At 68.1% G+C, this 53,937-nt stretch carries 58 protein-coding genes, 1 tRNA gene and 1 riboswitch (2 of these 60 only partly in view); of the genes, 32 read left to right on the top strand and 27 right to left on the bottom strand.

Features of this window, described 5'->3' with window-relative positions; all coding sequences use genetic code 11:
- Nucleotides 1–108: the end of a glycosyltransferase family 4 protein gene (locus tag ABD729_RS06885; RefSeq protein ID WP_344709416.1), read on the top strand. It extends 1,059 nt beyond the left edge of the window; 108 of the gene's 1,167 nt are visible here — the last part of the coding sequence; its start codon lies beyond the left edge, outside the window; the stop codon is at nt 106–108.
- Nucleotides 109–208: 100 nt separating this feature from the next.
- Nucleotides 209–475 carry a hypothetical protein gene (locus ABD729_RS06880; RefSeq protein ID WP_344709414.1) on the top strand — a complete coding sequence of 89 codons (267 nt, stop codon included), beginning with the start codon at nt 209–211 and terminating at the stop codon, nt 473–475.
- Nucleotides 476–488: 13 nt separating this feature from the next.
- On the opposite strand, the gene dnaA is transcribed toward ABD729_RS06880, so the two are convergent.
- The 3 genes from dnaA to mutM all read right to left on the bottom strand — a co-directional run bounded on the left by dnaA (nt 489) and on the right by mutM (nt 3,496).
- Nucleotides 489–1,937 (bottom strand): chromosomal replication initiator protein DnaA, encoded by a 1,449-nt coding sequence (gene dnaA, locus ABD729_RS06875; protein WP_344709413.1) that lies wholly within the window; start codon nt 1,935–1,937, stop codon nt 489–491.
- Nucleotides 1,938–2,295: 358 nt separating this feature from the next.
- Entirely contained in the window at nt 2,296–2,559 is a 264-nt protein-coding gene (gene rpsT, locus ABD729_RS06870) for a 30S ribosomal protein S20 (RefSeq protein ID WP_168068419.1), read from the bottom strand.
- Nucleotides 2,560–2,689: 130 nt separating this feature from the next.
- The gene (gene mutM / locus ABD729_RS06865; protein WP_344709412.1) at nt 2,690–3,496 is read right to left on the bottom strand and encodes a bifunctional DNA-formamidopyrimidine glycosylase/DNA-(apurinic or apyrimidinic site) lyase; all 807 of its coding nucleotides are present in this window, start codon (nt 3,494–3,496) and stop codon (nt 2,690–2,692) included.
- Nucleotides 3,497–3,692: 196 nt separating this feature from the next.
- On the opposite strand from mutM, the gene ABD729_RS06860 reads away from it, so the two are divergent.
- Genes ABD729_RS06860 through ABD729_RS06850 form a run of 3 tightly spaced genes read left to right on the top strand, consistent with a single transcriptional unit; the run spans nt 3,693 to nt 6,585 of the window.
- Nucleotides 3,693–4,439, top strand: coding sequence for a class I SAM-dependent methyltransferase (locus tag ABD729_RS06860; RefSeq protein ID WP_344709411.1), 747 nt, complete (start codon nt 3,693–3,695; stop codon nt 4,437–4,439).
- Nucleotides 4,436–5,974: a 2-polyprenylphenol 6-hydroxylase gene (gene ubiB, locus ABD729_RS06855; protein ID WP_344709410.1), complete on the top strand. Its 1,539-nt coding sequence runs from the start codon at nt 4,436–4,438 to the stop codon at nt 5,972–5,974. The genes ABD729_RS06860 and ubiB overlap by 4 nt, the downstream gene beginning before the upstream one ends.
- A 47-nt stretch (nt 5,975–6,021) precedes the next feature.
- Nucleotides 6,022–6,585: a hypothetical protein gene (locus ABD729_RS06850; RefSeq protein WP_344709409.1), complete on the top strand. Its 564-nt coding sequence runs from the start codon at nt 6,022–6,024 to the stop codon at nt 6,583–6,585.
- 49 nt (nt 6,586–6,634) lie between these two features.
- Here the strand turns inward: ABD729_RS06850 and ABD729_RS06845 are convergent, their stop codons facing one another.
- Nucleotides 6,635–8,992 (bottom strand): DUF305 domain-containing protein, encoded by a 2,358-nt coding sequence (locus tag ABD729_RS06845; RefSeq protein ID WP_344709408.1) that lies wholly within the window; start codon nt 8,990–8,992, stop codon nt 6,635–6,637.
- Between the two features lie 79 nt (nt 8,993–9,071).
- Nucleotides 9,072–9,908, bottom strand: a complete 837-nt coding sequence (yghU, locus tag ABD729_RS06840) for a glutathione-dependent disulfide-bond oxidoreductase (protein ID WP_344709407.1) — start codon at nt 9,906–9,908, stop codon at nt 9,072–9,074.
- Nucleotides 9,909–10,180: 272 nt separating this feature from the next.
- On the opposite strand from yghU, the gene ABD729_RS06835 reads away from it, so the two are divergent.
- The 3 genes from ABD729_RS06835 to ABD729_RS06825 all read left to right on the top strand — a co-directional run bounded on the left by ABD729_RS06835 (nt 10,181) and on the right by ABD729_RS06825 (nt 12,682).
- Entirely contained in the window at nt 10,181–11,416 is a 1,236-nt protein-coding gene (locus tag ABD729_RS06835) for a bifunctional phosphopantothenoylcysteine decarboxylase/phosphopantothenate synthase (RefSeq protein WP_344709406.1), read from the top strand.
- Complete coding sequence (gene dut / locus ABD729_RS06830; RefSeq protein ID WP_344709405.1) at nt 11,413–11,850, top strand: dUTP diphosphatase; 438 nt, start codon at nt 11,413–11,415, stop codon at nt 11,848–11,850. The genes ABD729_RS06835 and dut overlap by 4 nt, the downstream gene beginning before the upstream one ends.
- Nucleotides 11,851–11,932: 82 nt before the next feature.
- The gene (locus ABD729_RS06825) at nt 11,933–12,682 is read left to right on the top strand and encodes a HesA/MoeB/ThiF family protein (RefSeq protein WP_344709404.1); all 750 of its coding nucleotides are present in this window, start codon (nt 11,933–11,935) and stop codon (nt 12,680–12,682) included.
- On the opposite strand, the gene topA is transcribed toward ABD729_RS06825, so the two are convergent.
- The 4 genes from topA to plsY all read right to left on the bottom strand — a co-directional run bounded on the left by topA (nt 12,669) and on the right by plsY (nt 17,428).
- The gene (gene topA / locus ABD729_RS06820; RefSeq protein ID WP_344709402.1) at nt 12,669–15,155 is read right to left on the bottom strand and encodes a type I DNA topoisomerase; all 2,487 of its coding nucleotides are present in this window, start codon (nt 15,153–15,155) and stop codon (nt 12,669–12,671) included. The genes ABD729_RS06825 and topA overlap by 14 nt on opposite strands.
- A 64-nt stretch (nt 15,156–15,219) precedes the next feature.
- Nucleotides 15,220–15,753, bottom strand: coding sequence for a hypothetical protein (locus ABD729_RS06815; RefSeq protein WP_344709401.1), 534 nt, complete (start codon nt 15,751–15,753; stop codon nt 15,220–15,222).
- Nucleotides 15,747–16,841, bottom strand: coding sequence for a DNA-processing protein DprA (dprA, locus tag ABD729_RS06810; RefSeq protein WP_344709400.1), 1,095 nt, complete (start codon nt 16,839–16,841; stop codon nt 15,747–15,749). Before dprA ends, ABD729_RS06815 begins: the two co-directional genes overlap by 7 nt.
- Complete coding sequence (gene plsY, locus ABD729_RS06805) at nt 16,838–17,428, bottom strand: glycerol-3-phosphate 1-O-acyltransferase PlsY (RefSeq protein WP_344709399.1); 591 nt, start codon at nt 17,426–17,428, stop codon at nt 16,838–16,840. The genes dprA and plsY overlap by 4 nt, the downstream gene beginning before the upstream one ends.
- A 104-nt stretch (nt 17,429–17,532) precedes the next feature.
- Here plsY and ABD729_RS06800 point away from each other — a divergent pair, with 104 nt between their 5' ends.
- The 3 genes from ABD729_RS06800 (at nt 17,533) to hemA (ending at nt 20,442) form a co-directional block, all read left to right on the top strand.
- Nucleotides 17,533–18,273, top strand: coding sequence for an EF-hand domain-containing protein (locus tag ABD729_RS06800; RefSeq protein ID WP_344709398.1), 741 nt, complete (start codon nt 17,533–17,535; stop codon nt 18,271–18,273).
- Between the two features lie 98 nt (nt 18,274–18,371).
- Nucleotides 18,372–19,151 carry a glutamate racemase gene (murI, locus tag ABD729_RS06795; RefSeq protein ID WP_344709397.1) on the top strand — a complete coding sequence of 260 codons (780 nt, stop codon included), beginning with the start codon at nt 18,372–18,374 and terminating at the stop codon, nt 19,149–19,151.
- 76 nt (nt 19,152–19,227) lie between these two features.
- Nucleotides 19,228–20,442, top strand: a complete 1,215-nt coding sequence (hemA, locus tag ABD729_RS06790; protein ID WP_344709396.1) for a 5-aminolevulinate synthase — start codon at nt 19,228–19,230, stop codon at nt 20,440–20,442.
- Nucleotides 20,443–20,464: 22 nt separating this feature from the next.
- Here the strand turns inward: hemA and ABD729_RS06785 are convergent, their stop codons facing one another.
- On the bottom strand, nt 20,465–20,899 hold the full coding sequence (locus tag ABD729_RS06785; RefSeq protein ID WP_344709395.1) for a DUF3429 domain-containing protein: 435 nt from the start codon (nt 20,897–20,899) through the stop codon (nt 20,465–20,467).
- 232 nt (nt 20,900–21,131) lie between these two features.
- On the opposite strand from ABD729_RS06785, the gene rpiB reads away from it, so the two are divergent.
- From rpiB to ABD729_RS06765, 4 genes are read left to right on the top strand one after another with little or no spacing between them, the layout of a single operon-like run.
- Nucleotides 21,132–21,572 carry a ribose 5-phosphate isomerase B gene (gene rpiB, locus ABD729_RS06780; protein ID WP_344709394.1) on the top strand — a complete coding sequence of 147 codons (441 nt, stop codon included), beginning with the start codon at nt 21,132–21,134 and terminating at the stop codon, nt 21,570–21,572.
- A 2-nt stretch (nt 21,573–21,574) separates the two neighbouring features.
- Nucleotides 21,575–22,882 carry a serine hydroxymethyltransferase gene (glyA, locus tag ABD729_RS06775; protein ID WP_425564854.1) on the top strand — a complete coding sequence of 436 codons (1,308 nt, stop codon included), beginning with the start codon at nt 21,575–21,577 and terminating at the stop codon, nt 22,880–22,882.
- A gap of 1 nt (nt 22,883) precedes the next feature.
- Nucleotides 22,884–23,369 (top strand): transcriptional regulator NrdR, encoded by a 486-nt coding sequence (gene nrdR, locus ABD729_RS06770; RefSeq protein WP_344709393.1) that lies wholly within the window; start codon nt 22,884–22,886, stop codon nt 23,367–23,369.
- A complete protein-coding gene (locus tag ABD729_RS06765; RefSeq protein WP_344709392.1) occupies nt 23,366–24,103 on the top strand; it encodes an RNA methyltransferase in 738 nt (245 codons plus the stop codon). The genes nrdR and ABD729_RS06765 overlap by 4 nt, the downstream gene beginning before the upstream one ends.
- On the opposite strand, the gene ABD729_RS06760 is transcribed toward ABD729_RS06765, so the two are convergent.
- The gene (locus ABD729_RS06760) at nt 24,067–24,375 is read right to left on the bottom strand and encodes a chorismate mutase (protein ID WP_344709391.1); all 309 of its coding nucleotides are present in this window, start codon (nt 24,373–24,375) and stop codon (nt 24,067–24,069) included. The two genes, ABD729_RS06765 and ABD729_RS06760, sit on opposite strands and share 37 nt — an antisense overlap.
- Before the next feature lie 163 nt (nt 24,376–24,538).
- Here ABD729_RS06760 and rpsD point away from each other — a divergent pair, with 163 nt between their 5' ends.
- From rpsD to aguB, 3 genes are all read left to right on the top strand, one after another.
- Nucleotides 24,539–25,153: a 30S ribosomal protein S4 gene (gene rpsD, locus ABD729_RS06755; RefSeq protein ID WP_344709390.1), complete on the top strand. Its 615-nt coding sequence runs from the start codon at nt 24,539–24,541 to the stop codon at nt 25,151–25,153.
- An 85-nt stretch (nt 25,154–25,238) separates the two neighbouring features.
- Nucleotides 25,239–26,222 carry an agmatine deiminase family protein gene (locus ABD729_RS06750; RefSeq protein ID WP_344709389.1) on the top strand — a complete coding sequence of 328 codons (984 nt, stop codon included), beginning with the start codon at nt 25,239–25,241 and terminating at the stop codon, nt 26,220–26,222.
- An 8-nt stretch (nt 26,223–26,230) separates the two neighbouring features.
- A complete protein-coding gene (gene aguB, locus ABD729_RS06745) occupies nt 26,231–27,082 on the top strand; it encodes an N-carbamoylputrescine amidase (RefSeq protein WP_344709388.1) in 852 nt (283 codons plus the stop codon).
- Nucleotides 27,083–27,293: 211 nt separating this feature from the next.
- Here the strand turns inward: aguB and ABD729_RS06740 are convergent, their stop codons facing one another.
- The 3 genes from ABD729_RS06740 to ABD729_RS06730 all read right to left on the bottom strand — a co-directional run bounded on the left by ABD729_RS06740 (nt 27,294) and on the right by ABD729_RS06730 (nt 29,530).
- Nucleotides 27,294–28,280: an aldo/keto reductase gene (locus ABD729_RS06740; RefSeq protein ID WP_344709387.1), complete on the bottom strand. Its 987-nt coding sequence runs from the start codon at nt 28,278–28,280 to the stop codon at nt 27,294–27,296.
- A 94-nt stretch (nt 28,281–28,374) separates the two neighbouring features.
- Complete coding sequence (locus tag ABD729_RS06735; RefSeq protein ID WP_344709386.1) at nt 28,375–28,866, bottom strand: GNAT family N-acetyltransferase; 492 nt, start codon at nt 28,864–28,866, stop codon at nt 28,375–28,377.
- Nucleotides 28,859–29,530 (bottom strand): uracil-DNA glycosylase, encoded by a 672-nt coding sequence (locus ABD729_RS06730; protein WP_344709385.1) that lies wholly within the window; start codon nt 29,528–29,530, stop codon nt 28,859–28,861. The genes ABD729_RS06735 and ABD729_RS06730 overlap by 8 nt, the downstream gene beginning before the upstream one ends.
- A gap of 100 nt (nt 29,531–29,630) precedes the next feature.
- Here ABD729_RS06730 and folK point away from each other — a divergent pair, with 100 nt between their 5' ends.
- Nucleotides 29,631–30,113 carry a 2-amino-4-hydroxy-6-hydroxymethyldihydropteridine diphosphokinase gene (folK, locus tag ABD729_RS06725; RefSeq protein ID WP_344709384.1) on the top strand — a complete coding sequence of 161 codons (483 nt, stop codon included), beginning with the start codon at nt 29,631–29,633 and terminating at the stop codon, nt 30,111–30,113.
- Nucleotides 30,114–30,127: 14 nt separating this feature from the next.
- Nucleotides 30,128–30,200, top strand: a tRNA-Lys gene (locus tag ABD729_RS06720).
- A gap of 123 nt (nt 30,201–30,323) precedes the next feature.
- On the opposite strand, the gene ABD729_RS06715 is transcribed toward ABD729_RS06720, so the two are convergent.
- Nucleotides 30,324–31,316: an aspartyl protease family protein gene (locus ABD729_RS06715; RefSeq protein ID WP_344709383.1), complete on the bottom strand. Its 993-nt coding sequence runs from the start codon at nt 31,314–31,316 to the stop codon at nt 30,324–30,326.
- A 156-nt stretch (nt 31,317–31,472) separates the two neighbouring features.
- On the opposite strand from ABD729_RS06715, the gene ABD729_RS06710 reads away from it, so the two are divergent.
- Nucleotides 31,473–32,099 carry a PilZ domain-containing protein gene (locus tag ABD729_RS06710; RefSeq protein ID WP_344709647.1) on the top strand — a complete coding sequence of 209 codons (627 nt, stop codon included), beginning with the start codon at nt 31,473–31,475 and terminating at the stop codon, nt 32,097–32,099.
- A gap of 60 nt (nt 32,100–32,159) precedes the next feature.
- Here the strand turns inward: ABD729_RS06710 and ABD729_RS06705 are convergent, their stop codons facing one another.
- A complete protein-coding gene (locus ABD729_RS06705) occupies nt 32,160–32,573 on the bottom strand; it encodes a PilZ domain-containing protein (protein ID WP_344709382.1) in 414 nt (137 codons plus the stop codon).
- Between the two features lie 43 nt (nt 32,574–32,616).
- Between ABD729_RS06705 and ABD729_RS06700 the strand changes: the two genes are divergently transcribed.
- Nucleotides 32,617–33,240 (top strand): phosphatase PAP2 family protein, encoded by a 624-nt coding sequence (locus tag ABD729_RS06700; RefSeq protein WP_344709381.1) that lies wholly within the window; start codon nt 32,617–32,619, stop codon nt 33,238–33,240.
- On the opposite strand, the gene ABD729_RS06695 is transcribed toward ABD729_RS06700, so the two are convergent.
- The 7 genes from ABD729_RS06695 to gcvT form a co-directional block, all read right to left on the bottom strand.
- A complete protein-coding gene (locus tag ABD729_RS06695) occupies nt 33,209–33,808 on the bottom strand; it encodes a DUF938 domain-containing protein (RefSeq protein WP_344709380.1) in 600 nt (199 codons plus the stop codon). The two genes, ABD729_RS06700 and ABD729_RS06695, sit on opposite strands and share 32 nt — an antisense overlap.
- Nucleotides 33,805–34,278: an abscisic acid-deficient protein Aba4 family protein gene (locus ABD729_RS06690; protein WP_344709379.1), complete on the bottom strand. Its 474-nt coding sequence runs from the start codon at nt 34,276–34,278 to the stop codon at nt 33,805–33,807. The genes ABD729_RS06695 and ABD729_RS06690 overlap by 4 nt, the downstream gene beginning before the upstream one ends.
- A gap of 9 nt (nt 34,279–34,287) precedes the next feature.
- The gene (gene gcvPB / locus ABD729_RS06685; protein ID WP_344709378.1) at nt 34,288–35,907 is read right to left on the bottom strand and encodes an aminomethyl-transferring glycine dehydrogenase subunit GcvPB; all 1,620 of its coding nucleotides are present in this window, start codon (nt 35,905–35,907) and stop codon (nt 34,288–34,290) included.
- Nucleotides 35,904–37,262, bottom strand: a complete 1,359-nt coding sequence (gene gcvPA, locus ABD729_RS06680; protein WP_344709377.1) for an aminomethyl-transferring glycine dehydrogenase subunit GcvPA — start codon at nt 37,260–37,262, stop codon at nt 35,904–35,906. Before gcvPA ends, gcvPB begins: the two co-directional genes overlap by 4 nt.
- Entirely contained in the window at nt 37,262–38,005 is a 744-nt protein-coding gene (locus tag ABD729_RS06675) for a class I SAM-dependent methyltransferase (RefSeq protein ID WP_344709376.1), read from the bottom strand. Before ABD729_RS06675 ends, gcvPA begins: the two co-directional genes overlap by 1 nt.
- 100 nt (nt 38,006–38,105) lie before the next feature.
- Nucleotides 38,106–38,477 (bottom strand): glycine cleavage system protein GcvH, encoded by a 372-nt coding sequence (gene gcvH / locus ABD729_RS06670; protein WP_344709375.1) that lies wholly within the window; start codon nt 38,475–38,477, stop codon nt 38,106–38,108.
- A complete protein-coding gene (gene gcvT, locus ABD729_RS06665) occupies nt 38,478–39,587 on the bottom strand; it encodes a glycine cleavage system aminomethyltransferase GcvT (protein ID WP_344709374.1) in 1,110 nt (369 codons plus the stop codon).
- Between the two features lie 171 nt (nt 39,588–39,758).
- A riboswitch (glycine riboswitch) is annotated at nt 39,759–39,850 on the bottom strand.
- A gap of 148 nt (nt 39,851–39,998) precedes the next feature.
- On the opposite strand from gcvT, the gene ABD729_RS06660 reads away from it, so the two are divergent.
- Nucleotides 39,999–41,264, top strand: coding sequence for a vanadium-dependent haloperoxidase (locus ABD729_RS06660; protein ID WP_344709373.1), 1,266 nt, complete (start codon nt 39,999–40,001; stop codon nt 41,262–41,264).
- Nucleotides 41,265–41,277: 13 nt separating this feature from the next.
- Here ABD729_RS06660 and ABD729_RS06655 read toward each other — a convergent pair whose 3' ends face one another.
- On the bottom strand, nt 41,278–41,922 hold the full coding sequence (locus ABD729_RS06655) for a hypothetical protein (RefSeq protein ID WP_344709372.1): 645 nt from the start codon (nt 41,920–41,922) through the stop codon (nt 41,278–41,280).
- 59 nt (nt 41,923–41,981) lie between these two features.
- On the opposite strand from ABD729_RS06655, the gene ispH reads away from it, so the two are divergent.
- Complete coding sequence (gene ispH, locus ABD729_RS06650) at nt 41,982–42,929, top strand: 4-hydroxy-3-methylbut-2-enyl diphosphate reductase (protein WP_344709646.1); 948 nt, start codon at nt 41,982–41,984, stop codon at nt 42,927–42,929.
- A 75-nt stretch (nt 42,930–43,004) separates the two neighbouring features.
- A complete protein-coding gene (gene rnhA, locus ABD729_RS06645) occupies nt 43,005–43,454 on the top strand; it encodes a ribonuclease HI (RefSeq protein ID WP_344709371.1) in 450 nt (149 codons plus the stop codon).
- Here the strand turns inward: rnhA and ABD729_RS06640 are convergent.
- Nucleotides 43,451–44,530 (bottom strand): NAD(P)/FAD-dependent oxidoreductase, encoded by a 1,080-nt coding sequence (locus ABD729_RS06640; protein WP_344709370.1) that lies wholly within the window; start codon nt 44,528–44,530, stop codon nt 43,451–43,453. The two genes, rnhA and ABD729_RS06640, sit on opposite strands and share 4 nt — an antisense overlap.
- A 156-nt stretch (nt 44,531–44,686) precedes the next feature.
- On the opposite strand from ABD729_RS06640, the gene cpaB reads away from it, so the two are divergent.
- From cpaB to ABD729_RS06605, 7 genes are all read left to right on the top strand, one after another.
- Nucleotides 44,687–45,718, top strand: coding sequence for a Flp pilus assembly protein CpaB (gene cpaB / locus ABD729_RS06635; RefSeq protein WP_344709369.1), 1,032 nt, complete (start codon nt 44,687–44,689; stop codon nt 45,716–45,718).
- Nucleotides 45,719–45,720: 2 nt separating this feature from the next.
- Complete coding sequence (locus ABD729_RS06630) at nt 45,721–47,181, top strand: type II and III secretion system protein family protein (protein WP_344709368.1); 1,461 nt, start codon at nt 45,721–45,723, stop codon at nt 47,179–47,181.
- A 26-nt stretch (nt 47,182–47,207) separates the two neighbouring features.
- Entirely contained in the window at nt 47,208–47,843 is a 636-nt protein-coding gene (locus ABD729_RS06625) for a CpaD family pilus assembly protein (protein ID WP_344709367.1), read from the top strand.
- Entirely contained in the window at nt 47,843–49,123 is a 1,281-nt protein-coding gene (locus tag ABD729_RS06620) for a pilus assembly protein CpaE (RefSeq protein ID WP_344709366.1), read from the top strand. Before ABD729_RS06625 ends, ABD729_RS06620 begins: the two co-directional genes overlap by 1 nt.
- 42 nt (nt 49,124–49,165) lie before the next feature.
- Complete coding sequence (locus tag ABD729_RS06615; protein WP_344709365.1) at nt 49,166–50,137, top strand: type II secretion system F family protein; 972 nt, start codon at nt 49,166–49,168, stop codon at nt 50,135–50,137.
- 14 nt (nt 50,138–50,151) lie between these two features.
- Nucleotides 50,152–51,144, top strand: coding sequence for a type II secretion system F family protein (locus ABD729_RS06610; RefSeq protein ID WP_344709364.1), 993 nt, complete (start codon nt 50,152–50,154; stop codon nt 51,142–51,144).
- Between the two features lie 108 nt (nt 51,145–51,252).
- Nucleotides 51,253–51,615, top strand: coding sequence for a hypothetical protein (locus ABD729_RS06605; protein WP_344709363.1), 363 nt, complete (start codon nt 51,253–51,255; stop codon nt 51,613–51,615).
- Between the two features lie 91 nt (nt 51,616–51,706).
- On the opposite strand, the gene glyS is transcribed toward ABD729_RS06605, so the two are convergent.
- Both glyS and ABD729_RS06595 read right to left on the bottom strand, forming a co-directional pair.
- Nucleotides 51,707–53,764 carry a glycine--tRNA ligase subunit beta gene (glyS, locus tag ABD729_RS06600; RefSeq protein WP_425564870.1) on the bottom strand — a complete coding sequence of 686 codons (2,058 nt, stop codon included), beginning with the start codon at nt 53,762–53,764 and terminating at the stop codon, nt 51,707–51,709.
- Nucleotides 53,765–53,868: 104 nt separating this feature from the next.
- On the bottom strand, nt 53,869–53,937 hold the end of the coding sequence (locus ABD729_RS06595) for a glycine--tRNA ligase subunit alpha (protein ID WP_344709361.1). The gene runs 837 nt beyond the window's last position; the window shows 69 of its 906 coding nt (coding positions 838–906); the start codon falls outside the window, past its right edge; it ends in the stop codon at nt 53,869–53,871.

The following is a 53,937-nucleotide window of genomic DNA, read 5'->3' as shown; positions in this document are numbered from 1 at the left end:
CTCGCCTTTGCCAAGACCCAGGATTGGGACGTCATCAACGGCGCGGTACTCAAGACCTACGCCCGCGCGATCGAACGCCGCGAACGCCTCCACCGCATCAAGGGCTGAACCCTCGCCGCGCTCCCAAGGCGTAGCTTCCCGAGCTTCAACCGATCTTCAGACTTGTGGGCTAGACCCTTGTCCCTCGGTCGGGGGAGAGGGCGAAACCATGGGTAACTGGCTGCTGCTTGGCTGGATCTTCGTCGTTCCGGCGCTGCTCGCGAAATTCGTCATCGGCGCCAGCTGGGCACAGGCCGGCTGCGCCGCCGCCCTCTGGTATATCGGTCTTTTCCTGGCGCTTGGCGGACCCAGCGTCCGCGCGGCCGAGGGCTTTGGCTGGACCATGATCCTCAGCATGTTCTTCGGCTGGGCGGCCGTTCCCGCCATCGCGCTCGTCCTGCGGCTTGCGCAGCTGCCCGATCGCTGGCTCGCCTAGCGCGGGCCCAGCCTCAGCCTTCGAGCTGGCGGGTCAGCAGGCGGATCGCCGCATCGATATCGGGATCGCTGGCACGCAGCTTCTCGATCTGCTTCACGGCATGGATCACCGTCGTATGGTCGCGCCCACCGAAGCGGCGGCCGATGTCGGGCAGCGACTTTGGCGTCAGCTGCTTGGACAGGTACATCGCCACCTGCCGCGGGCGGGCGACTTCGCGCGCGCGCCGAGCCGACACCATCTCGGCCTTGCGGATGCAATAATGGTCGGCGACACGGGTCTGGATCTCGTCGATGCTGATCCGGCGCTGGTTGGCGCGCAGGACGTTCGCCAGCACTTCCTCGACGAACGCGAGGTCGATCGTGCGCCCCGTCATCAGCGCATAGGCGCCGATCCGGTTGAGCGCCCCTTCGAGCTCGCGGATCGAATTGGTCAGCCGCCGCGCCAGGAAATCGACCACATTGTCGGGCATCGAAATGCCCGGCAGCAGCGCCAGCTTGGCCAGCAGGATATTGTAGCGAAGCTCGAGGTCGGCCGCATTGATGTCGGCGACCAGCCCCCAGCTCAGGCGCGACAGGATGCGCGGGGCGATCCCGTCCAGGTCCTGCGGCGCGCGGTCCGAGGTGATCACCAGCCGCTTACCGGCATTGATGATCTCGTTCATCGTGTGGAAGAATTCTTCCTGCGTCGATTCCTTGCCCGCGATGAACTGGACGTCGTCGATCAGCAGCAGGTCGGCGCTGCGAAGCCGCTGCTTGAAGCCGATCGTGTCGTTCTCGCGGATCGCGCGGACGAACTCGACCATGAACTTCTCGGCGCTCATCATCACGACCTGCGCGCCGGGATTGAGGTCGAGGAAGCGCTGGCCCAGCGCGTGCAGCAGGTGGGTCTTGCCGCGCCCGGTGCCGCCGTGGAGGAACAGCGGATTGAAAGTGACCGTCGGCGCTTCCGCAAGCGTCCTCGCGGCGGTCGCCGCAACCTCGTTCGCCTTGCCGACGACAAAGCTCGCGAAGCTGTAGCGCGGATCGAACGCCGGCCGCGGGTGGGCGGCTTCGGCGGCCTTGCGCTCCACCGGAAGCGGCTCCTCGTCGAGGATCAGCAGCGGCGCCGGCCTCGGCCCGCCCTCGCAGGCGACAATCCGCACGTCGCGGACGATCGGCAGCGTGGTCCGCCAGGCGAGCTGCAACCGCTCGCCGAAATGCCCGCGCACCCAGTCGGCCATGAACTGGCTCGGCATGATCAGCTCGAGGCTGCCCGAATCGGGATCGAAGTCGCCCAGCTCGGCGGGCTTCAGCCAGCCGTCGAAAGTGCGCGCGCCGCAATCACGGCGAAGGCCGGTGCGAATCGCGGCCCACGCGGCAGTCAGCGGCGAGCTATCACCGGCCTCGGCCAGCTCCGCGCCACCACCCTGTCCCGTCGCCAAGTTCGTACCATCCGCCTTCACGTCGCCCCGAGCCTCCATCATGTCCGCGCCGTCAGTGATCGCGCCGCAGGCAAGGGAAAGCGACCGCGCCGACCATAGTCGACGCGCCGGTTCCTTGCCTCGCGTGGATCCCCCCAGTGGAATCACTGCCGGAGGGGTTTTTTGGAGCATCCCGAGGCCACCTGACAACTGCACTTTTTTCACAAGAGTGAAATAAATGCGCTTGACAGGCATCTGTGAGGGGAAGCGCGATTAGCGGCGGTTTTCCGCCATTTTTTTGACGTCCGTCAGCAGAGGCGTCGCGCGAATCGCAGTAACAAAACAGTTTTTCGTCCGTAACGAAAAAGGCCGCCGGATTCGCATCCGGCGGCCTTTCAGAAACTGGACACGCTGAAGTGTCTTAACCGAGCGACGAAACCCGCTTCGTCAGGCGCGAGAACTTGCGCGAAGCGGTGTTCTTGTGAAGCACGCCGCGGGCGACTCCGCGGGCCAGCTCCGGCTGGGCCTGCTTGAGGGCTTCGGACGCCGCGCCCTTGTCGCCTGCCAGCAGCGCCGATTCGACGGCCTTGATGAAGGTCCGGATACGGCTGACGCGCGCGCCGTTGATTTCGGCGCGGCGGGTGTTGCGGCGGATGCGCTTCTTGGCTTGCGGCGTGTTCGCCATGGCTGGCTCGGTTCCCTAGTGATGCTGACAAAAAGAAAAGCGGCGCGGCCACTGGCGGCACGCACCGATTGGGCGCTCCCCTAACGCAGCGGCCCTGCATGGTCAACTCACAAGCGCTGGCGGCCTCGCCTCAGCGCTGACAGGCGGGGCAATACCAGGTCGACCGTCCGCCCTGCGCGAAGCGTTTCACCGTTCCGCCGCACGGGCAGGGCTCGCCTTCCCGGTCATAGACCGCGAAGCTCTTGCTGAAATAGCCAAGCTCGCCGTCGGGCTGGGCATAATCGCGCAGGGTCGATCCCCCCGCCTCGATCGCCTCGGCCAGCACTGCATGGATCGAGGGCACCAGCCGCTTCAGCCGCTCGAGGCTGACCTTGCCTGCCGCCCGCCTGGGGTTGATCCCGGCCCGGAACAGCGCCTCGCAGACATAGATGTTGCCCAGCCCCGCGACGATATTCTGGTCGAGCAGCATCAGCTTGATCGCCGCGCTTCGCCCCTCCAGCCGCCGCTTCAGTTCCTTGGCGGTCAGGTCGAACGGCTCGGGGCCGAGCGCCTTGAACGGTCCCCACTCGCCAAGCTCGGCCGTCCTCACCAGATCGACGCTCCCGAACCGCCGCGGGTCGTTCAGCACCAGCCGGTGCCCGTCGTCGGTCTCGATCGCCAGGTGATCGTGCGGCTCCTCCGCGCTCGGATCGATCCGCCACCGCCCGCTCATGCCGAGGTGGAACACCATCGTGTCGTCGCGGTCGGTATGGATTAGCCCATATTTGGCCCGCCGCCCGAGACCGGTGACGACCGCCCCCGTCAGCCGCTGGCCGAGGTCCTCGGGAAACGCGCGGCGCAAGTCTGCGCGGCGCGCCTCGACCCGCGTCAGGCGGCGACCGTCCAGCACGCGGGCCAGGCCGCGCACGGTGGTCTCGACTTCGGGAAGCTCGGGCATCTCGATGTCGTCATTGCGAGGAGCGCGGCGACGAAGCAATCCATTTCACCGCACCTCGAAGGACTGCATTGCCGCGCGGCTTCGCCGCTCGCAATGACGAACGCACCCCTTTTTCGCTGGTCCTGAGCGGAGGGCGAAGCGCGTAGTCGAAGGGCCCGCTCGCAAACGCGTCCTCGGCCCGCTAGAGCCCTCCCCCATGTCCGACCAACAACGTCCGCAGACCGTCAATTTCGGCGACCAGCTCGTCAGTCCGGAAGAAAAGACCCGCAAGGTGGGCGAGGTCTTCTCCTCGGTCGCCCGCCGCTACGACCTCATGAACGACCTCATGAGCGCGGGCATGCACCGGCTGTGGAAGGACCGCTTCGTCTCCCGCGTGAAGCCGCAGCCGCACGAACATATCCTCGACATGGCCGGCGGCACCGGGGACATCGCCTTCCGCATGGCCAAGCGCGGCGCCGCGGTCACCGTCAGCGACATCAACGCCGACATGCTCGGCGTCGGTGCCGAGCGGGCGGAAAAGCGCGGCATCGAAGGGCTCACCTGGTCGGTCCAGAACGCCGAAACCCTGGGCTTCGCCGATCGCAGCTTCGATGCCTACACCATCGCCTTCGGTATCCGGAACGTCACCGACATCCCCAAGGCGCTGCGCGAAGCCCACCGCGTGCTGAAGTTCGGCGGCCGCCTGTTCGTGCTCGAATTCTCGACCAGCGACTGGCCGGGCTTCGGCGAGGCCTATGACCTGTGGGCCGACAAGGCGATCCCCAAGATCGGCAAGGCGGTCACCAACGACGAGGCGAGCTACCGCTACCTCGTCGAAAGCATCCGCCGCTTTCCAAAGCCCTATGATTTCGAACGGATGATCGGCGAAGCGGGCTTCACCCGCACCCGTACCGAAACGCTGATGGGCGGCCTCGTCTGCATCTGGTCGGGGTGGAAGGCTTGAGTTCTTCGCTTACCCACCTCCTGCGCATCCTGCGCTGGGGCCGCACGCTCGCCCGCTACGGCGCGCTGCAGGGGATCGAACGCGATCCCCTCACCCCGCCCTTCGCGCGCCGCATCGTCAAGCTCGCCCGGTTCGGTCTCAGGCAGCCCGCCGAGCCCGACTATGCCGCTGCGCTCGAACAGCTCGGCCCCGCCGCGATCAAGTTCGGCCAGGCGCTCGCCACCCGTCCCGACCTCGTCGGGGAAAAGGCCGCGCACAATCTCTTCGCGCTTCAGGATTCGCTCCCGCCCGCACCCTTTCCGCTGATCCGCAAGGCGATCGAACAGGCGCTCGAAGCCCCGCTCGAGAGCCTGTTCAGCCAGTTCGACGAGACCCCGGTCGGCGCCGCCTCGATCGCCCAGGTCCACCGCGCGGTCACCACCGAAGGCCGCGAAGTCGCGGTCAAGGTCCTTCGCCCCGGCATCGAGGAAACCTTCGCCGAAGCGCTCGAAACCTACGAATGGGCCGCCGCCCATCTCGAAGCGCACGCCGGCGACGAGGTCCGCCGCCTCCGCCCCAAGACCGTCATCGCCCACTTTCGCCAGTGGACCCGGCGCGAACTCGACCTCCAGCGCGAGGCCGCCTCGGCCTCCGAACTGAAGGAGAACATGGTCGCCGAAGCCGGCTTCTACGTCCCCGAGATCGACTGGCGCCGCACCGCCCGCCGAGTCCTGACGCTCGAATGGCTCGACGGCATCAAGCTCTCCAAGCGCGACCTGCTGCTCGAGGCCGGGCACGACCCCCGCGCGCTCGCCAACATCCTCGTGAAAGCCTTCCTGCGCCAGGCGGTGATCGACGGTTTCTTCCACGCCGACCTTCACCAGGGCAATCTGTTCGCGCTCCCCGACGGCCGCCTCGCCGCGATCGATTTCGGGATCATGGGCCGCATCGACCGCCGCGCCCGGCGCTGGTTGGCGGAAATCCTCTACGGCCTCATCACCGGTAATTACGGCCGCGTCGCCGACATCCATTTCGAAGCGCAGTACGTCCCGCCGCATCATAACGCGGAGGAGTTCGCGACCGCGCTCCGGGCGGTGGGCGAGCCGATCCGCGGCCTTCCGGTCAAGGACATCAGCGTCGGGCGGATGCTCGAAGGCCTGTTCTCGATCACCCGCGACTTCGACATGCCGACCCAGCCGCACCTCCTGCTGCTGCAAAAGACGATGGTGATGGAAGAAGGCGTCGCGACCTTCCTCGATCCCGACATCAACATGTGGGAATCGGCCGAACCCTTCCTGCGCGAATGGATCCGCTCCGAACTCGGCCCCGAAGCCGCGCTCGCCGACCGGCTGGTGCAGTGGAAGCGCAGCCTCGAGAAGCTCCCCGACCTCATCGACCGCATCGACCATTATTACCCCGCCCCCGGCGGCGCCCCGCCCGAGCTTCCCGAGCTGGAAGTCGACGTGAGGCAGCTGCCACGGGCCGGCTGGCGCGACCTCCTCGTCGCGCTGCTCGGCGCCGGTGTCGGCGCGGCGGCGCTCTACTTCCTCGGCTGAACCCGGCCGATTGACGGGTCGGCGGCCCCGTCGCACGCTGCGGCCCCATGTCGCTGTTCGAAATGCTGTTCGCGCTGAGCTCGGTGATCCTGGGCCTTGCTCTCACCAACATCGCCGCCAGCCTGCACCGGCTGGCGCTGGCCGCGCGGCGGGTGCGCTGGGCGCCCGAACCACTGCTCCAGGCGCTGCTGATCACGGTGATCACGCTGCAGGTCTGGCTCGACCAATGGTATCTGCGTCACATCACCGAGCTCGTCTACGCCTCGGCCTCGTTGACCATCCTGCGGCTGATGACCCTCTACTTCGCCGCCGCCAGCTGCCTTCCCGAAGGCGACCTCATCGGCGAGGGGGAGGTCGATCTCAAAACTTATTATTACGACACCCGCCGGCTTAGCTACGGGGCGATGATCGTCGGCCTGTGGCTGTTCGCCCTGAACAACCTCCTCGCCGGCGGCCGCGACTGGATGGAATATCTCCAAGGCGTGGTGATCGGGCCGGCCATCTACGGCCTGCTCATCTGGACCCGCCGCCGCTGGGTCCACATCGCCGCCCTGCTGTTCGTGCTCGTCGTCTACGGCATCCCGACGATGCTGCTCACCATCAAGGCCTGAGCCTCGGGGAGACGGCGGCACCCCGGCCGCCATCTCCTCCTGGCAATGGTCAGCGCGAAGCGACCCGCGACCCGCTGCCCATCCGGCTCAGCACGTCCTTCAGCGCCGCGACGCGCTTGGCGGCGATCGGGTCGGCCGGCATCGCCAGCCCGCTCGCCAGCTGCCGCAGCCGCGCCGGCTGCTTGGCCGCAAGCCCGGCGCGAAGCTGAGCGATGGTCGCGGCCGGAAGGCTGCCCGAACGCTCCAGCTGGTCGACATAGGCCGCCGCCACCACCGGCACCGCGGGCCAGCTCACCGGCGCCTGCTGCTGCGGGTTGAAGCGGTTCTCGGGATAGACCGCCAGCGCCGCCGCCGCGATCTCGTTCTGGCTGAGCTGGGCCGACGGCTGCAGCGCCAGCACGTCCAGCCCGCGCGCGATCTCGGTCCCGTAGATCCGGCCCTTGTAGTAATAAGCCGACCAGAAGCCGCCCATCACCAGCTCGTCCTTGTAGACCGGCCCGCGGTCGAAATAGCCGATCTCGGTCGGCCGGCTGCTGTCGGTGAAATCGCTGATCGAGATGCCGCCCTGGTACCAGGCCTGGACGAACAGGTCGCGGCCCGGGACCGGGATGATCGACCCGTTGTGCGCGACGCAATTCTCCTGGCTCGTCTGTGCCGCCGGCAGCTTGTAGTGGTTGCGGAACCGAAGCCGCCCGCCCTCGATGTCGTAGATCGCGTTGGCGCCCCAGTTGGTGGGATCGCTGACCAGGCAGCGCGGCCGCCCGCCGCCGCCCCATTCATCGGTGAACAGCACCTTGGTGCCGTCATTGTTGAAGGTCGCCGAATGCCAGTAGGCGAAGGTCGGGTCGATCACCTGGTCGATCCGCTTGGGCTTGGCCGGATTGCTGATGTCGAGGAGGATTCCGTTGCCCGAACAGGCGCCCGCGGCGATCTTCGCGCTCGGGAAGACGGTGATGTCGTGGCACTGGTCGGTCTGCGCGGTGTCCTGCGTCCCGTCGCCGTGCGATCCGCCCGCCCACAGGCCCGAAATGCTCCCGCTCGCCGGGTCGGCGAACACCCGCGGGCGGTCGATGATCCGCGATGCCGCCGGGTTGGCGACCGGGATCTCGATCACGTCGATCGAGAACAGCGCCGACTGCATCGAGCCCGGGTCTGCGATGCAGCTCGGGATTTCCTGCGCGGAACGCACCCCCGCGGTGCCCGACACATAGACGATGATCTTGCCGTCGCGGCCCGGCCCCGACACCACGCTGTGGGTATGGCTGCCGCGGCAGGTCTGCACCGCGCCTACCTGGCGCGGCTGCTGGAGATTGGAGATATCGAAGATGCGGATGCCGCGGAAGCGTTCGGGGCTGACCGCTTCCTGCACGCCTTGCCGCCCGCAATCGAGCCGCCCGCGACCCTGCTCAACCGACATGATGAGGAGGTTGCCGACGATCGACAGGTCGCCCTGGCCGCCCGGGCAGATGGTCGAGCTGACCAGCGTTGGTGCCCCGCCATTGGGGCTCACCCGGTAAAGGTTGAAGCCGTGGTAGTTGCCCGTCGCCAGCACATCGCCCTGGAACGCCATGTCGGTCTGCGCAAAGCTCAGCAGCGGCGATCGTCCCGCGCCCTCGGGCGGCTTCTCGCCCTTTTTGACCAGCGCCGCGGCCGGAAGGTCGTAGGGGTTCCTGGGATCGAAGAAGCCGGTCGGCTTGGGCAGGGATGCGACCAGCGCGAGGCCCCTGATCGCCTGGCCCGCATCGCTGGTCCCAGCCTTGAGCGCGGTGCGCGGATCCTCCGACACCGTGCCGAGCAGCGCGGTCATCCGCTTGATCTCTTCCTGCTGCTCCTTGACCAGGTCGACCACGAACGCATTGAGCCCAGGGTCCGCCGCCGTCCCGCCGCGGCCGGTCAGCTCGTTCGCCATCCGCACCGCGCCGGCGTGGTGGCTGATCATCCGGGTCAGGAACAGGCGTTCGAACGCGATGCCCTTGGCGGCGCTCATCTCCTGCAGCTGCGCCGGGGTCGCCATGCCCATCCGGGTCATGTGCGACGCGTCCATCATCATGTGCGCGGCATGTTCGTTCGTCGTCGCCTGCGCGCGGTCGGAAAGCCACTTCTTCATCCACGCCATCTCGTCCGACTGGGTGGCGTCGATGCGCTTGGCCATCTGCAGGATTTCGGGCCGGTTGGTCCGTCCCGCGACCAGCGCGGTCATCTGCGTCGCCTGCGCGTGGTGCGGGATCATGTCCTGCAGGAAGCGGACGTCATAGGACGAGAAGCTGGTGTCGGCGATCTTGCTCGCGGTCACCGAATCGATGGTCCGGCTCGCCTGCCCCGGCGCTCCCGGCTGGACGATCGGCGCCCCTTGCGCGAGCGCGGTTGTCGACAGCATGGCGGCAAGGACGAAAACGGACGATCGCATGAAGCTCAACTCCCTGTTTGCTTGGGGAGGAGCCTAGCGCCGCTTTCGCCCTTGCCAAGAGCGAGCCTTCAACTCCCCGTCAAAGGCCCATTGCGTCGAGATCGGCCGCGCTGTGCCGCTCGGCCAATTGCTCGTTCTCGGGCCCATAGGTGCGGTTGACCGTCCACCCGCGCTTGACCGCACGGCGCTCCCACAACTGGTCGGCCCAGCGCTTGACGTTGGTATATTCGGCCGCGTTCAGGAACTCGTCCGCGCCCTCGTAGATGCGCCCGCGCACTACCGATCCGTACCAGGGGAAAATCGCCATGTCGGCGATGCTGTACTCGCGGCCGGCGACGAACTCGCTCTGCGCCAACCGCTGGTCGAGCACCGACAGCTGCCGCTTCACTTCCATCGTGTAGCGGTCGATCGCATATTCGAACTTGCGCGGGGCATAAGCGAAGAAATGCCCGAACCCGCCGCCCAGCAGCGGGGCCGATCCCATCTGCCAGAACAGCCAGCTCAGCATCTCCGACCGCTCCTCGCCCAGGAACGCTTCGAACTTCTCAGCAAGATAGAGCAGGATCGCGCCGCTTTCGAACAGGCGCTTCGGCGCGCCGCCCGACCGGTCGACCAGCGCGGGGATCTTGCTGTTGGGATTGATCCCGACGAAGCCCGACCCGAACTGATCGCCTTCCATGATGTCGATCCGCCACGCGTCATACTCCGCCCCGGCGTGGCCCGCCGCCAGCAGCTCCTCGAGCAGGATGGTAACCTTCTGCCCGTTGGGCGTGCCGAGGCTGTAGAGCTGCAGCGGATGGGTCCCGACCGGCAGTTCCTTCTCGTGGGTCGCCCCGGCGACCGGCCGGTTGATCGCCGCGAAGCGCCCTTCGGCGGGCTTGGGGGTCCATACCTTGGGCGGCACGTAATCGGTCATCTTGGGTGAACTCCCTGTTCCTTGTCGCCGCCACATGGGGGTGCCCGGCGCTCCGCCAAGGGGTCACTCCCATGTTCCTGCCTAGCAATGTAGGACTTCCCGTGGCATCGCCGCGGCACGATGCGGGCACGCGCTACCTCTTTCCCCGGCCACCGCCTTCACGGCACGGCAGACGGAGCGCACGGCGGAGGCGCTGACAGCGTCAACTTCGACAACTTCGCCGCGGCCCGGCCCCCGGCACCCCGTCAACTTCGACAACTTCGTAACCGCTGATGGCCCGGATCCTGCTTATCGTCGGCGGCGGAATCGCGGCGTTCAAGGCCGCCGAGCTGATCCGCCTCGCCCGCCGCTACGGCCATGAGGTGACGCCCGTCCTCACTGCCGGCGGCGCGCATTTCGTCACCCCGATGACGCTCGCCGCGCTGGCCGAAAGCCCGGTCTACACCTCGCTGTGGGACCTCAAGGACGAGACCGAGATGGGCCACATCCAGCTGAGCCGCGCGGCTGATCTGGTGCTGGTCTGCCCGGCGACCGCCGACCTTCTCGCCAGGATGGCGGCAGGCGTCGCCGACGACCTCGCCACCACCCTGCTCCTCGCGACCGACAAGCCCGTCTACGCCGCCCCGGCGATGAACGTCCGAATGTGGCAGCATGCCGCGACGATCGCCAATGTCGCCACCCTGCGGGCCCGCGGCGTCACCGTGATCGAACCGACCGAAGGCGCGATGGCCTGCGGCGAATATGGCCCCGGCCGCCTGCCCGAACCGGCGGAAATCCTCGCGCAGCTTCCGCTCACCCCAACCATCCCATTCGCCCCGAGCGAAGTCGAGGCACGCCCGGCAAAGGGCCCCTCGACGTCGCCCGGGGCGAATGGCGGGTTGGAAGGCAAGCACATCCTCGTCACCGCCGGCCCGACGCACGAGCCGATCGACCCGGTCCGCGTCATCGCCAACCGTTCCTCGGGCAAGCAGGGTTTCGCCATCGCCGCCGCCGCCGCCGCGCTCGGCGCCCGGGTGACGCTCGTCGCCGGCCCGGTCGCCCTTGCCACCCCGCCCGGCGTCGCCCGCATCGATGTCGAAACCGCCGACCAGATGCTCGCCGCGGTGGAAAGCGCGCTTCCCGCCGATGCCGCCATCCTCGTCGCCGCGGTCGCCGACTGGAAGGTCGCGGCCAGCCCGACCAAGCTCAAGAAGAGCGCCGGGCCGCCGCAACTCGCCTTTGCGCCCAATCCCGACATTCTCGCGACCCTCGGCGCCCATCCCGACCGACCGCGCCTGCTGGTCGGCTTCGCGGCCGAAACCGACGACCTCCTCGCCAATGCCGGGGCCAAGCGCACCGCCAAGCGGGCCGACTGGATCGTCGCCAACGACGTCTCGGGCGACGTGATGGGCGGCGCTTCGAACCACCTCCACCTCGTCACCGCCGCGGGTGTCGAGGACCTCGGGCAAGGCTCCAAGAAAGCCCTCGCCCGCACCCTCCTCCTTCGCATTGCCGAGACCTTTGCATGATCCGCATCCAGATTACCCGCCTGCCCCACGGCGAAGGCCTGCCGCTTCCCGCCTACGCCACCGCCCACGCCGCCGGCATGGACGTGGTATCGGCCGAAGACCTCGACCTTGCGCCCGGCCAGCGCCATGCGGTCGCCACCGGGCTGCGGATCGCCATTCCCGAAGGCTATGAAGTGCAGGTCCGCCCCCGCTCGGGCCTCGCGCTGAAACACGGCATCACCGTTCCCAACACGCCCGGCACCATCGACGCCGACTATCGCGGCGAACTGAAGGTCATCATGATCAACCACGGCAGCGAGCCCTTCCCGATCCGCCGCGGCGAACGCATCGCCCAGCTCGTCCCCGCCGCCGTCACGCAAGCCCAGTGGGAAGAAGTCGACGAACTCGACCAAACCGTCCGCGGCGAAGGCGGCTTCGGTTCGACTGGTCGCTAGGTTTCGTTTGTCCCGAGCGAATTCGAGGGACATCAGCGCAACGGTGCCTCGACGTCGCTCGGCACGAACGGAAGATTGAGTAGTGCTCTCCGACGAAGAACTCACCCGCTACGCGCGGCAGATCGTGCTTCCGCACCTTGGCGGGGCCGGCCAGCAGCGCCTCAAGGCGTCAAAGGTCGCGGTGGTCGGCGCCGGCGGCATCGGCGCTGCGGTCATTCCCGCGCTTGCCGGTGCGGGCATCGGCCGCCTCACCATCATCGATCCCGATGATGCGGACCTGTCCAACCTCCACCGCCAGCCGATCTACCGCTCGCGCGATGCCGGCGAACCCAAGGCCGCACTCGCCGCCCAGTTCGTCCGCCGGCTCAACCCCTTTGTCGAGGTCGCGGGCGTCGAACAGGCGATCACTCCTGCCAACGCCGCTGCGCTGCTGGCCAACCACGACCTCGTCATCGATGGCACCGACAATTTTGCGACCCGCCTCGGCGTCAGCGATGCCTGCGTCTCGCTCGGCCTCCCGCTCCTCAGCGCCGCCGCCGCGCAATGGCAGGGCCAGGTCGGGCTGTTCACCGGCCGTCCCTGCTACCGCTGCTTCGTCGGCGACGCCTTCGACACCGACGATTGCGACAATTGCGCGGAGCTTGGGGTCACCGGCGCGCTGACCGGGCTGGCCGGCAACTTCGCCGCCCTCCTCGCGCTTCGGTTCCTCGCGCAGGCCGGCGACGTCGTTCCCGGCACCGTGCACCTGATCGACGGGCTTGCCGCCACCCAGCGCCCGATCCGCATCGCCGCGGACCCGGGCTGCCGGGCGTGCGGCGCTACTTCTTCTTAGCCGCCGCCTTCTTCGGGGCTGCCTTCTTCTTGGCCGGGGCCTTCTTCTTGCCCTTGGCCGGCCCCTTGGCGGCCTTGGCATCGATCAGCGCCACCGCCTCGTCCAGCGTCACCGCCTTGGGGTCGGCCGACTTGGGCAAGGTCGCATGGGTCGTCCCGTCGGTGACATAAGGCCCGAACCGCCCTTCCATCACCTTCAGCTCCTTGGCGCTCTCGGGGTGAGCCCCCAGCACCGCCAGCGGCTCGCGCGCCGCCCCGCGCCCACGGCCGGCCCCGCTCGCCGCATCGGCCAGCTTGGCGACCGCGGCGTTCATCCCGGTCTCGAACACTTCGGCCGTGCTCGACAGCCGGGCATATTTACCCTGGTGCTGCAAGTACGGCCCGTAGCGCCCGATCGACGCGGTGATCATCTCGCCCGTCTCGGGATGCGCTCCGATCTCGCGCGGCAGGCTCAGCAGCTTCTTCGCCCAGTCGAGGTCGACCTGCACGTCCTTCGGGATCGAGGCGCGCTTGTCGCCCTGCTCGACATAAGGCCCGAACCGCCCGCTCTTCAGCAGGATGCCCTCGCCAAGGTCCGCTGGCTCGCCGCTCGACCCCGCATCCTCGCCGCCCTGCCCGAACTTGCGGGTGAACTTGCAGTCGGGATAGTTGGAACAGGCGACGAACGCCCCGAACTTGCCGCCACGCAGGCTCAACCGTCCCGTCCCGCACAAGGGGCACAGCCGCGGGTCGCTGCCGTCCGCCTTCTCGGGGAACAGCCAGGGCGACAGGAACTCGTCCAGCGCCGCCGTCACTTCCGACGGCTTCTGCTCCATCACCTCGCCCGCCTTGGGCTTGAAGTCGCGCCAGAAGGCCTCGAGCAGCTTAAGCCACTCGAGCCGCCCGCCCGACACGTCGTCCAGCTCCTCCTCGAGCTCGGCGGTGTAATCGTAGCTGACATATTTCTCGAAGAAGCGCTCGAGGAAGGCCGTCACCAGCCGTCCGCTCTCTTCCGGGATGAAGCGGTTCTTCTCCAGCCGGACGTATTCGCGGTCCTTCAGCGTCTGCAGCGTCGCGGCATAGGTCGACGGCCGCCCGATGCCGAGCTCCTCCAGCCTTTTCACCAGGCTCGCCTCCGAATAGCGCGGCGGCGGCTGGGTGAAGCTCTGCACCGCATCGACGCCCAGCTTCTCGGGCCGGTCGCCCTTGGCGAGGTGCGGCATCTTGGCGCCCTCCTCGTCCTCGGCCTTTTCATCGCGTCCTTCCTCGTAGAGCGCAAGGAAGCCCGGAAAGAGCGTCACCTGCCCCGTTGCGCGGAGCCGTGCCCGGTCGCTGGTCAGCTCGACGGTGGTCCGCTCCAGCCGCGCCGCCGCCATCTGGCTCGCCAGCGCGCGGTTCAGGACCAGTTCGTAGAGCCGGCCATGATCGCCGCTCGCCGCGCGTTCGCGGCTGAAGTCGGTCGGCCGGATCGCCTCGTGGGCTTCCTGCGCATTCTTCGCCTTGGAGGTATAGACCCGCGGCTTGTCGGGCAGGTGCTGCGCGCCGAACCGGTCGGCCACCGCCTTGCGCGCCGCGCTGATCGCCTCGCCGGCCATCTGCACGCCGTCGGTCCGCATGTATGTGATGAGGCCGTCCTCATACAGCTGCTGCGCCACCCGCATCGTATGGCTGGCCGAAAAGCCGAGCTTGCGCGCCGCTTCCTGCTGCAGGGTCGAGGTGGTGAAGGGCGGCGGCGGATTGCGGGTGAACGGCTTGGTCTCGACGCTCGCCACCGCGAAATGGCCCGCCTCGACCGCCTTCTTCGCCTCGGTCGCCGAGCCCTTGTCGCCAAGGCTCAGCTTGTCGAGCTTCTTGCCATCGAGCTCGATCAGCCGTGCGGTGAACTCCTGCCCGGACGCCGCAAAGCGCGCCGACACGGTCCAATATTCCTGCGCCCGGAAGCGCTCGATCTCGGCCTCGCGGTCGACGATCAGGCGCAGCGCGACCGACTGCACCCGGCCCGCGCTCTTGGCGCCGGGCAGCTTGCGCCAAAGGATCGGCGACAGGGTGAAGCCGACCAGATAATCCAGCGCGCGCCGCGCCCGATAGGCGTCGATAAGGTCGGTATCGAGCTCGCGCGGGGCGGCCATCGCCTCCAGCACCGCGGACTTGGTGATGGCATTGAAGGTCACCCGCCGCACGTCCTTGGGCAGCGCCTTGCGCTTGGCCAGCAGCTCGCGGACGTGCCAGCTGATCGCCTCGCCCTCGCGGTCGGGGTCGGTCGCGAGGATCAAGGTGTCGGACGCCTTGGCGGCATCGGCGATCGCCTTCACCTGCTTGGCCTTGTCGCCATAGACCTCCCAGTCCATCGCGAAATCCTCGTCCGGGTTCACCGACCCGTCCTTGGGCGGCAGGTCACGGACGTGGCCATAGCTCGCCAACACCTTGTGGCCCGGCCCCAGGTACTTCTCGATGGTCTTGGCCTTGGCCGGCGATTCAACAACGACAAGCTTCACTGGACCCGAACTCCCTCACGTATACGCACGAGGGTGGGGAGCCGGGTGGTAGCCCGTCAAGCGGTCAGTCGTAGCCGCACAGCCAATCTTGGCGCCCGATCCGCTTGCAGCCGTGGATGCGCTCGCCAGTCAGCCGCAGTTGTTCGGCTTGGCTCAGGTCCTTGGGATTGCCTTCCGCGTAGCGGATAATCTTCACTCCGCCGTCGGGGATGCCCTCCAGATAGGGGATGGAGGCGGCGCGGCCGGGCCCAGCCTTGCTCTGCGCGTCAGCCATCTCCTCGCTGCGCAAGGCCAGCGAGGATGCTGCAAGCAACCTGGGTGTGACCCCGACGAAGGTTTCGACGAACCAGAGCGAACCAAGCACCAGCGGTATCGCAACAGCCGCACGCCGCCGTTGGGGTGGGAGATGATCCTTGTGGCGAGCACTCGCCGCTCGGTCGATGGCGAATGCCAGGACGACGATCCAGAAGATCAGGTGCGGGATGGCGGCAAAGATCCAGTAGCGGTCGTACAGCTCTTTCCAGATCAGGTTGAGGAAGATGTAGATGGCCCCCAGCAGCAGGGCGAGCCGCTCCTCGGGCATGAGCCGGCTCAGCATCGCAAGCTCACCTTTCCGCCCGCGTGCCGGTCGATGCGCCCGGCCAGATCGAGTTCGAGCAGGACCAGCTGCACCGCGCCTGGCTCCAGCCCCGACAAGCGCACGATCTCGTCCACCGGTGCCGGCGAGGGGCCAAGCAGCTCCTCCACCCGCGCCCGCTCTGCCGAGTCCGGCTCGGCGCTGACCGGCACGTCGGGCGCATAGGAGAACAAGCCTCTCCCCGACCGCACTCCGCCCAGCCCCGGCCGAAGCGCTTCCATCACCTCGGCGGCATTCTGCACCAAAGTCGCGCCGTCACGGATCAGTCCGTTACAGCCCTGCGCACGCGGATCGAGCGGACTGCCCGGCATCGCCAGCACGTCGCGCCCCATCTCCGCCGCCAGCCGGGCGGTGATCAGCGATCCCGACCGCGGCGCCGCCTCCACCACCAGCGTCGCGGGGCACAGGCCGGCGATAATCCGATTGCGATAAGGGAAGTGCCGCGCCCGTGGCTCGGTGCCCGGCGGCATCTCGGCCAGCACCAGCCCCTGCTCGGCCACCGCGCGCTGAAGCCGCTCGTTCTCGGGTGGGTAGAAGATGTCGAGCCCGCCTGCGATCACCCCGATCGTCCCGCTCGCCAGCGCGCCTTCATGCGCAGCCGCATCGATCCCCCGGGCAAGGCCCGACACCACAACCACGCCTTCCCGGCCGAGATCATGGGCGATCCCCCGCGCGAACCGGCACGCCGCCGCGCTCGCATTGCGGGCCCCCACCATCGCGACGCTTGGTCGCTCGAGCAGCGACAGGTCGCCAAGCGCGGTCACCAGCGGCGGGGCATTGTCGGCCTCGGCCAGCAGCGGCGGGTAGAGCCCCTGCCCGATGCTGAGATAGCGCCCGCCAAGCGCCGTGACCCGCGCCATCTCCCGGCTCGCCTGCTCTTCGCTGCACAGCGCCGGCATCCGTCCGCCGCCCCGCGCCGCCAGGTCGGGCACCGCGCGCAGCGCCGCCTCCGCGCTGCCGAACCGGGCAAGCAATTGGCGAAAGGTGATGGGTCCGATGCTCTGGCTGCGGATCAGGCGGATCCGGGCGAGTAGGTCGGCCTCGCTCAAGCCTTCGACCGCCCCACGCGCGGTTCGCTGCCGGCGCGCAGGCGGGCGATGTTCTCGCGGTGCTTCCACAGCACCAGCAAAGTCAGGGCCGTCAGCAGCGGAAGCAGGTCCGACCGCTGCTGGGTCCAGGCGAACAGCGGCGCCGAGATCGCGGCAGCCATCCCGGCCAGCGAGGAAAAGCGCAGGACCAGGAGGAAGCCGATCCACATCGCGGCGTAGATGGCGGCGCCGGCCGGGAACAATGGGATCAGGACGCCAAGGTAGGTGGCGACCCCCTTGCCACCCCGAAACTTGAGCCAGAGCGGGTAGAGGTGCCCGATCATCGCCGCGCCTGCCGCCGCCACCTCGTGTGCCGGGAAATAGCGCTGAGCGATCAGCACCGCCGCGGTGCCCTTCAGCGCATCGAGGATCAGCGTTGCTGCCGCCAGCCCCTTGGACCCGGTGCGCAGCACGTTGGTCGCGCCGATATTCCCGCTGCCGATTTCCCTGATGTCGCCCTTGCCGAACAGGCGGGTGAGGACCAATCCGAAGGGGATCGATCCCAGCAGGTAACCAATCGCGAGGGCGGAAAGCAGAAACGATGACATTGCCGGATCAAGCCTAACAGCCCGCCGCGCCAGCGCAACTGCAAGGCGACGGTACCAGCCATCCGTAGTTTGCCGCGCTGGCTCGCCCCGCTAGGTTCTCGCCCATGATGCTCCAGCGCACGACCATCGCCGTTGACCGCCTGGACGCCGCCGTCGCGCGGCTGACGCCCAAAGAGCGCGAATGCCTCGAGCGCTGGCTGAGCCACGCCACTGCCAAGGAGATCGCGCTCGATCTCGGAATTACCCACCACGCGGTCGAGAAGCGCCTGAAGTCGGCCCGGGCCAAGCTCGGCGTGACCTCGACGCTCGACGCGGCGCGGCTGCTGGCGGCGGCACCGAGCTACGGTCCGACCGTATCCCACTCGCCGGAGGTGGCCTCGGACCAGGTCGCCGGGCAGGCCCCGGACATCGATCCGCCTGCCGTGCCCCGTGTCCGGCGAAACCTCGTGCGGATCGCAGCAGGAGTATCCGTCATGTCGATCATTGCTTTGTCCGCCCTCCTCCTTGCCGGCGCGCAGGCCCCCGGCACCGCGCCCCAGCCCGCCGCCGCCGCCGCGCCGCGGGTGTTCACGGTGACACGCTCCGCCAATCAGAAGGCCGAGCTCGAAAGCGCGCTGCAGGCAGCCTTTTCGGCGCTCGACCGCAACAACGACGGCACGATCGGCGGCACCGAGCTGACCGCCGCCAGGTTTCGCGTGCTGCGCATGGACGGGGCAGGGTCGGGCGCGAAACCCGAAGCGGACGGACTGCTCGGCCTCGACGCCGACAAGGACGGCCGAGTCACCCGCGACGAATTTCTCGCCGGCATGACGGCAATGAGCCGCCGCCCCGCCACCGGCGGCTGACCTCCCCATCGCGTCATTGCGAGCCGAAGGCGAAGCAATCCACCGCGCCACACGCGCCATGGATTGCTTCGTCGCTCGGTCCCCGCAATGACGCTCCGGTGAGCCCCGATGCCCCCATCCTCTTTTTCGATTCCGGCGTCGGGGGCCTCAGCGTCCTCGCCCCCACCCGTGCGCTGCTGCCCACCGCGCCGATCGTCTATGTCGCCGACAGTGCCGCCTTTCCCTACGGCACCCGCTCGGAGGCCGAGATCGCGGCCCGCGTCCCCACCCTGCTCGGCCGGCTGACCGAACGCTTCGCCCCGCGCCTTGCGGTGATCGCCTGCAACACCGCCTCGACCATCGCCCTGCCCTTTGTCCGCGCCGCGCTCGATATCCCGGTGGTCGGCACCGTCCCTGCGATCAAGCCCGCCGCCGAGTGCTCAAGGACCCGCGTGATCGGCGTGCTCGGTACCGAGGCGACCGTCCGCCAGCCTTATGTCGACGACCTCGCCGCCCGCTTCGCCGCAGACTGCACGGTCCTGCGCCATGGATCGGCCGAACTGGTCGGCCTTGCCGAGGCCAAGCTTGCCGGCGAACCGATCGATCCCGCCGCGGTCGCCGCCGCCGTCGCCCCGCTGACCGGGCGCGACATGGACGTGGTGGTGCTCGCCTGCACCCACTTCCCGCTCCTCGCCGAGGAACTGGCGACCGCGCTGCCCGGCGTGGCGCAGGTCGACGGCGGCCCCGGCATCGCCCGCCGCATCGCCCATCTCACCGCCGGTCAGCCATGGCCGGTTCAGCCGCCACCCGGCATCGCGGTGTTCACCGGGGTGGGACCAAATGTCACATTGGCGGCGGCGCTGGCGAGGCATAATCTCACCGACATCCGCCAGGTCTGAAATTTGCGAGTCGTTTGCATTGGCCTTGGCTTCGGCAATTGATTAAGGGCGCCGCAAGGCAAGAGGCACTCAAGCGTTGGACTACAACTCAGTCTTTCAGGCAGCGATCGATCGGCTGCACGACGAAGGCCGTTACCGGGTCTTCATCGACATCCTCCGCAACAAGGGCTCGTTCCCCAATGCGCGCTGCTTCGCCGGCCATAACGGCCCGAAGCCGATCACCGTGTGGTGTTCGAACGATTACCTCGGCATGGGCCAGCACCCGGCCGTGATCGCCGCCATGGAAGAAGCGCTGCACGATGTCGGCGCGGGCTCAGGCGGCACCCGCAACATCGGCGGCAACACCCATTATCACATCGCCCTCGAGGCCGAGCTTGCCGACCTTCATGGCAAGCAGTCCGCGCTGCTGTTCACTTCCGGCTACGTCTCGAACGAGGCCGCGCTCTCCACCCTCGGCAAGCTGCTTCCCGGCTGCGTGATCTTCTCGGACGAGCTCAACCACGCCTCGATGATCGCGGGGATCAAGAATTCGGGCTGCGAAAAGCGGATCTTCCGCCACAACGACCTCGCCCACCTCGAGGAGCTGCTCGAGGCCGAGGATCCGGCGACGCCCAAGCTGATCGCCTTTGAAAGCGTCTATTCGATGGACGGCGACGTCGCCCCGATCGAGGAGATCTGCGATCTTGCGGACCGCTACGGCGCGCTGACCTACCTCGATGAAGTCCATGCGGTCGGCATGTACGGCGCGCGCGGCGGCGGTATTTCGGAACGGGACGCGGTCGCCCAGCGGGTCACCATCATCGAAGGCACGCTCGGCAAGGCGTTCGGCGTGATGGGCGGCTACATCGCGGCCGACAAGAACATCGTCGACTGCATCCGCTCCTACGCACCGGGCTTCATCTTCACCACCTCGCTGTCGCCGGTGCTGGTCGCCGGCGCGCTCGCCAGCGTCCGCCACCTCAAGGCCAGCTCGCAGGAGCGCGAAGGCCAGCAGGCCGCCGCCGCCATGCTGAAGCGCAAGTTCGCCAACGCCGGCCTGCCGGTGATGGACAGCGTCACCCATATCGTGCCGCTGCTGGTCGGCTGTCCGGTCCGGGCCAAGCGGATCAGCGATATCCTGCTCGCCGAATACGGCTTCTACGTGCAGCCGATCAATTATCCGACCGTCCCCCGCGGGACCGAGCGCCTGCGCTTCACCCCCGGCCCGCAGCATGACGCGGCGATGCAGGACGAACTGACCGGCGCCCTGGTCGAAATCTGGGGCCGGCTGGAGATGCGCGAGGCGGCCTAGTCCTCCGTCGCCGCGGCGACCGTCACCGGATCAGCACCCACCCGCTCGTGGCGCAGCACAGCGCCAGCCCGGCGCTCAACGGTACGCGCAGCGTCATCCACCAACCCGGCGCCAGACCGCGCTGTACCAGCAAAGCGTCGACCGCCAGCGCCGCAATTAGCGCCGCGGCAAGCCCGAACAGCGCCGACGGCGGCTGGAACGAGAAGATCGCCGCCCACCCGGCCAGCGCGGGCAGCACCGCGATCGCCAGCAGCCCCCAGCCGGGCCGCTCCTGCCTGCTCGCAAACCCCCACCAGGATCCGCCGAGGAAACTGAGGATCACCGCGGCATAGGTCAGCACGAAGCCCGGCATAGACGGCGCGAACAAGCCAAGGTCGAGCAAGGCTCCGGCGGTCAGCGCCACCGGCGGGATCAGCCCCGCAAGGCCGAGCACAAGGGCAGGAAGGGGAATGCGCATCCTTGCAGCATGAAGCGGCGCCGGAACGAACGCCAGCCTGTCCTACAGGCCGCCTTTCCTGCTATGCTCCCACCATGTCAGCGGCCGCTCCCACCGTCATTCGCCCAGCCGGACCGGGCCGGATCCAAGCGACGAAGTGGACAAAGTGAAATTGAAGGCAGTTCTACTTTTTCACGGGTCCGCCCGCTGCTCCCCGGTGGCCTGTTTGAACCGGCCCTGCTAGGGCGCGCCCGTGACCATCGCCCTCGCCTCGGACCATGCGGGCTACGTCCTGAAGGACGAGCTTCGCGACTGGCTGCGCGAGGCGGGGCATGAGGTGCTCGACCTCGGCACCAACGGCCCCGAACGCGTCGACTATCCCCGCTTCGGCAGCCTGCTCGCCGAGGCGATCGCCGCCGGCAAGGCCGACCGTGGGATCGCTGTCTGCGGCTCGGGCATCGGCATCTCGATTGCCGTCAACCGCAATCCCGCCTGCCGCTGCGCCCTGGTCAACGAGCCGCTGTCAGCCGCCCTCGCCCGCGAACATAATGACGCCAACGTCCTCGCGCTCGGCGCCCGCCTGACCGGCATCGACCTTGCCAGGGCCTGTGTAACCGCCTTCCTCGACACCCCGTTCGCCGGTGGCCGCCACGCCGCCCGCGTCGACCAACTGTCCGCTCGCTCCGGAGACTGACCATGGCCACCGCCGCAAACCTCAACGACGTCCAGCCGCAGGGCTTCTTCACTCGCAACCTCGCCGACGCCGACGCGGCGGTCGCAGCGGCGATCAGCGATGAGCTCACCCGCGAGCAGACCCAGATCGAACTGATCGCGTCCGAAAACATCGTCAGCCGCGCCGTCCTCGAGGCGCAGGGCTCGGTGTTCACCAACAAATATGCCGAAGGCTATCCCGGCCGCCGCTATTATCAGGGCTGCCATCCGTCCGACGCGGTCGAAACGCTTGCGATCGAGCGCGCCAAGCAATTGTTCGGCTGCGGCTTCGCCAACGTCCAGCCGCACTCGGGCGCGCAGGCCAATGGCGCGGTCTTCCTCGCCCTGCTCCAGCCCGGCGACACCATCCTCGGGATGAGCCTCGCCGCCGGCGGCCACCTCACCCACGGCGCTCCGCCCGCCCAGTCGGGCAAGTGGTTCAACGCCATTCAATACGGCGTCCGCGAAGACGACCATCTGGTCGACTTCGACGAGGTCGAGCGCCTCGCCCTCGAACACAAGCCCAAGCTGATCATCGCCGGCGGCTCGGCCTATCCGCGCATCCTCGACTTCCCCCGCTTCCGGGCGATCGCCGACAAGGTCGGTGCCTATCTGATGGTCGATATGGCCCACTTCGCCGGCCTCGTCGCCGCGGGCGAGCACCCCTCGCCCTTCGGCCACGCCCATGTCGTCACCACCACCACCCACAAGACGTTGCGGGGGCCCCGCGGCGGCATGGTGATGACCAATGACGAAGCGATCGCCAAGAAGATCAACTCGGCGGTCTTCCCCGGCCTTCAGGGCGGCCCGCTGATGCATGTCATCGCCGCCAAGGCGGTCGCCTTCGGTGAAGCGCTGCAGCCCGACTTCAAGAGCTACGCCAAAGCCGTCATCGCCAACGCCCGTGCGCTGGCCGGTCGTCTGAAGGAGCGCGGCGCCGACCTCGTCGCCGGCGGCACCGACACGCACCTCGCCCTCGTCGACCTCCGTCCCCTCGGGATCACCGGCAAGGACGCCGATGAAAGCCTCGAGCGGGCCGGCATCACCTGCAACAAGAACGGCATTCCGTTCGACCCGCTACCGCCCTTGAAGACCAGCGGTATCCGCGTTGGCACGCCCGCCGGCACCACCCGCGGCTTTGGCGAAGCTGAATTCCGTGACATCGCCGACATGGTCGCCGACGTGCTCGACGGGCTCAAGGCCAATGGCGCGGACGGCAACGCCGCGGTCGAAGCCCAGGTGAACGAGCGTGTCCGCGCGCTTTGTGCGCGTTTCCCGATCTACCAGGACTGAGATGCGCTGCCCTTTCTGCGGTGACCAGGACAGCCAGGTGAAGGACAGCCGGTCGTCGGAAGACGGCGCGGCCATCCGCCGTCGCCGCCAGTGCGAAGGCTGCGGCGCCCGCTTCACCACCTTCGAACGCGTCCAGCTTCGCGACCTCGTCGTGATCAAGAAGGACGGCAGCCGCGAAGCCTTCGACCGTGCCAAGCTGGCCCGGGCGATCGGCTTTGCCAGCGCCAAGCGCGACATTCCGTTCGAGAAGATCGAACGGCTGGTGTCGGGCATCCAGCGCCAGCTCGAAACCAGTGGCGATGAAGTCCGCGCCGACATGATCGGCGAACGCGTGATGGCGGGTCTCAAGACGCTCGACCATGTCGCCTACATCCGCTTCGCCTCGATCTACCGCGACTTCTCCGAAGCCAGCGATTTCGCCGAGATCGCCGAGGAAGTCGGCGAGCCTGCCGACGAACTCCCCGCACCGCCGGGCAAGCTGCTGTGAGCGCGCCGCCGCCCGTCATCGTTCTCGTCCAGCCCCAGCTCGGACAGAATATCGGCAAGGCCGCTCGGGCGATGCTGAATTTCGGCCTGACCGAGATGCGCCTCGTCGCCCCGCGTGACGGGTGGCCCAATCCCGACGCCGGCCCGGCGGCAAGCGGCGCGGACCTTGTGCTCGAACGCGCGCAGGTGTTCGACACAGTCGCCGACGCCATCGCCGATTGCAGCCAGGTGTTCGCCTCCACCGTTCGCAAGCGCGATGTGGTGACTCCGGTGGTCGGCCCCGAGGAGATGGCCAGCGCCATTCATGCCCAGCCCGGCCGCTCGGCGATCCTGTTCGGGCCCGAACGCTCAGGGCTCGCGACCGAGGACGTGGTTCTCGCCAGCCACATCGTCACCGTCCCGATCAATCCCGAATTCGGCAGCCTCAACCTTGCGCAGGCCGTGATCCTCCTCGCCTACGAATGGTCGCGCGGGGTCGCGCTGGCCCAGCCGACCCGCTTTGAGGTCGAACCGCGCGCACCGCAGGCCGACGTCGAGGGACTGATTGGCCAGCTCGACGACTATCTCGTCAAGGTCGGCTATTTCCATCCGCCAGAACGGGCCAATGCCACCCGGCACACCATCCGGACCATCTTCAACAAGACCGGCTGGTCTGCGCGTGAAACCAAGGCGGTGCGCGGGATGATCCGCGCGATCGCTCAGCCGCGGGTGCGGTCGAACACGTCCAGCTCGTAGGCGATGGAGGCCTCGATCAGCTGTTCGTAGAGGCTCGCGACCAGATCCCGGTCGAGCCCGGCATCGTCCGCCGCCGCATCGACGTTGGCAAGCACTTCGGCCTTGCGCTTCTCGTCGCGCACGGCGGCCCGGCCCGGCTTGATCCGCGCCGCCGCTTCCATGTAGCCGAAGCGGAGGGCAAGCAGGTCCACGATCGCCTGGTCGACCTCGTCGACGCCGGCGCGGACCTCGGCCATGGTGGTGCAATCTTCGGGGTCGAGGGGTTCGCTCATGCGTGCGGCCATGCCGTCCCGCCTTGACCTTCGCAACCCCTGCCCGTAAGGGCGCGCCTTCGCAATTGGCTCCGCACTCCGGTGAAGCGGTGGCCCTGCCCTGATCCGTCAGACCAGCAGCGCGGCTCCGGAACACGACAGAAACGCAATTGAAGGAAATACAATGTCGAAGCGCTCCAGCGCCAAGTACAAGCTCGACCGCCGCATGGGCGAGAACGTCTTCGGACGTCCCAAGAGCCCGGTCAACAAGCGTGAATACGGCCCCGGCCAGCACGGTCAGCGCCGCAAGGGCAAGATGTCGGACTTCGGCATCCAGCTGCGCGCCAAGCAGAAGCTCAAGGGCTACTACGGCGACGTCACCGAGAAGCAGTTCAAGCAGACCTTCCAGCAGGCCAGCCGCATGAAGGGCGACGCCAGCCAGAACCTGATCGGCCTGCTCGAGCGCCGCCTCGACATGATCGTCTATCGCGCCAAGTTCGCGCCGACCATCTGGGCCGCCCGTCAGCTCGTCAGCCACAACCACATCCGCGTCAACGGCGTGAAGTGCAACATCGCCAGCCGCCGCATCAACGTCGGCGACGTGATCGAGCTCGGCCCGAAGGCGCAGGAAATGGCGCTGGTCATGGAAGCGCAGAGCCTGGCCGAGCGCGAGATCCCCGAATATGTCACGCCGGACGGTACCTCCAAGGTGACCTACACCCGCGTGCCGACCCTCGACGAGGTGCCCTATCCGGTCCGCATGGAACCGAACCTCGTGGTCGAATTCTACTCGCGCTAAAGCCCTTAACGCTTTCGCGACACGAGAGGGCGGTCCTGCGGGGCCGCCCTTTTGCGTTTACCCCCTCCTTGCTAGGCGCTTGCCCATGTCCTCCGCACTCCTGCCGCCGCCCGAATGGGCCCCGCACGCCGCCATGTGGATCGGCTTCCCGAGCGACCCGGAGCTGTGGGTCGACGACCTTGCCCCCGCGCAGGAGGAAGTGGCGGCGCTCGCCCGCGCGCTCCATGCCGATGGCAAGGGCGAGGAGATCATCCTCGTCGCCGCCGATCCGGATGCGGCCGCGCAGGCGCGCCGCCTCGCCCCCTTTGCGACGGTGATCGAGGAAGCGTTCGGCGACATCTGGCTGCGCGACACCGGTCCGATCGTCCTCGGTTCCGGCGCCGGACGCCGCGCGCAGGGCTTCGGCTTCAACGGCTGGGGCGGAAAGTATGACCTGCCGGGCGACGACAGCATCGGCGAGCGGCTGGCTGCCGCCGGCGCCCTGCCCTATGCCAAGGCCGACTGGATCCTTGAAGGCGGCGCGGTCGACGGGGACGGCAGCGGCCTGTTCGTCACCACCGAGCAATGCCTGCTCAATCCCAACCGCAACCCCGGCCTCTCCCGCCAGGCCGTCGAGGAGCGCCTTGCCCGCGACCTCGGCGCGACCCGCGTGCTGTGGCTGGGCGAGGGCCTGGCGAACGACCATACCGACGGCCACGTCGACAACCTCGCCCGGTTCGTGGCGCCCGGCCGCGTGGCGCTGCCCGAAGCGGCCGCGGACGACGATCCCAACGGAGCCGTCTATGCCGATGCCGCGGCGCGGATCGAGGCGGCGGGACTTGAGATCGTCCGCCTGCCTTCACCCGGGCGGATCGAGGCCGATGGCGACATCATCCCCGCAAGCTACATGAACTTCCTCATCGGCAATGCCGCAGTGGTCGTACCGCTTTATGGCAGCGCCAACGACGAGGCAGCGGTCGCGGCGGTCCAGGCGCTCTTTCCCGGGCGTCTTGCAGTGGGCCTGCGCGCCGACCACATCCTGACCGGCGGTGGCAGCTTCCACTGCATTTCCCAGCAGATCCCCGCCTGAGGACGTCCATGAGCAAGATCACAGTCGCGGCCCTCCAGCTCGAGCTTGGAGGCGACACCGCCACCAACATCGCCGCGGTCACCGAGCTGGTCCGCGAGGCCGCGGGCAAGGGCGCTCAGGTCGTGCTTCCGCCCGAACTGTTCGAAGGACCCTATTTCTGCCGGGTCGAGGACGAGGGGCTGTTCGAGACCGCCATGCCGACCGACCGGCACCCGAGTGTCCTGGCGATGCAGAAGCTCGCGGCAGAGCTTCGTATCTGGATCCCGACCAGCTTCTTCGAGCGCGACGGGCCGCATCATTACAACAGCCTGGCGATGGTGAACCCCGACGGGGCTGTCGCCGGCCTTTACCGCAAGAGCCACATCCCCGACGGCCCGGGCTACGAGGAGAAGTTCTACTTCCGCCCGGGGAACACCGGATTCAAGGTGTGGGACGGGCCCGAGGCGGAGAAGCTCGGCGTCGGCATCTGCTGGGACCAATGGTATCCCGAGACCGCGCGGGCGATGATGCTGATGGGCGCCGAGATCCTGTTCTACCCGACCGCGATTGGGACCGAACCGCACGACCCCGACCTCGACACCAGCCGGCTGTGGCGGCGGGCGATGATCGGCCATGCGGTGTCGAACGTCGTCCCGGTCGTCGCCGCGAACCGGATCGGCACCGAGGGCGGCCAGCGCTTCTATGGCCACAGCTTCATCTGCGATGAGCGCGGCGACCTGCTGGCGGAGTTCGGCGCGACCGAGACGGGCGTGCTGGTGGCGGAGCTCGACCTTGTCGCCGCCCGCCGTCACCGCGCCGCCTTCGGCTTCTTCCGCGACCGCCGACCCGAGCTTTACGGGCGGCTGGTGCAGGACATCTGACGCAGCGAAGTTGTCGAAGTTGACAGGGTCCGGGGGGTACGTCGCGAAGGTGTTCCTCCCGCGAGCCCTCCACTGGCCACGCACCTGACCGGCCAGGCAAGGTGGCAGTCGACAAATAGAAAGAGCCTGCAGCGAACCGATTTGGTTCTTGGAGCAGATCAATTCCTACATGGCAAGGCGGCGGAGCGAGGGAGTTGCCCCCGGCCCTCCCTTACCGGCTGACCGAGGCCATCGACGCGGCCGGGTAGCGGTCGCCCTGCGCAGCGCCGGCCGGAAGCGCGGCATCGATCCGGGCCAAGTCGTCGCCTGACAAATGGATTTCCAGCGCGCCGAGATTTTCCTCCAGATACTTGCGCCGCTTGGTGCCGGGGATGGGCACGACGTCCTCGCCCTGCGCGAGCACCCAGGCGAGGGCGAGCTGCGCGGGCGTGCAGCCCTTGTCCCCGGCGATGGCCGCGACGGCGGCGGCGAGGTCGAGATTGTTCTGGAACGCCTCGCCCTGGAAGCGCGGGTGGCTTCGCCGGCTGTCCCCTTCGACGAAATCGTCGGGCGACTTGATCTGCCCGGTGAGGAAGCCGCGACCGAGCGGGCTGTAGGGGACGAAGCCGATGCCGAGGTCGCGGCAGGTGGGCAGGATCTCGGCCTCGACGTCGCGGGTCCACAGCGAATATTCTGTCTGAAGCGCGGTGATGGGATGGACCGCATGGGCGCGGCGGATAGTGTCGGGCGCCGCTTCGGACAGGCCGAGGTGGCGGACCTTGCCGGCGGCCACGAGCTCAGCCATCGCGCCAACGGTATCCTCGATCGGCACCTCGGGATCGACCCGGTGCTGGTAGTAGAGGTCGATGACATCCAGGCCGAGCCGCTTGAGGCTGGCGTCGCACGCCGAGCGGACATAGTCGGGCCGGCCGTTGACGCCGAGGAAGGTGCCGTCTGGCGCGCGCATGTTGCCGAACTTGGTGGCGACGACGACCCATTCGGAGCGCTCGCGCACCACGCGGCCGACCAGCTCCTCGTTCTTGCCGGTGCCGTACATGTCGGCGGTGTCGAGGAAGTTGACGCCGAGATCGAGCGCGCGGTGGAGGGTCGCGACCGACTCTGCCTCGTCGCGATCGCCGTAGAAGTCGGACATCCCCATGCAGCCAAGGCCAAGGGCGGAGACCTGGAGGCCTTGGCGGCCGAGCGTGCGCATCTGCATGGGGGGATGATCCTTGTTGGCCACCGGGCGGCCGAATGGGGTGGAGAGGAAGCTCAACGGCCCGAGACGTGACCCGGTTTCCTGGCGAGCGGGCCTAAAGCTCCTTGCGCCAGTAGATGCTGTCGAACCACTGGCCGCCGATCAGCCAGGTCTTCTCCGCCCGCCCCGTCTCGACGAAGCCGTGGCGCTGGAGGAGGCGGATGCTGGCGGTGTTGCGGGGATCGGTATCGGCGGTGAGAAAGGCGCTGCCGCAGCGCTTCCGATGGGCGAGGAAGGCGGCGAGCGCTTCGCTGGCATAGCCCTTCCCCCAGTGCGCGGGGTCGAGGAGATAGCCGAAGTCGGGAAGCTGCCAGGCGCCCATCTTGCCGATGCATGCGCCATCCAGCGTGACGATGAAGTCGTCGTTGTTGTCGGGCGGATGGATCATGCTGCGGACCCAGTCGGCGGTCTGCCGAACGCTTTCGTGCGGCAGGGTCGACCAGTAACGCATGGCGGTCGGATCGCGCATGATGCGGTGCATCGCGGCGACGTCGTCGATCCGGGCGCGGCGAAGGACCAGCCGCTCGGTCTCGATCGCTTCAACCATTGCGCAATTCCACCGCGCGGGCGAACACCGTTTCGAACATCGCGGGCGTCAGGCGGCGGGTGTTCTGGTTGTAGCGGCTGGAATGGTAGGTGCCGAGCAGGATGCGGCCATCGGGCGCGGTGACCTCGCTGCCATGGCCGAACTTGGCATGGGCGAGCTTCAGGCCGAGCGCACGGGCAGCGGCGTCATGCGCGATCTTGCCCAGCGCGACCAGCACGCGGACTTTGGGCAGGCTGGCGAGCGCGGTTTCGAAATAAGGGCGGCAGGTGGCGATCTCGATCGGCTCGGGCTTGTTCTGCGGCGGCAGGCATTTGACCGCGTTGAGGATCAGCGCGCCGCGGATCTGCAGGTCGTCCGACGGATCGGCGCGATAGGTGCCGGTCGCCAGCCCGAACTTGAGCAAGGTCGCGTAGAGGAGGTCGCCAGCGAAATCGCCGGTGAAGGGCCGCCCGGTGCGGTTGGCGCCATGCTTGCCGGGCGCCATTCCGACCACCGCGAGCCACGCGCCGGGATCGCCCCAGGCGGGAACGGGCGCGTTCCACCAGTCGGGATGCTCCTCGCGGCAGGCTTGCCGCAGCGCGACCAGCCGCGGGCAAAGCGGGCAGTCGCGCGGCGCTTCAGCCTGCGGGACGGGAGAAGTGACGGGAGGCGGGTCGAACAGCATGATGTCCCCGTCATTGCGAGGTGCGCGCGGCGACGCAATCCATTCGCGCGCGCCGAGCGATGGATTGCGTCGCTCCGCTCGCAATGACAGGGGAGCGTAGGTGAACCACCTTTACGCCATCGCCATCGGTTCGAACCGCCCGCACGGTCGCCACGGCCGCCCTGCCGGCGTCGTCGCGGCGGCGATCGCCGAACTCGACCGCCTGTTCGACCTGTTCGACGCCGCGCCCCTGGTCCTCAATCCCGCCACCGGCGGGGCCGGGCGCGATTTTGCCAATTCGGTGGCGATCGTCGAAAGCCCGCTGTCGCCGCCGGCGATGCTGGCCGAACTGAAGGCGCTGGAGCGGCAGTTCGGGCGGCGACCGGGCAAGCGCTGGGGAGCGCGGGTGCTCGACCTCGACCTCCTTGCGTGGGACGGCGGGCGGTGGCGCGACCGGCGGCTGACCATCCCCCATGCGCGCCTCGAGGAGAGGCCCTTCATGCTCCTCCCGCTGGCCGCGATCGCCCCGCACTGGCGTCTGCGCGGTTCGCTTACCGTCCGCCAGCTCGCCGCGCGGCTTGGCAAGCGGCGCGTGAAGCCCTAACTGCGCCCTCGCGTGGGCCGTTAGCTCAGTCGGTAGAGCAGCTGACTTTTAATCAGCGGGTCGCTGGTTCGAACCCAGCACGGCTCACGCCATGCCGTTTCTCTCAGCTGAGTCCTTTGATGCGGCATCGACAGGCGATGCCTTGGTGGTTCGAACCCAGCACGGCTCACGCCATGCCGCTTCTCTCAGCTGAGTCCTTTGATGCGGCGCTTAGCCGCCAGTGGGCTTGCGATTATTCTCGGCCAGCTGGCCTGCACTGGCGGACGGCATCACGAAGCGGAGCTTCTTGGCGGCCATGTCGATGGTCAGGCTGTCGAAGGCCTGCAGCGCGTTCATTCCGAGCAGCAGCGCGGGCCGGTCGTCGATGCGCATCGCCTTGAAGGTGTGCGCTTCGGCAAAGGCGATCCCGAGGCCGGTCAAGGTGACGCCGCCGACATCAAGATGACCTGCGATCATGAAGCTTGCCGGGAGCGTCGAGCCCGTCACCGATCCCAGCGTCACCGGGCGCTCGTTCCGCAACAGACCACGGCGTTCGAGCGCACGGCGAAGCGCTTCGTTGCCGACCGAGACTTCGCTGCCCGTATCGAGGACGACCGTCAGACGCTGTCCGTCGAGCTGCGCTTCGGTGACGATCAGGCGGCCCTCCCGGCGGCGGGCTTCGACCACGATCGCATCGGCGTCGCGGGCACGCGGGCGATCGCGGCCCGACGGCGTGATCGACAGCAACTTGTCGCGAAAATCGAACCGCACCATCGCCGAGCGCAGGACGTCGGTGCCGAGGATCCCGTCCGCCCCCACATGTGCGGCGTCGAGCAGCGGCGCGTCGACATCGGGCAAGGTGCGGGTGGCGACCTGCATGCCCCGAATGGTGGCGGTAGTGACCCTGGTCGCGCCGGTGACGCTGTGCAGTACCGTCTCGCGCCCGGGGGGAAGCCGGAGCTTGGCCGCCATCTGCCGCGATACCGCGCTGCGGTCGGCCGCGGTATCGACGAGGAAGCGGAAGGGCCCCTGGCTGCCCACCGCGACCCCGACGGTCATGCGCAGGTCGGGAAGCGCGGTCAGTGGGAGCTTCTCATCCTCCGCGGTGCCGTCGCGCGCGGGGGCGGACGTCGCTTCGAGGCGGGTGACGGCCGGTCCGCCTGCAACCGGTTGGGGAGCAGCCTGGGTCATTCCGAGCACCGCGGCGGTCAGGGCCAGAATCATCGGCCATTCTCCCCATCATTACCAAGATGACACTATACCTCACCGATGCGGGGGCCAAGCGCGCGACGCAACCGATTGGTAACCCCCTGCCGATTACGACATTTTCGAAGGACTTGGCGCCTGCCCTCGTCGCCCGGGAGCTATAATGTGGATGAGATGCCCGTCGAGACGACCCTCTACTCCCTGAGCGAGCGAACCCCGTCGCCCGATGACCGGCGCGACGGCGAGCGGCACCTGACGCTGTTTCGCGTCGGCACCATGATCATCGACGGCCGCCGCGAGCTGTGCCTGATCAAGAACATCTCCGCGGGCGGGGCGATGCTCCGGCTCTACAGCGGAAGCATCGGCCTCGGGCAAAAGCTGACGGTGGAACTGAAGCACGGGCAACCGCTGGTCGGGAACGTCGCCTGGGTGCGCGAGCCCAATGTCGGCCTCGCCTTCGACAAGCCGGTCGATGTGGTCGCGATGCTCAGCCAGAGCGAGGACGGCCCGCGGCCGCGGATGCCGCGGATCGAGACCAGCTGCTTCTGCACGCTGCGCGAAGGCGCGAGCATGGTGCGCGCGCGGGCCTGCGACATCAGTCAGGGCGGCCTCAAGATCGAGACGACGCATGCCTTTGCCCGCAATGCCGAAGTGGTGGTGAGCCTGCCCGGCCTGCCCCCGCAGCCCGGCATCGTGCGCTGGGCGGTGGACGGGTCGGCCGGGGTGACCTTCAACCGCCTGCTTCCGCTCCCGCTGCTGATCGAGTGGCTGAAGGCAAGAAACGGATCGCGCGCCGCCTGAAGGCCGCGCACGGCGCCGGGCGCCAGCTAATCATTCAAGCAGTTCCAAAGCGTGGTGAGGTCAGTCCCCCCGGGGCGGCGCGATCTGCGGGACACCCCACACCGACTCGAGTGCCTTTTCGGCGCGGCTGAGCGGCTGCGGCGCAATTCCGGGCCGGCGGAAGGACGGAAGCACGCGCGGACGCGGCACCGGAACGTGGCGAAGCAGCGCTTCGGGCGACAGCGGCTCGTCGAACTGCAGGCCGGCACGGTTGCCGTTGACCCACACGACCTTGCCCTGCACCTGCAGCTCGCCCTTGCGGAAGCGGACATGACTGCCTTCGATCGGAAGCCCCGCGGCTTCGACCAGGGCACCTTCGGCCGACAGGTTTCGAAGCTTCACGTCAAGCGTACGACCATTGGCCTCCACCGAAGCGGTAAGGAGAACATTGGAGCGGCGCTGCCGCCGGTTCTGTACCGTGCTGCTTTCATCCATGATGTACCGGAACTAAGTCCCAGCGGTAAAAATTTGCTTTATCATGGCTCGATTTCGTTTTCCCGTGCCGGTCGCCTTCGCGATGGCGGTGGCGCTCTTCCTGCTGCTTGGCCTGGTCGGCGGCGCGGCGTCGCTGTTCGACGTGTCCGCGATCCGCGCGGCAGCGCCGTGGCGCGATGCCCATCCCCACGCGACCAGCGCGGTCATCCTGTTCACCAAGCTCGGCTATGCGCCCCCGCTGCTGACCATGGCCGCGCTTGGCGCCGGTTGGCTGGCATGGCGGCGGGAATGGGTCCGGCTGGTCGCGATGGGCGCGGCGGTGGTCGGCGGGCGGATCGGGATCGAGCTGATCAAGCTGATCGCCGACCGGCCGCGGCCGGGCTTTGAAGCGCATCCAGTCGATGTCCATTCGCAGAGCTTTCCGAGCGGCCATGCCGGCAACAGCATGCTGACCTTCCTGTCGCTCGCCCTGTTCGTCGCGCCCGAGCGGTGGCAGCGGCCGGCGGTCGCCGTGGCGGTGATCGCGTCGCTGGCGATGGGGGCGACCCGGCCGCTGCTTGGCGTCCACTGGCCGACCGACGTGCTTGCCGGGTGGCTCTACGGCGCGGCGCTGGTGATGCTGGCGTGGTGGTGGGTCAGGCGCCGCGACGCACGAAGCGCAGCATGAGGTTGTTGGCCGGCATGTCGCGGCGTTCGGCAAGGTCGAAGCCGGCGGCCGAGGCTTGGGCGGCAAAAGCGGTGAGTTCGCGCAGGCCGTAGGTCGGGTCGCGCTCCTTCAATTTCTGGTCGAAGGCGCGGTTGGAATAGACGAGCAGTTCGCCGTTCACCCGCCAAGGCCCATAGAGGATCAACGGCGCGCCGGGCGGAAGCAGCCGCGCGGCGCCGGCCAGGAGGCCCGTCGAGGCATCGGGCGGCGATATATGGACGAGGTTGATCGCCAGAACGGCCGCAGCCTCGGCAACCGGCCAGTCGGCGGCGCGGACGTCGAGGTGAAGCGCCGGGCGCAAATTGGGAGTCCCCTCCTCTTCGGCCCAGGCGTCGATCGACGCGCGGGCTTCGGGATCGGGGTCGGTCGGCTGCCAGTCGAGGCCGGGGAAGGCCGCGGCGAAGTGCAGCGCATGTTCGCCGGTGCCCGCGGCAACCTCCAGCACGAGGCCGTGAGCGGGCAGCCATTCGCGCAGCGCGGCGAGGATCGGATCGCGGTTGCGGGCCGCGGCGGGCGCTTCGCGCTTCACTTTGCGGCGCGGGCGACAGCGCGGGCGCGGCGTTCGCGAACGGCCAGCCAGAGGAACAGGCCAAGCGGTCCGGCAAGGAAGATGAGCAGGAGGAAGGGCACCTGCACCAGGCGCGAGAAGTCCTTGTTGTCCGCATCGCGCCCGACCCACAGCCCGACGAACAGGTCGAAGGCGAGATAATGGGTCCAGCCGACGACAATCCCCGCATCGGTCATGAACAGCTTGCGCAGGCCCGCTATCGTATAGTCCGAATAATCGAACGGGCCGGCGGCCGCCCCGGCGATGGCGCCCGGATCGACAACTTTGCCGACCAGCAGCACCAGCAGCACGGCATAGGTGAGGCAGAGCAGGCCGACGCCCGCGAACAGGATCAGGCTGTGGGTCAGCGGCCGGCGCGGCAGCAGCAGCAGCGCCGCCCAGCCAATGACGGCGACGAGATTGGTAAAGCCGAACAGCGATTGCCACATCATCGTTCGGACCTAGCGATCGCCGACCTCGCTCGGCGTCGGCGCTTCGCCGGCCGCGGGGACCGCTTCGCGCCAGGCGACCACCGGCTTTCTCGCGGCGAGCGTTTCGTCGAGGCGGCGCCGCGGGGCGTAGTTGGGTGCGGTCTTGAGGCTCTCGTCCCCGGCCCGTGCCCGCTCCGCGACGTGGCGAAGCGCGGCGATGAACTGGTCGAGCGCGGCCTTGCTCTCGGTCTCGGTCGGTTCAACCAGCATCGCGCCGTGGACAACCAGCGGGAAATACATGGTCATCGGGTGGAAACCCTCGTCGATCAGCGCCTTGGCGAGGTCGAGCGTGCTGATCCCTTCGCCAAAACCCTTATCGCTGAACAGCGCTTCGTGCATGCACGGCCCCGAATGGGCGAAGGGCGCGTCGAGCACGTCCTCGAGGCTCCGCAGGATGTAGTTGGCATTGAGCACCGCATCCTCGGCAACCTGCATCAGGCCATCGGCGCCATGGCTGAGGATATAGGCGAGCGCACGGGTGAACATGCCCATCTGGCCATGGAAGGCGGTCATCCGCCCGAAGCTTTGCAGGCGGCCACCGAAATGTTCGTCGGAGAAAGCGTCGGCCTGCTCCTCCTCGATCAGGTGGACGACGCCGTCGGCGGTCCTGGCGGTGTAGGGGAGCGGACCGAAGGGCGAGAGCGCTTCGGACAGCACCACCGGGCCCGAGCCCGGCCCGCCGCCTCCGTGGGGCGTCGAGAAAGTCTTGTGGAGGTTGATGTGCATCGCATCGACGCCAAGATCGCCCGGGCGGACCTTGCCGACGATCGCGTTGAAGTTGGCGCCGTCGCAATAAACGAAGCCGCCAGCGGCATGGACCGCGTCGCTGATCGCCTTCATGTCGGGTTCGAACAGCCCGCAGGTGTTGGGGTTGGTGATCATCACCGCGGCGACGTCCGGCCCCAGCCGCGCCTTCAGCGCCTCGAGATCGACCCGGCCGGCCTCGGTCGCGGGAATGTTCTCGACCCGGTAGCCGGCAAAGGCGGCGGTCGCAGGATTGGTGCCGTGCGCGCTTTCGGGAACCAGCACCACCGAGCGCGGATCGCCGCGGGCCTCGAGCGCGGCGCGGATGCACAGGATGCCGCACAATTCGCCGTGGGCGCCGGCCTTGGGGCTCATCGCCACGCCGTGCATGCCGGTCAGTTCGATCAGCCAGTGCGCGAGCGTGTTGATGAGTTCGAGCGCGCCGCTCACCGTTTCGCGCGGCGCGAGGGGGTGGATGTCGGCAAAGCCCGGCAACCGCGCGACCTTCTCGTTGAGGCGCGGGTTATGCTTCATGGTGCACGAGCCGAGCGGGAACAGGCCAAGGTCGATGGCGTAGTTCTGGCGCGACAGGCGGGTGTAGTGGCGGACCGTCTCGGGCTCAGTCAGTCCGGGCAGGCCGATCGGCGTGGAGCGGAGCAGGCCGCCCAGCGCGCTCTTGCTGCTGGCGGCCTGCACTTCGATGTCGACGCCGGTGGTGTCGCTGTCGCCGATCTCGAAGATCAGCGCTTCTTCCAGCATCAGCGCGCGATTGCCGGTCACGGTGCCGGTGTCGGTGAGGCCCTGGACGGGGCTCGAAGGCTTCCAGCCACTCTGGTTGATGGTCACTTGGCAATCTCCGTCAGCGCGTCGACGAGCGCATCCATGTCACTGTCCGTGGCCGTCTCGGTGACCGCCACCACGAGGCCGTTCCCGAGCGCTTCGGCATCGGGATAGAGCCGGCCGAGCGAGATGCCACCGAGGATCCCCTTTTCGACCATCTGGTGGACGGCAGGGCGGGCTTCGACCGGCAGTTCGAGGGTGAATTCGTTGAAGAACAGGTCGTTCACCAGCCGCACGCCGGGAATGGCGGCGAGCCGCTCGGCAAGGACGGCGGCGCGGGCGTGGTTGAGTTCGGCGAGCTGGCGGAGGCCCTTTTCGCCCAGCAGCGTCATGTGGATCGAAAAGGCCAGCGCGCACAGCCCCGAGTTGGTGCAAATGTTGCTGGTCGCCTTTTCGCGGCGGATGTGCTGCTCGCGGGTGGAGAGGGTCAGGACGAAGCCGCGGCGGCCGTCGGCGTCGATGGTCTCGCCGGCGATCCGTCCCGGCATCTGGCGGATATGCTTTTCGCGGCAGGCGAACAGGCCGACGTAGGGGCCGCCGAAGTTGAGGCCGACGCCGATCGACTGGCCTTCGCCGACCACGATGTCCGCGCCCATCTCGCCCGGGCTCTTGAGGAGGCCAAGGGCAACGGGCTCGGTCACGACCGCGATCAGCAGCGCGCCCTTTGCCTTGGCTGCGGCGGTAAGCTCGGACAGGTCGGCGACGCGGCCGAGGATGTCGGGATATTGGACGACCACCGCGCTGGTTTCACCGTCGATGCCCTCGATCAGCGCGGCGATGTCGGTTTCGGCGGTCAGCGCCGGGACCGAGGTTTCCAGCGTGTCGCCGGTGAACTTCGCCATCGTCTTGCAGACGCCGACATAATGCGGGTGGAGGCCCGAGGAGATGATCGTCTTGGTCCGGCGGGTGATCCGGCGGGCCATGCCGATCGCTTCCCAGCAGGCGGTCGAGCCGTCATACATCGACGCGTTGGCGACCTCGCAGCCGAACAGGCGCGCGACCTGGCTCTGGAATTCGAACAGCACCTGCAACGTGCCCTGCGCGATTTCGGGCTGGTAGGGGGTGTAGGCGGTCAGGAACTCGCCGCGCTGGATCAGGTGATCGACGCTGGCCGGGATGTGATGCTTGTAGGCGCCGCAGCCGAGGAAGAAGGGCGCGTCGGACGCCGGCACGTTCTTGCGGGCAAGCGCGGTCAGCTGGCGTTCCACCGACAGTTCGGAGGCGTGCAGCGGGAGGCCATGGATCGGCCCGTCGAGCCGCGCCTCCTCGGGAACGTCGCGGAACAGTTCGTCGACATTCGCCGCGCCGATGGTGGCGAGCATCTCCGTGCGGTCGGTTTCGGATAGGGGAAGATAGCGCATCAGGGCTTTCTCATGGTGAAGCGGAGGCGGACGTAGTCGGCGGTTGTCGATCCGTGGCGGCGGGCGACGGCGGCGGCGATGGCGGGGCGCTGGTCGTCGGGGACGCCCGCCCGGTCGAGCCAGCCCTTGCGGAAGGTCAGGACCCAGCCTTCGACACCATGGTCGAGCGGGGTCGGGCGCTCGATCAACTCGGCATCGACGTCGCGGAAGCCGACCAGTTCGTAGAGGTCGGTGAATTCCTGCGGGGTCGGGTACCAGTTGGCGGCATAGGTCGGCGGGCCGAAGCCGCGCGCGACCAGCTCGTCGTCGAGGTGGCGGCGAAGCGCGGCGAGATTGCCGTGGCCGCCCATTTCGCCAACGAAGCGTCCGCCGGGTTTCAGCGCGAACCAGATGGCGCGGGCGGCGCGTTCCTTGGCCAGCACCCAATGCAGGGTGGCGTTGGAAAAGGCGGCGTCGAACGCTTCGGCGAACTTGAGGTCGGCCGCGTCCATCAGCCGGGCATCGAGCCCCTTGGCCTTGGCCGCGCCGATCATCGACAGGCTGTTGTCGATCCCGACCACTTCGGCGCCCGCGTCCTTGATGCGCAGCGTCAGGGTCCCGTCACCGCAGCCAATGTCGAGGATCGCCTCCCCCGGCTGGGGCGCGAGAAGGCGGAGCGCCGCCTCGCCCAGCGCGGGCACGAAGCCGCCCACGCGGGCGTAATCGGCAGCGTCCCAGCTGGAGGTGGAGAGGGTGTCGGTCATGACATCTTACCCAACCCATCGTTCGTGCTGAGCGCGGTCGAAGCACGCTTGCGCAAACGCCCTTCGACTTCGCTCAGGGCGAACGAGGCTGGGAGATGACTCAAAGCGTCGCCACCCATTCGCGATAGGCGTTCTCGTCCATCAGGCCGTCGAGCTCGGACGGATCGCTGAGGCGCAGCTTGAAGAACCAGCCCTCGCCTTCGGGGTCGGTGTTGATGACCGAGGGATCGTCGGCGATCGCCTGGTTGGCTTCGAGCACTTCGCCCGAGGCCGGGGCATAGACGTCGCTGGCGGCCTTGACCGATTCGACCACCGCGGCCTCACCGCCCTTGTCGAGCGTCTTTCCCGCTTCGGGCGCCTCGGCAAAGACAATGTCGCCGAGCTGGCTTTGCGCGTGATCGGTGATCCCGACAGTGGCGGTGTCGCCTTCGACCCGGATCCACTCATGTTCCTTGGTGAAGTGCAGGCTCATCTATGCTTTCCCCTTGCGATGGTAACGGTGCGGAACGAACGGCAGCGCCGTGACGGTCCCGCGGAACAGCTTGCCGCGCTGCTCGAGCGTCAGGGCCGAGCCGGGCGCGCCGAGCGCGGTGGCGACGAACCCCATGCCGATCGGCGCTTCGAGGCTGGGCGAGAAGCCGCCGCTGGTGACCCGGCCGACCTCATTGCCTTCGACATCGAGGATCCGCGCGCCCTCGCGGACCGGCTGGCGGCCTTCGACGGTGAAGCCGATGCGCTTGCTGACCGCGCCCTGCTCGAGTTCGGCGAGGATGCGGTCGGCGCCGGCAAAGCCGCCGTCGGTGCGGCGGCGCTTGTTGATCGCGAACAACAGGTCGGCGGTAACCGGCGTGGTCTGCTCGTCGAGGTCGTGGCCATAGAGCGGCAGGCCCGCTTCGAGCCGCAGCGAGTCGCGCGCGCCAAGCCCGATCGGGCGGACCCGTTCGTCGGACAGCAACAGGTCGGCAACGGCTTCGGCGGCCGCGGCGGGAAGCGAGATCTCCACCCCGTCCTCGCCGGTATAGCCCGAGCGGCTGATCCACGCCTCGGTGCCGCCAAGGGCGAAGGCGCCGGCCTGCATGAAGGACAGGTCGGCGACGCCGGGTGCGTGGGCGGCGATCACCGCGACCGCGTCGGGCCCCTGCAGCGCGAGCAGGGCCTGGTCCTCGAGGTAGGTGAAAGTGACGCCAGCGGCGTCGAGCACCGCCATGTCGCCGACCTTGGTCGCGCCGTTCACGACCATGTACCAGCCGTCGGCACGCTTAGTGATCATCAGGTCGTCGACGATCCCGCCGGTCTGGTTGAGCAGCAGGCTGTATTTGGGCCGCGCTTCGTTCATCGCGAGGAGGTCGGCCGGAAGCAGTTTCTCCAGCGCCTCGGCCTGATCGAGGGGGATCAGCAACTGGCCCATGTGGCTGACATCGAACAGCCCGGCGTGGATGCGGGTCCAGCGGTGTTCGGCGATGATGCCTTCGTACTGGACGGGCATGTGATAGCCGGCGAACGGCACCATCCGTCCGCTACGGGCGCGGTGCCAGGCGTCGAGCGGCAGGGTCTGAAGATCGAGGTCGAGCACGTCAGCCAAGGAACACTCCCAAAGGTTCGCGCCCCCCTCCCGTCAGCCGGTCGGCATGAGCATCAAGCGAACCCCCGTCTGTCCCTGTCGACCTGAGAGCTTTCCCTTGGCGCCGATGCGCGCAAGGTTACCCCTTCGGCGGCCGCAACCCGGAGGGGCACGGCACTTTCCAGACAGCCTCGACCACGCGCGGTCCTTTTGCCTGAGAGATTCCGGGGGCGGTTGCTCCTTCGGCGCCCTGGTCGAGCCAGGGCCTCTCCCGCGCGAGTCGCCCGGCGTTGCCGCCGGACTGGCTGCTCCCGGCTCTAGGGGGGCGGCATCCCAAGTCAACGCGACTTCAGGTCAGGTGTGAAGATTCCACGTGGGGGCGAGACGAAGTCGTGTTAGCCTCCGCCCTGCGTCTTCAATGGGGGTTGTCCGATGCGCTTCAAGAAACTGCTGCTTGCGTCCGTGCTTGGCCTGGCAATCGCGACGCCGGCGGCGGCCGATACCGTTTGCGAGTGGATGGATTTCGCCCGCAAGGCGCTGCCGCAGGGGAGTGGAGGGTCGCCCCTCGTCACCGCCGTTCGCACCGGCGAGGGCGATCATTTGATGACCAAGGCCGCGCTGGCGATGTTCGAGGCGGTCAATGCGATCGACCACCGCTACCGCAGCTATGTCGACATGCCCATGAAGAGCGCTTCGGCCGACCAGCAGGTGGCGGGGATCACCGCGGTCTACACCGTGCTGAGCGCGCAGCCCGGGGTCAACAAGACCGACCTCGACGGCAATTATGCCCTGGCCATGGCCGGCGTGCCCGAGGGCGCGGCGAAGAGCGACGCGATCGCCATTGGCAAGGCGGCCGCGGAGGCGGTGCTGAAAATCGGTGACCTGGCGCCGGCCAGAACCCTCCCCGCCTACCGCCCCGTGACGACGCCCGGTCAATGGGTCCCGACCGCGCTTCCCTTCGGAATGAACCAGATGCCGGCCTATCGTCCGTGGCTTCTCAAGAGCGCGCAAGAGGTCCGCCCCGGCCCGCCGCCGGCCCTGACCAGCGAGCGCTATGCCCGCGACTTCAACGAAGTGAAGAAGATGGGCGCGCGCGACAGCAAGGACCGCAGCCAGGTCGAAACGCTGATGGCGCGCTATCGAATCACCCCCGAGGATTTGCCGGCCCTGCGCAACGTCACCGACCGCGACGGCCGTTCGATGGTCGACAATGCGCGGCTGTTCGCCCTGTACGGGATGATGCAGGACGACCTTGGCATCGCCTACATGGACTCCAAGCTGCACTACAGCTTCTGGCGGCCGATCACCGCCATCCGCAACGCCGACAAGGATGGCAATCCGGCGACCGAGATGGACCCGAACTGGCTGCCGCTCATGAACACCCCCAACCACGGCGAATATCCGTGCGGGCATTGCATGAACGCGGGCGCGGTGGCCGAACTGATGACCAGGCTCGGCGGCGCAAAGCCGGCGTGGGGCGTGCGCATCGGCTCCTCGTCCATCCCGTCGTCAGCGGTGCAGGTGCTGCCGGACTGGAACGAATGGGCGCGGCAGGTCAGCTATTCGCGCACCCTTGGCGGGGTCCATTACCGCTTCAGCAACGAGGCGGGCGAGCAGATTGGCCGCAACCTTGCGCGGCTGACGCTCGAACGGGTGCTCCAGCCGCTCGCCCCCGCAGAGGTGCGGCCGGCGTCCTGATCGCAGCGGCGGCCTAGCGGGTGGCGTTGTAGCGGAGCTGGTCCGGGGTCAGCTGGAAGCCGATCAGCTGCTCGTAGGTTGCGCGGGCGACGGCTTCGCGCACCTTGGGATCGCTCAAGGGGTCGACCGCCGCGTCGGGGTCCCCGGGCTTGCGCTCACGGGTCAGCTCACGCTGGATGTCGGCCGGCAGCGCCACCGATGCGCGATTGATGCGGGTGGTTGTCTGGCTGCTGGTCTGGGCGCGGATCTGTCCGGCCGGGAAGTCGAGCGCGACCGCGCCGACCTTCTTGGCGGTGATGTTGGTCCCGCCCTGCACGGCCACCGCGAAATAAGGAAGCACGACCTGCCGGGCCGGGCCGGCGTCGCGGCGGGTGGCCAGCACGTCGAAGGTCGCGGTGCTGACGACGTTTGCCGCATCTTCCGAACAGGTGACGCGGATATTGGTGATGGTCGCCACCACGTCGATCGCGCGGGCTTCGCGGCTGTTGGCCGGATCGAACAGGGTAATGTCCCCGGTCGCGGCGGGGATCGCCACCTGCGGGCAGCCGGTGCGGGTGACGTAGACGCCGGTGTCGGTCAGTGTCCCGTCGCGGGCACAGCCGGCGGCGAGCAGGGCGAGCAGGGCGGCGGCAGGGGCGGCACGGCGAACGATGGTCATGGGGCAAGGCTCATAGGAAGCCCCTTCTCGGCAGGCAAGCGATGGCTTACATGGCCGCCATGCAAGACGGCGCCAGTCCCCTTCACCTGATCATCGCCGCACCGCGCGGTTTCTGCGCCGGCGTGGAGCGGGCGATCCGCATCGTCGAGCTCGCGCTCGAGCGTTATGGCGCGCCGGTCTATGTCCGGCACGAGATCGTCCACAACAAATATGTGGTCGACCGGCTGCGGGCGATGGGCGCGGTGTTCGTCAAGGAAGTGAGCGAGGTGCCGGACGGCGTGCCGGTGGTCTTTTCTGCCCACGGCGTGCCCAAGACGGTGCCGGCCGAAGCGCAGGACCGCGGGCTCGATTATCTCGACGCGACCTGCCCGCTGGTCAGCAAGGTGCACCGCCAGGCGCAGCGGCTGATCGAGGCCGGGCGTCACATCCTCTTCATCGGTCACGCCGGCCATCCCGAGGTGATCGGCACCTTCGGGCAGGTCCCGCCGGGGTCGATGACCCTGGTCGAGACCGAGGAAGACGTGCCGCTGCTGAACGTCGCGGATCCCGACAACCTTGCGTTCCTGACCCAGACCACGCTGTCGGTGGACGATACCGCCGCGATCGTCGCCGCGCTTCACCAGCGATTTCCCTCGATCAAGGCGCCGCGCGGCGAGGACATCTGCTACGCGACCTCCAATCGGCAGTCGGCGGTCAAGGCGATCGTTCCGCGGGTCGAGAAGATGCTGGTGATCGGCGCGCCCAACAGCTCCAATTCGCTGCGCCTCGCCGAAGTCGCCGAGCGTGAGGGCGTGCCGGCGCGGCTGATCCAGCGCGCGGTGGAAATAGACTGGGACTGGCTCGGCTCCCCGCGCACGGTTGGCCTGACCGCCGGCGCGTCGGCGCCCGAAGTGCTGGTCGAGGAAGTGATCGAGGCCCTGTCCGAGCGCTTCGCGCTGACCATGGAAGAGCAGGACCACGTGCCTGAGGGCCTGACCTTCAAGCTGCCGCGCGAACTGGTCGCCTAGCAAATCGTCATCGCGGGCGAAGCGAAGCAATCCATGGATTGCTTCGTCGCTGCGCTCCTCGCAATGACGCCTGCGATGACTAGCGAACTTCCCAAGGTCGAGATGTTCACCGACGGCGCCTGCAAGGGCAATCCGGGCCCTGGCGGCTGGGGCGTGCTGATCCGCATGGGCGCGCGCGAGAAGGAATTGTCGGGGGCCGAGAACCCCACCACCAACAACCGCATGGAGCTGATGGCGGCGATCAAGGGGCTGGAGGCGCTGACCCGCCCATGCCGCGTGACGCTTTCGACCGACAGCATGTACGTCAAGGACGGCATCACCAAGTGGGTCCACAACTGGCGCCGCAACGGCTGGCACACGGCCGCCAAAAAGCCGGTCAAGAATGCCGAGCTGTGGCAGGCGCTGTGCGCGGCGGTCGAGCCGCATCAGATCGACTGGAAATGGGTAAAGGGCCACGCCGGCCACGAGGAGAATGAGCGGGTCGACCAGCTCGCCTGCGCCGCGGCGGAAGGCGTGCGCGGCTAATCGGCCCGGGCGAATCGTGCCGGATCGTAGACTTTGGGATCGACACCCGCCGGAATCTCGCCTTCGCCGAGCAATAGGGCGGCACCGAGCAGGGCTGCGGCAGGGGCGGTCTGGATTCCGAATCCGCCCTGCCCCACGCACCAGAAGAAGCTCGGGCAATCGGGCGCGAAGCCGATCGCGGGCACGCGGTCGGGGGTGAAGGTCCTGAGCCCGGCCCAGCGCCGCTCTACCGCCTCGACCGGCCAGTCGACGACCTGGCCGAACCGGTCGATCGCGGTCGCGACGTCGATTTCCTCCGGCGCCGCGTCGCAGGGCGCGCAATCGATCTCGTCGTGCGGGCTGAGCCAGATCGAACGGTCGCCCTCGCCCTTGAAATAAAAGCTGCCGTCGGCGCCGACCACCAGCGGCAAGTGCCTGAGGCCCGATCGGCCTACGCGCAGCTGCACCATCGTCCGGCGCTTGGGCGACAAGCCTAGCGGGGCGATTCCGCACGCTTCGGCGACCCCGTCACCCCAGGCGCCGGCAGCATTCGCGATGACGTCGGCGATAAGCTGGGTGCCGTCTTCGAGGCGCACCACCCAGCTTGCGTCCGCCTGCCGCTCGGCACCGGCGAAGCGGGCGTCGGTGCGGACCTCCGCCCCGGCCCGCCGCGCCGCCGCCAGATAGTCGCCATGCAGCCGGGCGACGTCGATGTCGGCGAGCGCGGGTTCCTCGGCGCCGTGGGTCCAGATCGGAGCGATCCCGGGGAGCCGCCGCTCGAGCTCCGCGCGATCGAGCGGGACTGCCGCCACGCCCTCGACGAGGTCGATCGGCTCGCCCGCGCGGGCAAGGTGAATCGCGCTGCGCGGCGAGAGATAGCCGCCCTCGTCGAGCAGCGGCCGGCTGGCCCGGCTGAGCGGCGCGATCAGCGGTCCGCCATATCCTTCGTGCCAGAAAGCGGCCGAGCGACCGGTGCTGTGATAGCCAGGCTGGCTTTCCGCCTCGATCAGCAGGGTTTGCCGCCGGCCCGCCACCGCCGCGGCAAGGCTCGCGCCCGCAATCCCTCCACCGACGATCAGAAGCTCGACCCTGGTCATGACAGCGGCCGGTTAGGCGCTCCGGGCCCTGCCCGTCCAGTGCCGGAGGGCCTGCCTAAGTCCCTAACTGGCCGAACCATATCTTAACCATTTTGGCCGATTTGTCTGACGTTCGAAGGGTTTCCTACGGGACGCGAGGAAGGGGCGGAAGTCGCCATGGATGTGAAGAAAGTTGCACTTCTGGTGGGAGCGCTGCTGATTGCAGCGGTCACGGCCGTCATGGCCAAGAACATGTTTGCGGGCTCCGGCGCTCCGCAGGCTCAGGCTGCCGCCGTGCCACAGGGTCCCAAGATCCTCGTTGCCCGCAAGCCGCTTCCGGTCGGCGCGATGGTGGATGCGGAAAGCTTCGCCTACCAGCCCTGGCCGGCCGAGCTTGTCCAGCAGGCCTATTATCAGGAAGGCGGCCCCGATGCCGACCCGGCCAAGCTGATCGGAACGGTGGTGCGTAACGCCATCACCGCCGGCCAGCCGGTCACCCGCGGCTCGCTGGTCGGACCGCAGGATCGCGGCTTCCTTGCTGCTGCCCTGACCCCCGGCATGCGGGCGATCACCGTTCCGGTGAACGACATCGCGGGCGTCGCCGGCTTCGTTTTTCCGGGCGACCGCGTCGACATGGTCCTGACCCAGACCGTCACCGGTGGCGGCGATGGTCCGCCGCTCAAGGTCTCGGAAACGATCATCCGCAACCTGCGCGTGCTGGCCACCGGCCAGGCCACCAATCGCCAGGGTGAAGACGGCAAGCCGATCATCGCCAGCTTCGGCAACGTCACCTTCGAAGTGACGCCCAAGCTCGCCGAGAAGATCTCGGTCGCGCAGAGCCTCGGCCAGCTCAGCCTCGTGCTGCGCTCGATCGCCGACAACCAGGCCGAGCTGGAGCGCATGGTCTCCACCGGGCAGGTCAAGGTTCCGGCCGGCGCCAGCCCCGCTGACGAGCGCAAGATGCTGATGGCGATGGCCAGCCAGCCGGTTGACACCTCGCCGACCTTTGCGACCGGCGGCGACGTGTCGCGCTTCCAGCGCCGCTCGGTCCCGGCCCGTTCGCCGTCGAGCAGCTATGCCAGCAGCGCCGCTGCGGCGCCGGCACCGCGGGCCCCGGCCCCGGTCCCGGGCACCGCGGTGCAGATGGGCCCGACGGTCCGGATCGCCCGCGGCAACAATGTCAGCTTCGTTCCAGTGGGGGCTCGTTGAAGATGAGCAAGGGTAACAAGTCTTTCGGGCGGGTGGCTTCGGCCCTGGCCGCCCTCACCCTCGGCGCTTCGGCGCTGAGCCTGGCCGCCACCCCGGCCGCAGCGCAGCCGATGGCCGCCCGTCCTTCGGAGACGCTCAACATCTCCGCCGGGACCGGGACCCTGGTCCGCCTGTCGGCACCGATGAGCGACCTGTTCATCGCCAACGAAGGTGTCGCCGACGTCCAGGTCCGCTCGCCCACCCAGCTGTATATCTTCGGCAAGGGCAAGGGCGAGACGACCCTCTATGCCACCGACAAGTCGGGCCGGGTGGTCTATGCCGCCAATGTCCGGGTCGGCACCAACATCAGCTCGGTCGACGAGATGCTGCGCGCGGCGATGCCCGAATCGCAGGTCCAGGCGACCCCGATGAACAACCTCCTGCTGCTGACCGGAACCGTCGCCAGCCCCGACGATGCCGCCGAGGCCCAGCGCCTCGTCCAGGCCTATGTCGGCGAAGGCATGCAGGTGGTCACCCGCCTGCGCACCGCGGTGCCGCTGCAGGTCAACCTCAAGGTCCGCATCGCCGAGGTCAATCGCTCGGCGCTCAAGCAGATCGGCGTCAACCTGCTGTCGTTCGACCGCACCGGTGGCTTCCAGTTCGGCATCGGCCAGGGCAACCCCGGCACCAACAATGCCGCGGGCAAGGAATTCAGCATCGCCAAGCTCGGCACGACGCTTGCCGCCGGCGGCAAGCTGCTCGGGCTCGACCTGCTCGGAACGCTCGACCTGCTGACGTCCGACGGCCTGTCGACCACGCTTGCCGAACCCAACCTCACCGCGCTGTCGGGCGAAACCGCAAGCTTCCTTGCCGGCGGCGAATTCCCGATCCCGGTCAGCCAGGGTCTCGGCGGTGCCGTCGCGATCGAATACAAGAGCTACGGCGTCACCCTCGCCTTCTCGCCGACCGTGCTTGGCGACGGCCGCATCTCGATGCGCGTCCGCCCGGAAGTCAGCGAACTCAGCACCGAAGGCGCGCTGAAGCTCAACGGGTTCGAGATCCCCGCGCTCACCACGCGGCGGGCCGAAACCACGGTCGAGCTGGGCTCGGGCCAGAGCTTCATGCTCGCCGGCCTGCTCAAGACGTCGAACAACAATGTGATCTCCAAGGCGCCGTTCCTTGGCGACCTGCCAGTCCTCGGCAGCCTGTTCCGCTCGCGCAGCTACCGCCGCGCCGAGACCGAGCTGGTGATCATCGTCACGCCGTACCTGGTCCGTCCGATCAGCGGCAAGCTGGCGACCCCGATCGACGGTTATCGCAATCCGCACGAAGGCACCGGGATCCTCGAAGGCCAGATCATCCGCGGCGTGTCGGGCCCGCGCCCGGTCGGCCAGCCGGTTGCGCCCGGCCTGTCGTCCTCGGCCACTGTCGCAGCGCCCGCCGCCGCCGCGGTGGCGGCGCCCGCGCCCGGGTTCAAGCTGTGAGCGCGCCTAGCCACAAGGAAGTGACCATGACCAAGAAGCTTTCCTTCCTGCTCCTCGCGTGCGCCGCCCTTGGCGGGTGCGAGGTCCATCGCGGCGAAGACCGTCCGGGCCGCGGCCTCGAGGCGCTCAACGTCCCGGTCGTGTCGCGCGCCGACTATGTGTTCGACGCGGCGGCGCCGGGCGGCTCCCTGCCCCAGACCGAGGCCGCGCGCCTCGACGGCTGGTTCCGCGGGCTCGAGCTTGGCTATGGCGACGTCATCAGCGTCGACGGCGCGGATGCCTCGTCGGCACGTGGCGATGTCGCCCGGGTCGCCGGCCGCTACGGCCTGCTGGTCTCCGACGGCGCGCCGCTCACCCCCGGTGCGATCCCGCCCGGCGCGGTCCGCGTGGTCGTCACCCGCACCCGCGCGAGCGTTCCGGGCTGCCCGAACTGGTCGAGCTCGAACATGCCCAACTACACCAACGAGCTGACCAGCAATTACGGTTGCGCGGTCAATTCCAATCTCGCCGCGATGGTCGCCAACCCGGGCGACCTGGTCAGCGGCCGCGAATCGGCGACCAACGACGCCACCGTCGGCAACAAGGCCATCGACGTCTACCGGGCCCGCAAGCCGGTCGGCCAGGACGGCCTCCAGAAGACCTCGTCCAAGGGGGGCAACTAATGAACGCGCCGTTTCAATCCCGCGCGGGTCTGCGTGATCCGTTCACTGCTTTCGTCTGCGACGACGCCACCGCCGAGGTGCTTCGCCCGGTCGCGGTGGAGCATGGCTGGAGCCCGGAGAAGGTCAACAAGGGCGGCCTGCGCAACGCGGTCCAGTCGCTGTCCGTGTCGGCGTCGCCGAACATCCTGTTCGTTGACCTGTCGGAATCGGCCGATCCGCTGAACGACATCAACGCGCTGGCCGAAGTTTGCGAACCCGGCACGATCGTGATCGCGGCCGGCGGCGTCAACGACGTGCGCCTCTACCGCGACCTCCTTGCCAGCGGGATCCACGATTATCTGCTGAAGCCGTTCAGCGTCGACCAGTTGCGCGACACCTTCGCCAACGCCCAGATGATCCTGTCCGGGCCGCGCGGCGAAGCGCAGCTGGACAAGCCGCACATCATGTCGGCGGTGATCGGCGTGCGCGGCGGCGTCGGTGCCTCGACCCTCAGCACCAGCCTTGCCTGGATGCTCGGTGCCAAGGCGCAGCGCTCGACCGCGCTGCTCGATCTCGACATCCACTTCGGCACCGGCGCGCTCGGGCTCGACCTCGAACCGGGCCGCGGCCTGACCGACGCGATCGAGAATCCGAGCCGCATCGACGGCCTGTTCATCGAACGCGCCATGGTCCGCGCCAACGAGCGCCTTAGCGTGCTGTCGGCCGAAGCACCGATCAACCAGCCGCTGATCACCGACGGCACCGCCTACTTCCAGCTCCAGGAGGAGATGAAGAGCGCGTTCGAGGCGACCGTGCTGGACCTGCCCCGCAACATGCTGGTGCAGTATCCGCACATGGTCCACGACGCCCATGTCGCGGTGGTGGTGAGCAACCTGACGCTCGCCGCGACCCGCGACACCATCCGCGTCCTCGCCTGGCTGAAGAGCAACGCCCCGCAGACCAAGGTGATCATGGTCGCCAACCAGGTCCCGTCGGGGGGCGGCCTCGAAATCTCGCTCAAGGACTTCCAGGACTCGATCGAGCGCAAGGTCGACGTGCAATTCTCGTCCGACCAAAAGCTCGCGGCCCAGTCCGCCAAGCTCGGCAAGCCGATGGCCGAAGTCGCCACCGGCAAGGCGGGGGCACCCTTCTCGCAGCTGTGCAACATGGTGCTGAGCCATGCCACCGAGGAAGGCGCGGGCGACGCGGCCAAGGCAGCTTCGGCCTCGGCCGCCCAGTCCAAGTCGATCATGGCCAGCCTGAAGGGTCTGGTCGCCAAGCAGCCGGCCAAGGCCGCCTGAGCAGTCTGAGAAGGCAGCGCACGTCATGAGGATTCCGGCACGATGCTGACCATGTTCCTGCTTGGCCTCGGCCTGCTGCTGTCGCTTGGCCTCGCCTATGTGGCGATGGCTGGGCCAAGCCCGGCCAAGGCCCAGAAGCGCCGCCTCGAATCGCTGCGCGAGCGGCATGCGTCGGGCTCGCTCCCGGCCGCCGCCAATGCGCAGATCCGCAAGCTCCTGTCGCGCAAGGACTCGAGGGTCGAAAGCCTGGCTTCGGGCCTGATCCCCAACCCGGCGGCGATGCGCCTGCGGCTGGAGAAGACCGGCAAGTCGATCACGCTCGGCCGCTATGCGATCATCAATGTCGGCCTGCTGGTGGTCGTCGCGGGCGGCATGCTGTCGCAAGACGCGCCGATCCTGCTGTCGCTGCTGCTTGGCCTGTTCGTCGGGATCGGCCTGCCGCACTTCGTGGTCGGCAAAATGATCACCCGCCGCCTCAAGGCGTTCACATCGAACTTCCCGGACGCGATCGAACTGATGGTCCGCGGCCTGCGCTCGGGTCTTCCGATCACCGAAACGCTGGGCATCGTGTCGGGCGAGATCGGCGGACCGGTCGGGATCGAATTCCGGCTGGTGTCCGACCGGATGAAGATCGGCGTGACCATGGAAGGCGCGCTGCAGGAGACCGCCGACCGGCTCGGCACGCCCGAATTCCAGTTCTTCGTCATCACCCTCGCCATCCAGCGCGAGACCGGCGGCAACCTGGCGGAGACCCTGTCCAACCTTGCCGACGTGCTCCGCAAGCGCGCGCAGATGAAGCTCAAGATCAAGGCGATGAGCTCGGAAGCCAAGGCCTCGGCGATGATCGTCGGCGCCCTGCCCTTCATCGTCTTCACGCTCGTTTACCTGCTCAACCCCAATTACATGGGCGGGTTCTTCACGGACGAGCGGCTCATTGTCGCGGGCCTCGGCGCCATGGTCTGGATGGGGATTGGCGTCTTCATCATGGCCAAGATGGTCAGCTTCGAGATCTAAAGGGTCACTGAGAAATGCAACCTTCCGGCCCTACCCTCCTCGGCGTCGACGTCATCTGGTTCGCGACCCTGCTGACCGGGGTTGCGACGCTGGCGGTGCTCATCGCCATCTACGCCGCGACCACCGTCCGCGATCCCATGGCCCGCCGGGTCAAGGCGCTGAACGAACGCCGCGAGCAGCTCAAGGCTGGCATCGTCGCCTCGACCAACAAGCGCAAGAGCATCGTCAACAAGAACCAGGCGGCGGACAAGGTCCGCGGCATTCTGTCCGCGTTCAAGATGATCCAGGACAGCCAGCTGCAGGACATTCAGGTCAAGCTGCTGCAGGCCGGCATCCGGACCAAGGACCTCGCCTTCTTCATCATCTTCGGCCGCCTGATCCTGCCGGTGGTGCTGGGCGGCGCGGCGATCGTCGCGGTCTATGTCTTCGACACCTTCCCCGACTGGGGCGCCTTCAAGAAATATGCGCTGGTCGCGGGCGTCCTGATCGGTTCCTACAAGTCGCCCGACCTTTGGCTGAAGAACAAGATCAACAAGCGCAGCGACGCGGTCCGCAAGGGCCTTCCCGACGCGCTCGACCTGCTGGTCATCTGCGCCGAAGCCGGCCTCACCGTCGACGCCGCCTTCGGCCGGGTCGCCCGCGAACTCGGCAAGGCCTATCCGGAACTCGGCGACGAGTTCGGCCTGACCTCGATCGAACTCGGCTTCCTCAACGAGCGCCGCCAGGCGTTCGACAATCTCGCCAGCCGGGTCGACCTCGAAGCCGTCCGCGGCGTGGTCACGACCATGATCCAGACCGAGAAATACGGCACCCCGCTCGCCTCGGCGCTGCGCGTGCTGTCAGCCGAATTCCGCAACGAGCGCATGATGCGCGCCGAGGAAAAGGCCGCGCGCCTCCCGGCGATCATGACCGTTCCGCTCATCCTGTTCATTCTTCCGGTGCTGTTCGTCGTGATCCTTGGGCCCGCGGCCTGCTCGATCAGCGACAGCATGATCGGCGGCGGCTAAGCCTCGGGCATTCGTGGGGGATGCCTGGAGGGCGGCCTTGGGGAACCAACGGCCGCCCTTCGTCGTCTTGGTCGTTACGCAACCGCATTCGTAACAGGGACCCGCCCCATGACGACCTTCACCACCGACCAATGGATCATCATTGGCCTCATCTTCGTGCTCGGCCTGCTGGTCGGAATGTGGATGACCAGCGGCGGCCGCCGCAAATGGAAAAACCGCTACAACGAGGAAGTGACCGCCCGTAAGTCGCTGGAAACCCGCGACAAGGAGCGTGAGGCGCATTGGGCCACCCGCGAAAAGGAATGGCGGGAGGAAACCGACCGCCGTGAAGCCGCGCTGCGCAGCGCGCCGGCCGTGGCCCCGGTCACCGGCCGCACCGATCCTTATGTCGAAACGCCGCGCCGCGACCTCGACCGCGACGGTGTGCCGGACAATTACGACCGCCGCCCGCTCGACGGCAACCGCCGCTAGATCAGTTCGTCATTGCGAGATGAAGCGAAGCAATCCCCGTCGCGTAGTGGATTGCTTCGCTTCGCTCGCAATGACGAAATCTGTCTGAAGCCTAGCCCTCGATCCGCGAGAAATCCGCGACGCCGTGAACCGCGTCGCGGAACCGGGCCAGGATGTTGAGCCGCCGCCGCCGCACTGCCGGGTCGGCGTCGTTTACCGTCACCGCTTCGAAGAACGCATCGATCGGCCCGCGCAGGGACGCCAGCGCCGCCATCGCTGCGCCGAAATCCTCGGCCTCGACCGCAGCCTTGGCCGCCGGCTCGGCATGATCGAGCGCTGAGACCAGCGCCCGCTCCGCCTCCGGCGCGTCGGCCGGGAGGGCCGAGCCCTGCGCCATCTCGCGCACCAGTTGAGGCATTTCCTCGACCATCGCCAGCGGGTCTTCCTCGCCGGTCTGCGGCATGCCCTGCTCGCCCCGGTCCGCCATCACCCGCGGCAGGTCCCAGTTTTCCTTCTTGAGGATGTTCGCGGCGCGCTTGTAGCCCGCGAGCAGGTTCGCCCCCTCGCCGCCTTCGACGAAGCCCTGCAAGGCCGTCACGCGGGCGAGCAAGCGAACCAGATCGTCCTCGCCGCCAAGTGCGAACACCGCATCAATGAGGTCGTGGCGAACCCCCGCCTCGCGCTGCTGAACCTTGAGGCGATCGGCAAAGAAATCGAGCAGGTCGCCCTCGGCGATCGGCAGGCGAAGGCCATTCGCGGTCACGATCTGGATGACGCCCAGCGCAGCACGGCGCAGCGCGAACGGGTCCTTGCTTCCCGTCGGCGGCATTCCGGCCCCGAAAAACGCCCGCAGCGTGTCGAGCTTGTCCGCCAGCGCCACCGCCACCGTCACCGGCGCGGCGGGCACATCGTCGCCCTGGCCGATCGGCTTGTAATGATCGCGCACCGCTTCGGCGACCGCCTTGGGCTCGCCCTGCGCTTCGGCAAGGTAGCCGCCGATCAGGCCCTGCAGTTCGGGAAACTCGCCGACCATGCCGGTGACGAGGTCGGCCTTGCTGAGTTCGGAGGCGCGGCGGGCGTGGTCGGGGTCGCAGCCGGGAACCACCGCCTCGATCGCCAGCCATTCGGCAAGGTCGGCGATGCGCTGCACGCGCTCCGCGACCGTGCCGAGCTTCTCGTGGAAGACAATGCCCGAGAGCTTCTGCGCCTGCTCATCGAGCGGGATCTTGAGGTCCTGCTCCCAGAAGAAGCGCGCGTCGCTCAATCGCGCGGCGAGCACGCGCTGGTTGCCCGCGACGATCGCCGCGCCGCCGTCGCTTGCCTCGATGTTGGCGGTGCAGATGAAGGCCGGGGCCAGCGCGCCGGTCTCGTCCTTCAGCACGAAATACTTCTGGTTGGTCCGCGCGGTCAGCTGGATGACTTCGGGCGGGACGTCGAGATAATCGGGGTCGAAGCGGCCGAGCAAAGGCACCGGCCATTCGGTCAGCCCGGCATTTTCGGCGACCAGCCCCTCGTCCTCGACCAGCGTCAGCCCGGCGCCGGCCGCCAGCGCATGCGCGCCGTCGCGGATGATGGCGGCGCGCTCGTCGGCATCGACGATGACATGGCAGGCGCGCAGCTTCTCGGCATAGTCGGACGCGCCGCCGAGCGTGATCGGCCCGGGATGGTGGAAGCGGTGTCCGACCGTGGTCGCGCCGCTTGCCAGCCCTTCGACCGACACGGGCACGATCTCGTCGCCGAGCAGGGCGACGATGCCCTGCAGCGGGCGGACCCAGCGCAGCGAGGAGGTGGAGGCCGACGCCTCGCCCCAGCGCATCGACTTGGGCCAGGGAAAGCCGCGGATGATCCGCTTGATCGCGCTGCCCAGCACCGCAGCCGTCGGCTGGCCGGGCTTGTCGATCACCGCGAACAGCACCCCGTCACGCTCGACCAGCTGGTCCTGCGTCAGGCCGGTCTTGCGCAGGAAGCCTTCCAGCGCCTGCGGCGGCGCGGACGCGCGCGGACCCTTGAGTTCCTCGCTGACGGCGGCGGTGGCGAGCGGCAGCCCGCGGGCGATCAGTCCCAGCCGCCGCGGCGTCGCGAAGGTGTCGATCTCGCCCGCCTCGAGCCCGGCCTTCGCAAGCTCCTCGGCGAACATCCGCGCAAGATCGTTGCGGGCCTTGGCCTGCATCCGCGCCGGGATCTCTTCCGAGCGCAGTTCGAGCAGGAAATCGGCCTCGTTGGGCGCGCTCGGCGCCGCCTCGAGCGGCGCATGGTGGCGGGTCGATCCCTCGCTCATGCCGCTTTCTCCCCCTGCGCGTCGAGCCAGGCGCCGCACGCCGCCTTCGCCAGGTCGCGCACGCG

The organism is Sphingomonas humi (assembly GCF_039536725.1).
GTDB classification, from domain to species: domain Bacteria; phylum Pseudomonadota; class Alphaproteobacteria; order Sphingomonadales; family Sphingomonadaceae; genus Sphingomicrobium; species Sphingomicrobium humi.
This window is presented reverse-complemented; position numbering and strand designations above follow the sequence as displayed.

Bases quoted from the DNA above. Each gene is read 5' to 3' on its own strand.
- ABD729_RS06880 (WP_344709414.1), top strand. From the start codon at position 209: ATGGGTAACTGGCTGCTGCTTGGCTGGATCTTCGTCGTTCCGGCGCTG.
- dnaA (WP_344709413.1), bottom strand. From the start codon at position 1,937: ATGATGGAGGCTCGGGGCGACGTGAAGGCGGATGGTACGAACTTGGCG.
- rpsT (WP_168068419.1), bottom strand. From the start codon at position 2,559: ATGGCGAACACGCCGCAAGCCAAGAAGCGCATCCGCCGCAACACCCGC.
- mutM (WP_344709412.1), bottom strand. From the start codon at position 3,496: ATGCCCGAGCTTCCCGAAGTCGAGACCACCGTGCGCGGCCTGGCCCGC.
- ABD729_RS06860 (WP_344709411.1), top strand. From the start codon at position 3,693: ATGTCCGACCAACAACGTCCGCAGACCGTCAATTTCGGCGACCAGCTC.
- ABD729_RS06850 (WP_344709409.1), top strand. From the start codon at position 6,022: ATGTCGCTGTTCGAAATGCTGTTCGCGCTGAGCTCGGTGATCCTGGGC.
- ABD729_RS06845 (WP_344709408.1), bottom strand. From the start codon at position 8,992: ATGCGATCGTCCGTTTTCGTCCTTGCCGCCATGCTGTCGACAACCGCG.
- yghU (WP_344709407.1), bottom strand. From the start codon at position 9,908: ATGACCGATTACGTGCCGCCCAAGGTATGGACCCCCAAGCCCGCCGAA.
- ABD729_RS06835 (WP_344709406.1), top strand. From the start codon at position 10,181: ATGGCCCGGATCCTGCTTATCGTCGGCGGCGGAATCGCGGCGTTCAAG.
- dut (WP_344709405.1), top strand. From the start codon at position 11,413: ATGATCCGCATCCAGATTACCCGCCTGCCCCACGGCGAAGGCCTGCCG.
- ABD729_RS06815 (WP_344709401.1), bottom strand. From the start codon at position 15,753: ATGCTGAGCCGGCTCATGCCCGAGGAGCGGCTCGCCCTGCTGCTGGGG.
- plsY (WP_344709399.1), bottom strand. From the start codon at position 17,428: ATGTCATCGTTTCTGCTTTCCGCCCTCGCGATTGGTTACCTGCTGGGA.
- ABD729_RS06800 (WP_344709398.1), top strand. From the start codon at position 17,533: ATGATGCTCCAGCGCACGACCATCGCCGTTGACCGCCTGGACGCCGCC.
- ABD729_RS06785 (WP_344709395.1), bottom strand. From the start codon at position 20,899: ATGCGCATTCCCCTTCCTGCCCTTGTGCTCGGCCTTGCGGGGCTGATC.
- glyA (WP_425564854.1), top strand. From the start codon at position 21,575: ATGGCCACCGCCGCAAACCTCAACGACGTCCAGCCGCAGGGCTTCTTC.
- nrdR (WP_344709393.1), top strand. From the start codon at position 22,884: ATGCGCTGCCCTTTCTGCGGTGACCAGGACAGCCAGGTGAAGGACAGC.
- ABD729_RS06760 (WP_344709391.1), bottom strand. From the start codon at position 24,375: ATGAGCGAACCCCTCGACCCCGAAGATTGCACCACCATGGCCGAGGTC.
- rpsD (WP_344709390.1), top strand. From the start codon at position 24,539: ATGTCGAAGCGCTCCAGCGCCAAGTACAAGCTCGACCGCCGCATGGGC.
- ABD729_RS06750 (WP_344709389.1), top strand. From the start codon at position 25,239: ATGTCCTCCGCACTCCTGCCGCCGCCCGAATGGGCCCCGCACGCCGCC.
- aguB (WP_344709388.1), top strand. From the start codon at position 26,231: ATGAGCAAGATCACAGTCGCGGCCCTCCAGCTCGAGCTTGGAGGCGAC.
- ABD729_RS06740 (WP_344709387.1), bottom strand. From the start codon at position 28,280: ATGCAGATGCGCACGCTCGGCCGCCAAGGCCTCCAGGTCTCCGCCCTT.
- ABD729_RS06735 (WP_344709386.1), bottom strand. From the start codon at position 28,866: ATGGTTGAAGCGATCGAGACCGAGCGGCTGGTCCTTCGCCGCGCCCGG.
- ABD729_RS06730 (WP_344709385.1), bottom strand. From the start codon at position 29,530: ATGCTGTTCGACCCGCCTCCCGTCACTTCTCCCGTCCCGCAGGCTGAA.
- ABD729_RS06715 (WP_344709383.1), bottom strand. From the start codon at position 31,316: ATGATTCTGGCCCTGACCGCCGCGGTGCTCGGAATGACCCAGGCTGCT.
- ABD729_RS06710 (WP_344709647.1), top strand. From the start codon at position 31,473: ATGCCCGTCGAGACGACCCTCTACTCCCTGAGCGAGCGAACCCCGTCG.
- ABD729_RS06705 (WP_344709382.1), bottom strand. From the start codon at position 32,573: ATGGATGAAAGCAGCACGGTACAGAACCGGCGGCAGCGCCGCTCCAAT.
- ABD729_RS06700 (WP_344709381.1), top strand. From the start codon at position 32,617: ATGGCTCGATTTCGTTTTCCCGTGCCGGTCGCCTTCGCGATGGCGGTG.
- ABD729_RS06690 (WP_344709379.1), bottom strand. From the start codon at position 34,278: ATGATGTGGCAATCGCTGTTCGGCTTTACCAATCTCGTCGCCGTCATT.
- gcvPA (WP_344709377.1), bottom strand. From the start codon at position 37,262: ATGCGCTATCTTCCCCTATCCGAAACCGACCGCACGGAGATGCTCGCC.
- ABD729_RS06675 (WP_344709376.1), bottom strand. From the start codon at position 38,005: ATGACCGACACCCTCTCCACCTCCAGCTGGGACGCTGCCGATTACGCC.
- gcvH (WP_344709375.1), bottom strand. From the start codon at position 38,477: ATGAGCCTGCACTTCACCAAGGAACATGAGTGGATCCGGGTCGAAGGC.
- ABD729_RS06660 (WP_344709373.1), top strand. From the start codon at position 39,999: ATGCGCTTCAAGAAACTGCTGCTTGCGTCCGTGCTTGGCCTGGCAATC.
- ABD729_RS06655 (WP_344709372.1), bottom strand. From the start codon at position 41,922: ATGACCATCGTTCGCCGTGCCGCCCCTGCCGCCGCCCTGCTCGCCCTG.
- ispH (WP_344709646.1), top strand. From the start codon at position 41,982: ATGCAAGACGGCGCCAGTCCCCTTCACCTGATCATCGCCGCACCGCGC.
- rnhA (WP_344709371.1), top strand. From the start codon at position 43,005: ATGACTAGCGAACTTCCCAAGGTCGAGATGTTCACCGACGGCGCCTGC.
- ABD729_RS06640 (WP_344709370.1), bottom strand. From the start codon at position 44,530: ATGACCAGGGTCGAGCTTCTGATCGTCGGTGGAGGGATTGCGGGCGCG.
- cpaB (WP_344709369.1), top strand. From the start codon at position 44,687: ATGGATGTGAAGAAAGTTGCACTTCTGGTGGGAGCGCTGCTGATTGCA.
- ABD729_RS06630 (WP_344709368.1), top strand. From the start codon at position 45,721: ATGAGCAAGGGTAACAAGTCTTTCGGGCGGGTGGCTTCGGCCCTGGCC.
- ABD729_RS06625 (WP_344709367.1), top strand. From the start codon at position 47,208: ATGACCAAGAAGCTTTCCTTCCTGCTCCTCGCGTGCGCCGCCCTTGGC.
- ABD729_RS06620 (WP_344709366.1), top strand. From the start codon at position 47,843: ATGAACGCGCCGTTTCAATCCCGCGCGGGTCTGCGTGATCCGTTCACT.
- ABD729_RS06615 (WP_344709365.1), top strand. From the start codon at position 49,166: ATGCTGACCATGTTCCTGCTTGGCCTCGGCCTGCTGCTGTCGCTTGGC.
- ABD729_RS06610 (WP_344709364.1), top strand. From the start codon at position 50,152: ATGCAACCTTCCGGCCCTACCCTCCTCGGCGTCGACGTCATCTGGTTC.
- ABD729_RS06605 (WP_344709363.1), top strand. From the start codon at position 51,253: ATGACGACCTTCACCACCGACCAATGGATCATCATTGGCCTCATCTTC.
- glyS (WP_425564870.1), bottom strand. From the start codon at position 53,764: ATGCAGGCCAAGGCCCGCAACGATCTTGCGCGGATGTTCGCCGAGGAG.